This window comes from Nonomuraea purpurea, from assembly GCF_042650645.1.
Lineage (GTDB): Bacteria > Actinomycetota > Actinomycetes > Streptosporangiales > Streptosporangiaceae > Nonomuraea > Nonomuraea purpurea.
Window position 1 is genome coordinate 438144 of sequence record NZ_JBHSBI010000002.1, and the last position, 56170, is coordinate 494313.

The following is a 56170-nucleotide window of genomic DNA, read 5'->3' on the forward strand; positions in this document are numbered from 1 at the left end:
GGCGTCCAGAAGAGGCCAGGGAGCTCCTTGAGGACGCGCTGGAGATCTTCAAACGCGAGGGCAACCGCTACTCCGAGGCCCAGACGCTGCGCGTCTACGGCGAGGTGCTGGCGGCCCAGGCCAGAGGCGACTACCGCACCGGCGACCACCGGCTGGCGGCCAACCTGTTCACCAGGGCGGGCTTCAGCCTCGACCGGGCCGCCGAGATGTTCAGGCAGCGGGGCGAGCTGTGGGAGGAGGCCCGCTGCCTGCGCGCCGCGGGCGAGGTCGGAGATCCCGACAACGGGCTGCGCGAGCTGGACTTCGTCCGGCGGGCCGAGGAGATCCTGGTCGCGCTCGGCGACTCCTGGGGCGTGGCCCGCACCGCCGTCTCCGCGGGGCGGGCGCTGGCGCGTCTGGGGCGGATCGAGGAGTCGGAGCAGGAGCTGCGACGGGCGGTGCAGGCGTTCGAGGCGCTGGAGGACCGCTGGTGGATGGCGCTGAGCTTGCGCTACCTCGGGGAGGCGCACCTGGAGGCGGGCGGACGCGGGGCCGCCGTCGGACCGCTGGAGCAGGCCAGGGACATCTACCGCAGCCTCGGGAATGAGGCCGGCATGCGCAGAACCCTGGAGCTCCTCAGACGCGCGGCGGCCTGACGGCGGGCGGCCCGCTCATGTCATCGGGGCCGATCGGGGCTCTGAGCAGTTCGCCTGCCGTCTGCCTGGCCTGCAGGATGCTCTCCTCGAACAACTTGCGCACGTGCGCCGCCTGGTCGGCCAGCTCCCTGATGTGGCCGTGGGCCAGGTCGTCCCTGACGGTGTCGGCGAGCAGCTCCTGGTACTCGGGCGTCTTGGCGGCCAGCGCCTCCAGTCGCGTGTGCGTGTGGAAGACCTTGTCGGCCTTGAGCACCTGCTTGGCGTACTTCTCCAGATGGCGCACGCGCCTGGTCAGCGACGTCCAGGCGGCGTCGAGCGCGCTCGTGTACGGCTTGAACGCGTCCTCCATGCCGGTCGGCAGGTCACGCGGGATGATCTTGCCTTGCTCGGCGTGCATGGACGACAACCGCCGCAGCCGCTGGGCGATCTGCCAGACCTCCTCGGGCAGCGACACCTGGTTGTCGATGGTGTCGATCAGCCCGGCGTGGTGGACGCGGGAGCGCAGGATGGCCTCGACCGCGTTCTGGGCCCTGCGCAGCAACATCTGGCAGGGATAGTCCAGCTCCTCGGGGAGGATGTACTGCTGCGCGTGGGCCTGGGCCAGGCGCAGTCTTCGCCTGGTCGTTCGATAGGTGCTGTCCAGCGCCATCCATCGGAACAGGACGATCAACCCGATGCCCACGCCGGCGGTCATGAGGAGGGGCGATCCGGCCACGACGGCGAGTACCAGCAGGAAGCCCGGGAGTATGAGGAGTATGGCGGGGTTGTGCGTGGTGTCCATGCGTCTGCCGGAGCGAGCCATACGGAGTATGTGCAGATGCGACCGTAGCTCGGCTGAGATCGCCGGGGGCAGCGATGGGTCGATCACCAGCCGGGGAGGCAGCGCTCGTGGATCCATACGTTCATGCTGCGTTATGAAGGTCGCATTCGCTCATCTTTGAGGGACATATAGGGTCGAGATAATGACAGAGATGACGAGATGGATCGATCTGGAAGGCGCGGTCAACGCGCGTGACCTGGGCGGGCTCCCCACGAGTGACGGCGGTCACACTCTCAGCGGCCGCATCTTCCGCGCCGACAACCTGCAGGGACTCACCCCCGCGGACGTGGCCCTGCTGGTGAACGAGCTGAACCTGCGCCATGTCGTAGATCTCCGATCGAACGCCGAGGTGTCGCTGGAGGGCCCGGGCCCGCTGACGCAGGTGCCCGAGGTGCGCCACCACCACCTGACGCTGTTCGCCGAAGGAGGCAGGCACACCGATGTCGAGGCCGACACCATCGACGGCGACCGGGTGCTGCCGTGGGCCGAACGCGTGCTGGACGAAGAGCTCCGCGTGAGCGGCTTCTACTTCGGCTACCTGCGCGACCGGCCCGACTCGGTGGTCGCCGCGCTGCGCGCCATGGCCATGAACGACGGCGCCTCGCTGGTGCACTGCGCGGCCGGCAAGGATCGCACCGGCGTGCTGTCGGCGCTGGCGCTGGAACTGGCCGGCGCGACCCGGGAGGCGATAGTCGATGACTACGTCGCCACGGGCGAACGCCTTGAGCTGATACTCAAGCGGCTGCGCGGCAGCGCCACCTACCGCGACGACCTCGACGCACGGCCCGCCGACGACCACCGGCCCCGCGCCCGCTACATCGAGCAGTTCCTCGGCGTCCTGGACGTGCGCTTCGGCGGCCCGCTGGAGTGGCTGGGACGCCACGGCTGGACGGACGCCGACACCGCCGCCATGCGCGCCCGCCTGCGTGACTGAGCTCAGCCCAGGTGCACCACGATCCGCTGGGCCGCCGACAACCTGGCCGCCTCGATGACGGTCAGCACGTCGATCGCGCTCTGCGGATCCACGGGCGGCGCCGCGCCATCCCGCAGCGCCGCCACCACGCCCCGATAGAAGTCCAGGTACGACCCCGGCTCCGTCAGCACCGCCCGCTGATCGTCCACGGTGCCGAGCACGCCCCAGCGCTCCTGCTCGTCGTCCCCGAACCCGGGCGCATCGGGTGACATCCCGGCCCGCAGCCGCTCCTCCTGCACGTCCATCCCGTACTTCACGAACCCCGCCTCCGACCCCAGCACCCGGAACCTCGGGCCCGGCAGCGGGGCCACCGCGCCGGCCCACAGGTGCGACCGGGCGCCGCCCGCATGGGTCAGCGCGACGAACGTGTCGTCGTCCGAGCCCACCCCCGCCCGCCGGACGTCGCTCTCGCAGTAGACCTCCCGCACCGGCCCCAGAAGCTGGACGGCCTGGTCGACGAGATGGGTTCCCAGGTCGTAGAGCAGGCCGCCGACCTCCTCCTCGCCGCCGCTCTCCCGCCAGCCGCCCTTCGGCACCGGCCGCCACCGCTCGAACCGCGACTCCAGCCGCCTCACCTCACCCAGACGCCCCTCACCGACCAGCCTCCGCAAGGTGCGGAAGTCGCCATCCCACCTCCTGTTGTGGAAGACGGTCAACATCACCCCGCGCTCCTCGGCCAGCCGCGACAACTCCCGCCCCTCCTCGGCGGTCCTGGCCAGCGGCTTGTCCACAACGACGGGCAACCCCTGGGCAAGCGCGGCAGCGGCCGTGCTCACATGGGTCCTGTTGGGCGAGGCCACAACCACGAGATCACAAAGACGCCAGAGCTCTTCCACGTCGGAAACAGCCCGCACCCCATACTTCGCCTCAACCTCGGCCCGCCGCCCGGAATCACGGGTCACAACAGCGGCCAACACCAGCCCCGGGGTGGCATGGATCAGCGGCGCATGAAAGAACGCCCCAGCAGGCCCGTATCCAACAAGACCAACCCGGATATCACTCATCGGCCCAGGCTATCCCGGCCCACGAAGAAACCACTTAACAGGCCAACAGGGCGCACGTAACGGCGCCCCGCCACTGAAGGGCTCAGAGGCCGTTTTCCTGGAGGGCCCTCAGCCGAAGTGCGGGGGTGGCGGGTGGGGAGGCGAAGCCGTACAAGATGGATGTGGGGTTTTTCGTGAAGAATCACTCGTCATCGCGCTCGGCGAGGAAGCGCTCGAACTGGGCGGCGAGTTCGTCGCCGGTGGGCATCGGGGTGGTTTCCGCCATCAGGTTCTCGCGCTCCGTGCCGCCCGCGAAGGCGTCGTACTGCTGTTCCAGCCCCGTGATGGCGGTGGACAGTTCGGTGGAGGCCTGGATCTGCTCCTCGATCTCCGTCGTCGTGCGGCCGGCCGCCTCGCGCAGCGTGTCCATCGGGAACACCAGCCCCGTGCCTCTCGTCACCGCCTCCAGGGCGGCGATGGCGGCGGTCGGGTACTCGGCCTGCGAGAGGTAGTGCGGCACGTGCACCGCGTACCCGAGCGCGTCGTGGCCCTGCGCGCCGAGCCGCAGTTCCAGCAGCGCGGCCATGCTCCCCGGGACCTGGACGCGTCCGAACGCGCTCGTCTGTGAGTTGATCAGCTCGGGCCTGCTGGCGTGCATGGTGATGCCCAGCGGCCGGGTGTGCGGGACGGCCATCGGGATGCCGTGCGCCGTCACCAGCTTGCCCACGCCGAACCCCTGGGCCAGCGCGGCGACAGCCTTGGTGAACAGCTCCCATTCCCTGTCGGGCTCGGGCCCGCTCAGAATCAGGAACGGTGTCCCCGTCGAGTCCTTCGCGACGTGCACGATCAGTTCGGGGCTTTCACATTCGACCCATCGGTCGGTGTCGAAGGTCATGATGGGCCGTCGTGACCGGTAGTCGAGCAGCCGGTCCACGTCGAACGTCGCCACGACCCGGTGCTCCAGCTCGGCCAGCAGGTGGCCTACCGCGAGGCGTCCGGCACCCCCGGCGTCGACGAAACCGTCGAAGTAGTACAGCAACACCGGATCGGTCAGCTCGGGCGCATCGTCTGCGAGCTGGTAGAGATCCTTCGGGTCGAACACGGTTGGACAGCCTTTCCCTAGGTACTCTTCACCAGAACCTACGGCGCGTCGGAACGATTCCGTGCACGGCACCCTATCGAGGAACAATGGGACGTATGGTCGGGGAGCCGGAGATCGAGGCGTCCGAGTCCAGGATGTTCGACCTGGCCAGGGCGGGCGGCACCGAACCATCGCGAGCGGGGGTCCCGGCCGATCTGGCCAACGCCGAAGGTGACACTTTGCTGATGCCGGCGGCTTATTACGGTCACGCCGACACTCTACGAATGCTTGTCACATTTGGGGCCGATCTCCACCGGGTCAACGAGCGTGGCAAGAAACCGCTCGCGTGCGCGGTGTTCAAGAAGGAGTCCGCCGTGGTCAGAGCGTTGCTCGACGCCGGGTGCCGATCCGAACGCCGGAGCGCCGTCCGTGTGCGACACGGTATGAATGTTTGCGAATGACCAGTTTATCCGGTGGTTCACGCAAAGTGATTCATAGTATGAAATAAGCGTTAAAGACCTCGAAGTTGCCGAGTGTGGCCTTTCGAATGGTCCATCGTCATGCTGGATGGCGTGGTTACTTCTGCGCACTCCTTCAGTAGGCGACCGCTCCACATCCCTCCGCTGCCGTGTCCGTTCCCCGACGAGATCAACGTGCATGCCACGGAGGTCGACGCGGAGAGCCACGCATGGCTGGCCGCCTCAACAATGCTCAACGGCGCCGAGACGATCGAGCACTTCCGGCGCTCAAAGATCGGCCTGCTCGCGGCACGGACCAATCCCACCGTGCCGCGCGACAGCCTCCGGCTGATCAACGACTGGTACAACTGGCTCTTCGCGTTCGACGACGCGTTCTGCGAGGGCGAGCTGATGGGACACCGGGCCTCTGCTCTGGCCCGCGCCCTGCCGCCGCTCCTCGAGATCCTCGACGGCCGCAGAGTGCCGGACGACGACGACCCCTTCGGCCTGGCCCTCAACGAACTCCTCCACCGGATCTCGGAAGCCGCCACTCCCGCGCAGGTGGACAGGTGGCGGACCACGGTGAAGGAGTACCTGTTCGCCCAGATCTGGGAGGCCGCCAACAGGGAGGCGGACCTCATCCCCACCCCTGAGGACTACGTCCTGATGCGGCGCATCACCGGAGCCACCTACACGTGCTTCGCGCTCATCGACGCGGGCGGAGGCTACCGGCTGGAGGCGGAGGAGTGGCACCATCCCGATGTGCGCACCCTTTCCGACCTGGCGTGCGACCTCATCGGCTGGGACAACGACCTGCTCTCCTACGCCAAGGAGCGCAGCAATGACAAAGCCAGGCACAACCTTGTCACGGTGCTGGCCACGCACAAGGCCCTCTCGCTGCAGGACGCCCTGCGCGAGGTGTCACTGATGCACAACCAGGCGATCGCCGCCTTCCTCGAAAGGCGCGCGGCCGTCGAACACTGGGCCACGCTCCCGGTCAGGAAATACATACGGGGCCTCGAACACTGGGTGCGGGGACACATCGCGTTCTCGCTCGCCAGCGCCCGTTACATAGGCGCCTGGCCGCAGGACACCCACTGGCCGCAGGCGGGCTGAGTCAGCTCTCGTCAGGGGCGTCCGAGTCGCTATCCAGCGCGAGCTCGGACGCCTCGTCGAGATCGAGCTGATGCCCGTCCTCGAACGCGTTCTTGTAAGCCAGCTCGCCCATGCGCCGCGCGCAGTCGCGCACGCACGCGTTGTGGTCCTCGGTCAGGAACGGCGCGCCCATCTGCGGCAGGCCGGCAGCGCGCCAGTTCTGGTGCAGCGCGCCGAGCAGCCGGGCCGCCAGCGGCAACCGGTCGAGTGTCACGAAGATCCGCGCCAGCGTCTCCAGCACCAGCAGGGTGCCCAGCGTGTCGTGGAAGTGGCGCTTGATCCGCAGGCCCTCCCTGGCGCTCTGCAGCGCCTCGTCGGGGCGTCCCGTCGCCAGCTTGGTCAGCGACATCGCCCACTGCGCGTACGAGCTGACCCACAGCTCCCCGCGCTCCCTGCACACCTGCAGGCAGTCCTGAAGCAGCGACTCGGCCTCGAAGAGCTCGCCCTGCGCCGACAGCACCAGCGACAACTCGACGATCGCGGGCAGCAGGCCGGGGTTGAGCTCCTTGTTGTCGGTGTTGAACTCGATCGCCACGCCCAGCAGCGCGCTGGCCTTCTGCATGTCGTCCTGGAGCAGCGCCGCCGTGCCCTGCATCTTGGAGGCCAGGATCACCGCCCGGGAGTCGCCGACCTTGATCGCCTCGTTGCTGCAGGTCTCGGCCGTGACCTGGGCTCCCGCGCTGTCACCCTGGGCGCTGCGCACGTACGAGAGCACCCACAGGGCCTTGCAGCGCTCCTTGCTCAGAGCGGGATTGGCCTCCAGCGCCCGCTCCAGGTACAGCCGTCCCTCGCGGACGAACCCGCAGCAGATCCACATGAACCACAACGACGACAGCAGGGTCAGCGCCAGCACTTCCTTGCCCGGCGACCTGAGCGCGTAGTCCAGCGCCACCCGCACGTTGTCGTGCTCCTGCCGCATGCGGACGAACCAGTAGATCTGGCGCGGCCCTGACCAGGCGTCCTCGCTGCGCTGGGCCAGGCTCAGGTAGTACTCCAGGTGCCGCTGGCGCATCTGCTCGGTCTGCCCGAGCTTGTCCAGCCACTCCTCGCCGTACTCCGCGAGGGTGTCGATCAGCTTGTAGCGGACGCCGGCGTGGTCGCTCCTGATCAGCAGGATCGACTTCTCGACCAGCCCGGTGACCAGGTCGGTGATGTCTTCGGACGGCAGTCGCCCGTCCGAGCAGACGAACCTGGCCGCGTCCAGTTCGAAGTCTTTGGCGAACACCGACAGCCGCGCCCACAGCAGCCTCTCCGCGGGATCGCACAGCTCGTGGCTCCAGCCGATGGCCGCGCGCAGCGTCTGGTGGCGCGGCAGCGCGGTGCGGCTGGCGCCGGCCAGCAGGCTGAACCGGTCGGCCAGCAGGCCCAGGATCTGCTCCACCGACAGGGCGCGCAGCCGCACCGCCGCCAGTTCGATCGCCAGTGGGATGCCGTCGAGCCTGCGGCAGAGCTCGGCGACGGGGCCGATGTTGGTCTCGTCGAGCACGAAATCGGGCACGCTGGCCCCCGCCCTGGCCGCGAACAGCTGGACGGACTCGTTGGTGAACAGGCTCTCGGCCGGGTCGTCGCCCGGCACCTGCAGCGGCGGCACCGGCATCACGTGCTCGTACGGCAGTTGCAGCGACTGCCGCGAGGTGGCCAGCACCTTCAGGTTGGGCGCGGCCTCCAGCAGCTCGTGCACCAGCTCGGCGCAGCCCTGCACCAGGTGCTCGCAGGTGTCGATGATGAGCAGCATGTCGCGCTCGCCCACCCACTCCGACAGCGACTCCGACTCCGTGCGCGAGGACTGGTCGGCGATGCCGAGCGCCGAGGAGATGGTGTGTTTGACCATGCCCGCGTCCTGTAAGCGGGCCAGATCGGCGAACCAGACGCCGTCGGGATAGTGGGAGCGCACCTGGTGCGCCAGTCGCAGCACGGTGCGCGACTTGCCCACGCCGCCGATGCCGGTGACGGTCACCAGACGCGACTCGCTCAGGTGCCGTTTCAGGTTGGACAGGAGCCGTGTCCGGCCGACGAAGCTGGTGAGCTCTGTCGGTAGATTGCCTTCTCTCCACCGGCCTGACGGAGTGGCCATGGGCAGCCTCACGGGGGATGGGCGACACCTGCCTTCGCATCGTACCGCCGTGTTCCCGGCCTGTCCGTGGAGCTGAGGAGACGCCGGGTACGGATTTGTCCCTCCGGATAGCATGTCTATCGTGGAAGATTTTCTACCTGAGCAGACCGCCGACGACACCGACCTGGGGTGGGGCGACTGGCGCGACGAACGCGACCAGGACGCCTTCCTCCTCGACAACCGGCCCCCGCACTGGGGCTGAGCGTCGCCCCTGTGACGGTTAAAAAGGTTAAACCAATCGTTGACATGCCTGTTTCCAGCCCTTAACGTCTGTCACATTGGTTCAACCAATTGCCGTTGAGGAGGTGTCGCGATGGGTGTGGACCTCTCCTACCTCGCGCAGAGGCTGGCCGCGGAGGCGATTCCCGAGCCGGGTACGGGCCGGTTGCGGCTGCCGACCGAGCGGGAGCTCGTCGAGTCGCTCGACATCAGCCGCGGCACGTTGCGCGAGCAACTGTCCATGCTGGAGATGCTCGGCTTCGTCGACCGCACCCAGGGGCGCGGCTCCTATCTCCAGGTGCCCGACGCCACCTTCCTGCGGCTGTACTTCGAGCTGTCCCGCGAACTCGGCCACCTCGACACGATCCAGTTCCGCACCGCGCGGGAGATGCTGGAGCTGTCGGTCGCCGAGGCGGCGGCGCGGCGGGCCACCGCCGACGACGTCGACGATCTGCGCCGGCTGGTCGATGAGATGGTGCAGGCCAGCGCGCAGGGTGACGACCAGCGGGCGGCCGAGGCGGACATGGAGTTCCACCGCCGGCTGTTCGCCATCGTCGACAACCCGATCTTCACCAACCTGCACGACGGGCTGAGCCACGCGCTGCGCAGCGAGATCGCCGAACGCCGCCGGCTGGCAATCGAGCGTTCGGGCCTCGCACCCGGTCAGAGCCGGGCATTGGACACCGTGCACTACGGCATCGTGGAGGCGATCGGCGAGCGTGACGCCGAAGGCGCGCGTGCCGCGATGAGCCGGCACTTCTCGGTCTGGTCCTCGCTGGTCGCCCGACCGTAGCGCGGCCCGTCCTCTGGGCGTCTCCGTACGGCCCCCACGTTCGGCCCGCTTCGCCGGTCGAACAGCCCCAAAACCACTAAGGACAGTAATGGGCGATATATCCGTCATATTTGTCGGGACCGGAGCCATCGGCCTGCCGATGGCCGGCCGGCTCACCGCCGCGGGCGTCGCGACCCTCGGCGTCGACCCGCTGCCCGCCGCCGTCGAGCGCGGCGCGCAGGCGGGCCTGCGGGTCGTCCCCAGCCTGTCCGCGGCCATGGAGCAGGCGCCCGGCGTTCCGTACGTCGTCGTCATGGTCGCCACGCCCGACCAACTCGCCACGCTGGTCACCGAGGCGCTGACCGGGCATGTGGCCGGGCAGCGCTGGATCGTCATGAGCACCGTCGGCCCCGACGCGGTCCGCGAGCAGGGCGCCCGGCTGGCCGAGGCCGGCGCGATCGTCCTGGACGTCCCCGTCACCGGCGGCGTGGCCAGGGCCCGCACCGGCGAACTGACCCTGTTCGCCGCGGGACCCGCCGCCGACGTCGAGGCAGCCAGGCCCGTCCTGGAGCGCTTCGGCGCCGTCCGCACGGTCGGTGAACGGCTGGGCGACGGGCAGGCCATCAAGGTCGTCAACCAGCACCTGTGCTCGGTCCACATCGTCGCCGCCGCCGAGGCGCTCGCCCTGGCCGAACGGCTCGGGCTGGACAAGGGCGCGGTGCTGGCGCTGGTGGAGCAGGGCGCCGCGGGCTCGTGGATGCTCTCCGACCGAGGCCCCCGCATGCTGCTGGGCACCGACGTGGAGGTGACCAGCAGCATCGGGATCTTCGTCAAGGACTCGGGGCTGGTCGCCGAGGCCGCCCGCGCCTCCGGGGCCGACACCCCGCTGCTCGACGCCGCCCGCGAGCGCTACCTCAGAGCCGCCGACGCCGGGCTGAGCGGGCGCGACGACTCCCGCGTCATCGACACCTACCTAGAACGTTCCACATTGCCCCAAGGAGAGCGTCCATGACTGCCGCCGCCGCGCGTCGGGACAACCCCGCGAAAGTCTCCTTCGCCTCGATGGTGGGCACCGCCGTCGAGAGCTACGACTTCTTCATCTACGGCACCGCCTCCGCCGCCTACTTCGGCGCCGTCTTCTTCCACACCGGCGACGCCCTCGTCGGCGTGCTGGCCTCGTTCGCGACCCTCGCCGTCGGCTTCCTCTTCAGGCCGCTGGGCGGCTATCTGGCCGGCCACTACGGCGACCGGCTGGGACGCAAGAAGGTCCTGATGTGGTCGCTGACCGTGATGGGCGTCGCGACCGTCCTGGTCGGCGTGCTGCCCACATACGAGGACGCCGGCGTGATCGCCCCCGTGCTGCTGATCCTGCTGCGGATCGTGCAGGGCATCGGGTTCGGCGCCGAGTGGGGCGGCGCGGTGCTCATGGCCGTCGAACACGCGCCGGAACGCCGCCGTGGCTTCTTCGGCGCGGTGCCGCAGATCGGCATCCCGGCCGGGCTGCTGCTCGCCAATGGAGCGTTCCTTTTGTCGGAGGCGATGTTCGAGGGCGACTGGGTCTGGCGGGCGCCGTTCCTGGCCTCGGTGGTCATGGTCGCGGCCGGCATGTTCATCCGGATGCGGATCGCCGAGTCGCCCGAGTTCACGGAGATGAAGTCCGGCAACGAGATCCTCAAGACCCCGGCGCTCGAAGTGATGCGCCGTGACTGGCGGATCATCGTCCGCATCATCGCGCTGCGGCTGGCCGAGACCGGCGGCTACTACGTCACCACCAGCTTCCTGCTGAGCTACGTCGTCCTCGCCTCGCTGACCGACAAGGAGAACGTGCTCATCGGCACCATGGTCGGCTCCGCGCTCGGCCTGGTCAGTCACCTGGCCTTCGGGGCGCTGTCCGACCGCATCGGGCGCAAACCGGTGTTCCTCATCGGCTCGATCTTCACGATCGTGTTCGGGGTGCCGATGTTCCTGCTGGTCAACACCGGGGCGGGCATCGCCGTCGTGGTCGCCGTCGCGCTCGGGCTGCTCTTCAGCCACGACCCGATCTTCGCCGTGGAATCCTCGTGGTTCTCCGAGCAGTTCTCGCGCGAGGTGCGCTCGTCGGGCATCTCGCTGGGCTACAACGGGGCCTCGGTCGTCGCCGGCCTGCTGCCGTTCGTGGCCACCGCCCTGTATGGAGTCATGGGCTGGGTTGGCCCCGCCCTGCTGTTCATGGCGCTCGGCGTGATCTCGACGGTGGCCGCCTCATTCGTGCCCGAGACCGCGCCGGCCCGTCTCGCCTCCCCAACACCGCCTGTCGTCGCCGGACTGAAGGAAGGGATCTGAGTGACCGTCCTGCACGAACGTCGGCCCCCCGCCGACCCCGCCACCCGCGCCGCGGCCGTCCGCGCGGCGGCCCGCCGCATGCGCCTGCACGTGCTCAACATGGGAGAGGTGCAGGGCCAGGGGTACGTCGGCCAGGCGCTCGGCGTGGCCGACATGCTCGCCGTCGCCTACGTCGACCAGCTCCGCCTGCGCCCGGATGACGAGCACTGGCCGGAGCGCGACCGCTTCCTGCTCTCCACCGGCCACTACGCCATCGCGCTCTACGCCGCGCTGGCCGAGGCCGGCACCATCCCCGTCGAAGAGCTCGAAACCTACGGCTCCGACGGCTCCCGGCTGCCGATGTCCGGCATGGCCTCCTACACGCCCGGCATGGAGATCTCCGGCGGCTCGCTGGGCCACGGCCTCACCGTGGCCGTCGGCATGGCGCTGGGCCTGCGGCACCAGGGCTCGGACGCGCGGGTGTTCACGTTCCTGTCCGACGGCGAGCTCGACGAGGGCTCGACCTGGGAGTCCGCCATGGGCGCGGCCCACCACCGGCTCGGGCACCTGACGGCCATGGTCGACATGAACGCGCTGCAGGCCGACGGGAAGACCGACACCGTCATGCGCATCGAGCCGGCCGAAGACAAGTGGGCCGCCGCGGGCTGGTTCACCCAGCGGGTGGACGGCAACGACGTCGAGGCCCTGCTGGCGGCCTTCGACGCCGCGGCCGAGCAGGCCGCTCCGGCCGGACGGCCGTCCGTCGTGCTCTGCGACACCAGGATCGGCCGGGGCGTGCCCCTGCTCGAGACGAGAGAGAAGGCGCACTTCATGCGCATCGACCCCGACGAATGGGAGCTGTGCCGGCGCCAGCTCGCGGAAGGAGACTCGTGACGACCGTGACGACCACGGCGCCCAAGCGGCTCACCACCTCGGCGATGATCGCCTCGTTCGCCGACCCCGGCCAGCGCACGGCCTCCGCGCCGTTCGGGCACGCCCTGGCCGCGCTGGCCGAGCGGGACGACCGCGTGGTCGGGCTGACGGCCGACCTCGGCAAATACACCGACATGCAGGTGTTCGCCGAGGCCCACCCGGACCGGTTCTTCCAGATGGGAATGGCCGAGCAGTTGCTGTTCGGGGCGGCGGCCGGCATGGCGGAGGTCGGGCTCGTGCCCTTCGCCTCCACCTACAGCGTCTTCGCCGCCCGCCGGGCCTACGACTTCCTGTGCCTGGACGCCGCCGAGCCCAACCTCAACGTCAACATCGTCGGCGGCCTGCCCGGCCTGACCACCGGATACGGGCCCAGCCACCAGGCCACCGAGGACATCGCCATCTTCCGCGGGATGCCGAACCTGACCATCGTCGACCCCTGCGACTCCGTCGACATCGAGCAGGCCGTCCCGCAGCTGGCCGCGCACGACGGCCCCACCTACCTGCGGCTGCTGCGCGGCAAGGTGCCCACGGTCCTCGACGAGTACGACTACACCTTCCGGCTCGGCAAGGCGTCGGTGCTGCGCGAGGGGCGCGACGTCGTCTTCGTCTCCAGCGGGCTGATGACGATGCGCGCCCTGCAGGCCGCCGAGAAGCTGGCCGGGCACAACGTGGACGTCGCGGTCGTGCACACCCCGACGATCAAGCCGTTCGACGCCGAGACCGTCGTGGCGCAGATCGACACCGACCGGCTGGCCGTCACGCTGGAGAACCACACCGTGATCGGCGGCCTGTTCGAGACCGTCGCCTCCGCCGTGGTCAGGGCCGGGCTCGGGCGACGCGTGCTGCCCGTGGCGCTGCCCGACGAGTTCCTGGCCGCCGGGGCGCTGCCGACGCTGCACGACCGGTATGGGCTGGCCACCGACCGGGTGGTGGAGAAGGTGCTCGCCGCATTGGGCTAAAAGTGGTGACATGACCTATGCGCTGCGTACCGCGACCCCCGCCGACTACGACGCCATCGCCGCCGTCGTCGACGACTGGTGGGGCCGGCCCGTCCTGGGCGCGCTGCCCAGGCTCTTCCTCGACCACTTCCACCGCACGAGCACGGTCGCCGAAGGGCCCGAGGGCCTGGCGGGCTTCCTGATCGGCTTCGTCTCGCCGTCCGAAGGCGACGAGGCCTACATCCACTTCGTCGGCGTCTCCCCGGACGCCAGGACGAGCGGGCTCGCCCGCACCATGTACGAGCGCTTCTTCGGCCTGGCCCGGGGGCATGACCGGCGCGTGGTGCGGGCGATCACCTCGCCGGTCAACGAGCGGTCCATCGCCTTCCACCGGCGCATGGGGTTCGAGGCCGGCGATCCCGTCCCCGGCTACAACGGGCCGGGGACGAGCCTGGTCACGTTCGTCCGCACCCTCTGAACGGCCGCAAGATCGGCTCAGGCCATGGCCAGGTCCTCGCGCGCGGTCCTGGCCTCGGCCAGGGCGCGGCGCTCCACCTCCACCAGCGCGCGGCAGCGCTCGACCTCCTGCTCCACCCGCTCCTCGTCCCACCCGAGCACGTCCGCCATCAACCGCGCGATCAGCGGCGCCGCCCGCTCGGCCAGCTCGCCCGACTCGATGAGCATCCGGGTCCTGCGCGAGACGATGTCCTCGGCGTGCAGGGCGCCCTCGTGGGTGACGGCGTAGCGGATCTCGGCCCTGAGCCAGGGGCCCGGCTCGATCAGGGGCTCACCGAGCGAGGGATCGTCGCGGACGAGGTCGAGGACCTCCAGCGCGAGGTTGCCGTAGCGCCTGATGAGGTGGTCGACGGTGTCGGCGTCCACGTCGTAGTCCTCGGCGATGCGTCCGACGGACAGGTGCAGCGCGGGCAGCCCGTCCGCGCCGACCAGCGGCAGCCGGTCGGTGACCGACCCGGGCACGTCGTACCCTTCGAGCGCGGCGTCGATCACGTCCCTGGCCATGATCCGGTAGGTCGTGAACTTCCCGCCCGCGATCGTGGCCAGGCCGGGGATCGGCACGTCCACCACGTGCTCGCGAGACAACTTGGTCGTCGAGGCGCTCGCGTCGGCGGCCACCAGCGGACGCAGCCCGACGAACAGCCCGACGACGTCGTCATGGGTCAGCGGCCTGGCCAGCACCGAGTTGGCGTGTCGCAGAAGATAGTCGACGTCTTCGCCCGTGGCCGCGGGCTCGGCGCGGTCGCCGTCGTAGTCGGTGTCGGTGGTGCCGATGATCCACCGGTCGGCCGTCCACGGGATGATGAACAGCACGCTCTTGTCCGTACGGATGATCACGCCGGTGCGTGCGGCGATGGCCTCGCGCGGCACCAGCACGTGCACGCCCTTCGACATCCTGACCGTGAAACTCGGCTCGGCCGCCCCCGGCAGCCGGGTCACCGGGTCCGTCCACACGCCCGCGCACACCACCACCGAATCGGCCGCCACGTCGATCTCGTGGCCGCTCTTCTCGTCGCGGACCCTGGCGCCGACGATCCGCTCGCCGCATTCGTCGCGCCGCATCGCCACGACGCCGGCCCTGGTCACGACCGTGGCGCCGTGCGCGGCGGCCGTCCTGGCGAGTGCGAGGGTGAAGCGGGCGTCGTCCACCTGGGCGTCGCAGTAGATCATGCCGCCGGTCAGCACGTCGGTACGCAGCCCCGGCACCAGGCGGCGGGCCTGCTTGAGCGACAGGTTCCTGTGCCTGGGCAGCGGGCGCCGCACACCCTCCAGCGCGTCATACAGCGTGAGCCCCGCCGCCACGTACGGCTGCTCGACCACCTTGCGGCGCAGCGGATACAGGAAGGTCGTCGGTCTCACCAGGTGCGGGGCCAGGCGGGAAACCAGCAGGCCGCGTTCCTTGAGCGCCTCGCGTACGAGCTTGAAGTCGAACTGCTCCAGGTAGCGCAGCCCGCCGTGGATGAGCTTGCTGGACCGGCTCGACGTGCCCGACGCCAGGTCGCGGCTCTCCACAAGGGCGACGCGCAGCCCGCGCGAGGCCGCGTCCAGCGCCGCGCCCGCGCCGGTGACGCCCCCGCCGACGACCAGCACGTCGAAGGTCTGCTCGCGGAGCCGGTCCAGGCACTCCTGCCGCTTCGTGGCGTCGAGCGCCCCCGTCATCCCCATGGCGTACTACTCACTTTCAGTGACAAATGATGTACCTTCCGTATGCGTTCCCCCGATCGGGGAATGCCTCACCTGAGCTGCTTGGAGGTGGCGGTGGAGCTCAGGAGGATGGGGCTGGCCGGTGAGATGATCGCCGAGTTCGCCGGGACGATGGTGCTCATCGTGTTCGGCGTGGGGGTGGTCGCGCAGGTCGTCGCGGGCGGGCTCGGCGACCACGACAGCATCGCCTGGGCATGGGGCATCGGGGTCGCGCTCGGCGTGTACGTCGCCGGCCGCACCACAGGGGCGCACCTCAATCCGGCGGTCACCCTGGGCTTCGCCGCCTTCAGGGGCTTCCCATGGCGCAAGGTCGGGCCGTACACGCTGGCGCAGACCGCCGGAGCCTTCGTCGGCGCGCTCCTGATGCGCTGGAACTACACCGAGATCCTCGCCATGGCCGACCCCGGGCACACGACCAAGACCCAGATCGTCTTCTCGACGCTGCCCGGCAACGGCACCCTGCCGGTGGGCCTGTGGGGCGGGCTGCGCGACCAGATCATCGGCACCGCCGTCCTGCTGTTCGTCATCTTCGCCCTGTCCGACACCACCAACATGGCGCCCAGCGCGAACCTGGGCCCCGTCGTCATCGGCCTGCTCGTCGTCGGCATCGGCATGGCGCTCGGCGCCGACGCCGGCTACGCGATCAACCCCGCGCGCGACTTCGGGCCGCGCCTGGCGAGCTTCCTCACCGGGTACGAGGGCGCGTGGCGAGACCAGTACGGCGACCTGTACTTCTGGGTGCCCATCGTCGGCCCCGCGCTCGGCGGGCTCCTCGGCGCCGCGCTCTACCAGGTGCTCATCGCCACGCACCTGCCGCGCGACGAGAACCGCGACACCGTGAAGCCGTCCGACTGAGGAGTACGCCATGCCCGACTTCGTGGGTGCCATCGACCAGGGCACCACGAGCACGCGCTTCATGATCTTCGACCACGACGGCGCGGAGGTCGCCAAGTTCCAGCTCGAACACCAGCAGATCCTCCCCAGAGCCGGCTGGGTCGAGCACAACCCGATCGAGATCTGGACCAGGACCGCCGCCGTCATCCAGACCACGCTCCAGCGTTCCGGCCTGCACGACAGCGACCTGGCCGCCCTCGGCGTCACCAACCAGCGGGAAACCACCGTGGTGTGGAACCCGCGGACGGGCCGCCCCTACTCCAACGCGATCGTGTGGCAGGACACCCGCACCGACCGCATCGCCGCCGCGCTCGACCAGGACGGACGCGGCCAGATCATCCGCGACCGCACTGGCCTGCGGCCCGAGGCGTACTTCTCCGGCGGCAAGATCCAGTGGATCCTCGAGAACGTGGACGGCGTCCGCGCGGCGGCGGAGCGGGGCGAGGCGATCTTCGGCAACACCGACACCTGGACCCTGTGGAACCTCACCGGCGGCGTCAACGGCGGCGTGCACGTCACCGACGTGACCAACGCCGGCCGTACCATGCTCATGGACCTCGACACCCTCGACTGGGACGACGAACTGCTGTCCTTCTTCGGCATCCCGCGCCGGATGTTGCCGCAGATCCGGCCGTCGGCCGAGCCCGGGGCGTACGGCGTGACCCTCCGCCACGGGCCGCTCGGCGGCGAGGTGCCGATCACCGCCATCCTCGGCGACCAGCAGGCCGCCACCGTCGGCCAGGTCTGCTTCTCGCCCGGCGAGGCCAAGAACACCTACGGCACCGGCAACTTCCTGCTGCTCAACACCGGCACCGACCGGGTGCGCTCCGACAGCGGCCTGCTCACCACCGTCGCCTACAAGTTCGGCGACCAGCCTGCGGTGTTCGCCCTCGAAGGTTCGATCGCCGTCACCGGGTCGGCCGTGCAGTGGTTGCGCGACCAGCTCCACATCATCACCTCGGCGGCCCAGAGCGAGACGCTGGCGCGTCAGGTGCCGGACAACGGAGGCATGTACTTCGTTCCCGCCTTTTCCGGACTTTTCGCCCCGTACTGGCGAGCCGACGCCCGAGGCGCCATCGTCGGCCTGTCCCGCTGCAACACCGACGCCCACCTCGCCAGAGCCACCCTGGAAGCGATCTGCTACCAGAGCCGCGACGTCGTCGAGGCCATGCAACGGGACTCGGGGGTGATTCTGGACGTGCTGAAGGTCGACGGCGGGGTCACGGCCAACAACCTCTGCATGCAACTCCAGTCCGACATCCTCGGCGTCCCGGTCAGCCGCCCGGTGGTCGCGGAAACCACGGCCCTGGGCGCCGCGTACGCAGCCGGGCTGGCGGTGGGGTTCTGGAGAGACGTGGAGGAACTGCGGACCCACTGGGCCGAAGACCGGCGATGGGAGCCCGGGTGGAGCGGGGAGCGGAGGGAGAAGGGGTACGCGGCCTGGAGGAAGGCGGTGACCAAGGCATTCGACTGGGCCGAACCCGCCTGAACCGCCCGACTTGAACCGCCCGAGCCGCCTGACCTGAACCGCCTGAGCCGCCTGACCTGAACCCCTGAACCGCCTACCTGAACCGCTTGAACCCACCGTCGTCCGCCGCTGCGCCGAAGAGAGAGGAGCCGGGCGCGCCCGGCTGGGTCCGCCCAGGCGGTTAACTCACCACATCCTTGCGGCGGAAGCGGCGGAAGGCCACGGCGATGAGGATGGCCGCGTACGTGATCGACACCGACGCCCCCTTGGCCATGCCGCTCCAGTCCAACTCGGGTGCCAGGGCGTCCAGCCAGGCGTTGTTCCAGAACGTCGGCAGGAATTCGCGCAGCGCCCCCAGCGCCTCGACCGCCTGCAGAATAGTGCAGATGATCCACAGGCCGACCGCCCCGCCCACCGCGCCGAGCGGGGAGTCGGTCATGGTGGAGATGAGGAAGGCCAGGGCGGCGACCACGAGCTGGCTGACCAGGGCGTACCCGATCACGATGCCGAACCTCGGCAACACGTCCAGGGCCGGGATCGTCTCGCCGGTGCCGGGCACCTGGATGTCGTCCCAGCCGAACGCCAGCGTGCCCGCCAGCAGCGCCATCAGCGGCAGGCAGATGACGGCCGCCGCCGAGTAGCCGAGCGCCACGATCAGCTTCTGCCGCAGGAGCCGGTCACGGGGGACGGGCGCCGCCAGCAGGTAGCGCAGCGACGACCAGTTGGCCTCGCTGGCCACGGTGTCGCCGCAGAACAGGGCCACCGCCACCACCAGCAGGAAGCTGGCCGACACCGACAGGGCGAAGGCGGCGAAGTTCAGGCCGCTCTCGGTGGCCAGATCGGAGATGCGCAGTGACGGCTGGCTCTGGGTGCTGGTCTGCGGCCCGAACTGGAACGCGATCACCAGGATCCACGGCAGCGCCAGCAGCAGCCCGAACATGGCCAGCGTGCGCCGCCGCTTGAACTGCCTGACGATCTCCACGCGCAGCGGCAGCGTACGGCGCGGCGCGTAGCCCGTCGCGGCGGTCATGATTTGTCTCCGATGAGGTCGAGGAACACATCTTCCAGCCGGGGCCCGTGCCCGTTGCCGACGGCTGCCGACCTGAGCAGGTGCGACACCGGGCCGGCGGACACCAGCCGCCCCCGCCGCATGACCACGACGTGGCTGCAGGTCTGCTCCACCTCGGCCAGCATGTGGCTCGAGACGATCACGGTACGGCCGTCGCGCGCATAGCGCTTGAGCACCTCGCGCATCTCGCGGATCTGGGGTGGGTCGAGACCGTTCGTGGGCTCGTCCAGCACGAGCAGGTCCGGCAGCCCGAGCATCGCCTGGGCGATGGCGAGCCGCTGGCGCATGCCCTGGGAGTAGGTGCGTACCGCCCGGTCCAGCGCCTTGCCGAGGTTGGCGATCTCCAGCGCCTCCTCGAAGTGAGCGTCCTTGGCCGGCCGTCCGGTGGCCGCCCAGTACAGCTCGATGTTGTCCCTCCCGGACAGATGCGGCAGGAAGCCGGGCCCTTCGACGAATGACCCCAACCGCGACAACACGGGCGCTCCCGGCGTCACGCGCTCACCGAAGATCCGGATCTCGCCGCCGTCCGGCTGGATGAGACCCATCATCATCCGCATCGTGGTCGTCTTACCGGCACCGTTCGGCCCGAGCAGGCCCAGCACCTGCCCCTGCTCGACCCGGAACGACAACCCGTCAACGGCCAGCTCCCCGTTCCGATACGCCTTCGTCAGCCCACTGATCTCCAACGGCACCAGCTCGTCGCTCTGGCTGTCTCGCGTGGAGGTGACGTCTTGGTTCGGGTCTGGGGTCGTTGGTTCCTTGTCGTGTCCGTTGGCGATCGGCACCAGCTCGTCGCCCTGGCTGTCCCGTGCAGACGTGACGTCCTGGTTCGGGTCCGCGGCCGTCAGCTCCTCGGCGTGCCCGTCGGCCAGCGGGTGGCCGTTTGGCGCGGCGACGGGTGCATCCTTCGCGTCTTCATTGGGGTGGGAAGCGGATGCGTCGTGACCGTTCGGCGACAGCGTGGACGCATCGCGCGATTGGCCGTCGTCCGGCGACAACACGGGTGCCTCGTGCGATTGCCCGACCGGAGTGAGCGTCGAGGCGTTGGGCTGCCGGCCGTCTTCCGTCGTGCTGGGCACAGCCGCCTGGTTACGGGTTCGCTGGTTGCGGGGTCCGGGGCCTGCCAGTGCGCGTGCCGGAGTGCGGCCCGTGGCAAGGAGACCAGCGGCGATCAGGACGGCGGCCAGCGGCATCGCCCACACCCACCAGGAGACCCCCGTCGGTGCGGCTGCCAACGTGCGGACCGTCGGGACGGTGAGCGTGGGGGAGGATAGCGACACCTGGTACGCGGCCGGCTCGACAGGCGTCGCGAAGCCCATGTCGGTCGTGGTCACGACCAGGCGGAGCCGGTGGCCGACGGCGAAACGGTGGTCCACGGCCGGCAGCGTGATCGTGGCCTCCGCACTGCCCGCGCCCTCAGGGATCGTCACCCGGACCGGCGAGACCAGCCCGGCGGGCAGCGCGGCCGGTTGCAGGTTGTCGGCCACGTCGTACAGCTTCGCGAACAGCGTCGCCTCGCCCTTGCCCGACACCTTGACCTTGACCGTGGAGCTACCGGTGAGCTGCAGCGGAGCGGTGAGCGGCCGGGACTCGAACGCGGCCGACTGGCCCGGCATGTCGATCGACACACCGGTGTTGTTCTGGCCGCTCAGCAGGCCGCCGATGCCGGGAACGGTCGAGATCGAGGCCGGGGCGCCGCCGGGCGGGTTCACGATGTTCTGCTCGGGGCCGCTCAGCTCGACGCTCGTGGTGTCGGTGCCGCCGAGGCCGGGGTAGGAGGCGGCTTCCGGGTGGAGGCGGATGCGCTGGCGCGTTCCCGGGTCACGGCCGCCGTCACGCGTCACGGTGAACGCGCTGACCGGCGGTGCCGCCTGGTCTGATCCCTCACCCTTCAGATATCGGGCGAACCAGGCAGAGGACTGCTCGAACAGCCAGTCGGCCTCGCCGTTTCCGCCGTCATGACCACCGTCGAACCAGGCCAGGCTCACCGGTGTGCCCGAGGCGGCGATCGCCCTGGCGTTGGCGTCCGCGTGGCTGAGCGGGAACAGCGAGTCGCGCTGACCCTGGATGAGCAGCGTGGGGGCCTTGATCCGGTCGGCCACGGTGATCGGGCTCGACTTGCGCAACAGGGCGATGGTCTCCGGGGTAGCCCTGCCGGTCTTGGCGGCCTCCTGGTACATGTCACAGATCTCGGGCAGGAACCTGCCGCACCGGGCCTGCTCGGCGGTCAGCGGAGCGGCTGCCTCCTGCCGGCTGCCCCGCAACGCGAAGCTGTCAACCGAGACACCCTGACCGAAGAAGATGCCCGCCCACATGCGCTTGAAGACCCCACTGCCGATAGTGCTGGCGGCGGTTGCGGCATCTCCGGCGCTTTGATCATCGGCGGCGGCAGGGGACTGGGTGTCCTGGCCGGTGCCGTTGCCGGCGTCCTGGTCGGTGGTGGTGGGGGATTGGGCGCTCTGGGTGGCCGCGTTCTGGAAGAGCGCGTCGGCGAGGTCGGACCAGGTGATCTGCGGGACGATCGCATCGATGCGCTGGTCGTGGGCCGCCGTCATCAGCGCGATGGAGCCGCCGTACGAGCCGCCGGCGATGCCCACGCGCGGATCGCCTGCCGCGTCGAGCTGGACCTCCGGGCGCTTGGCGAGCCAGTCGATCAGCTGCTTGACGTCCTTGACCTCGTAGTCGGGAGAGTTGAGCGCGATCTGGCCGGTCGAGCGGCCGAACCCGCGGGCTGACCAGGTCAGTACGGCGTAACCGTCCTGGGCGAGGCGGATCGCCTGCTCACGCATGCTCTGCTTGCTGCCGCCGAAACCGTGGGCGAGCAGCACGACGGGCGCCTTCCCGCCATCTGGTGGTGGGAAGAACGTCGTGTCGAGCTCCACCCGTTGGTTGTTGGCGGGTCCGTCGACGACGCTTATTTTCTGGTCCTGGCCCCGCACCTCAGGAGCCGACGGCCACACCAGCCATGTCGTCACCCCGATAAGGGCGAGGGCCGCTACCAGCGCGGCCACACGCTTCATGAACGCGAGCCTACTTTCCGCACCTGAGAGATCGCTGAGACGGCACTCACGCCGGGATCGCCCACATGGTGCCAATTGTCGGGGCATGAGGTGGTGGTGGATGGGGTTGCGGACACGACGACCGGTGCCAGCGCTGCGGGTCTCTTGGCGGCCGGTCATCGGGTGGTTCGTGGCTGGGCGACAGCCATCGGGCAGTGGGTGGGGGTGTCGTTGCTGCCGTGGGAAAGCAGTGCGGTCGTGTACCCGCTGACATGGGGAGCAGTGCGGTCGTGTTGGTGCCGTTGGCGAGGCGAGGCGAGGCGGGGCGGGACGGGGAGAGGCGGGGCGGGGCGGAGCGGGACGGAGCGGAGCGTGGTCATGGCGGGGCGGGGCAGGGCGGAGCGTGGTCATGGCGATGCTGTTGGCGGGGCGGAGTGTGGTTGTGGTGGTGTCGCTGGTGTGGTGTGGTGTGATCTTGGTGGGTTGGGTGTCGGTTCAGGCCAGGATCGCGTAGACCGTCGTCGCGTGGGCGGCGGTCTCCGTGCTGCCTTCCGCCGTTAAGGTGACCTCGGTGAAGGCCAGCGTGCGGCCCAGCTTGGTGATCCGTACGTCGAGCAGGACGTCCTTGCCCGTCACCGGTCGCTGGAACGTCGTGGACTGCTGCACTGTCGTCATCGGCACGAACCCGCCGCGGGCCGAGGAGATGGCGATGACCGTGGCCGTGTCGGCGGCGGCCATCATCGCCTGGCCGCACAGCCCGCCGCCCTGTCTGGCCAGGTCGTCGGACCAGGGAAGCCGGACGATGGCGTGGCGCTCGCCCACCTCCTCCACCCGCAACCCGAGCGCCTTGATCCAGGGGGCGAAGTATTCCTGGAGAATCGCCTCTGCGTCTGCTGGAGTCACGGGCTCATCATGCACGGTGGCCGGCGGGCGCGAGGCGGTCGGCGAGGTTCCTGTGGACAAGTCGCCACGGCCGGGAGCGGCTGTGGATAACGGGATGATGGCCAAGTTCGCAAGGAACCGCGCGCCTGGACGTCGAGCGCGCCGGTGCCCCGCGCCCACCTTCCAGGGCCTCCGGTACGCCGGCGTGAAGGAGAAGCGGGGACCTGAACCGGCCATCGGTGGCGACCCCGCCTTTAATGGGGCGGCGCCGGGCCGATGCTCTCCTTTACGCTCGAACCTATGGACTACCTGCAGGTCAACAGGGCCAACTGGAACGCGCGGGTCCCCATCCACGTGGGCAGCGACTTCTACGACGTCCGCGGCTTCAAGGTCGACGGCAGGATCGCGCTGACGCCGTTCGAGCGGGAAGAGGTCGGCGACGTGACCGGCCGCAGCCTCGTCCACCTGCAGTGCCACTTCGGCCTCGACACGCTCTCCTGGGCCAGGCTCGGCGCCGAGGTGACCGGCCTCGACTTCTCCGACGCCGCCATCACGCAGGCCAGGGCCCTGTCCGACGAGTGCGGCATCCCGGCGAGATTCGTCACGGCGGACGTGTACGACGCGGTCGAGGCGCTCGGCGAGAGGTACGACATCGTCTACACCGGCCTGGGCGCCCTGGTCTGGCTGCCCGACCTGACCCGCTGGGCGCGAACGGTCGCGGCCCTGCTCAAACCGGGCGGGTTCCTCTATCTCGCGGAGTTCCACCCGTTCGGCGACATCCTGGACGACGAGTCGGGCACCACCGTCACCTACGACTACTTCGACCGCAGCCCTCACGTCTGGGAGGAACCCCACACCTACACCGGTAGCGAAATCCTGGAGCACCAGACGTCCGTGCAGTTCCAGCACGGGATCGGCGAGGTCGTCAGCGCGGTGGCCGCGGCGGGCCTGCGCATGGAGTTCCTGCACGAGCACGACCACACCCTCTTCGCGCGCTACGCCACGCTGGTGGCTGACGGGAAGGAGTACCGCCTCCCGGAGGGCGCCCCCAGGATCCCGCTCATGTACTCCCTGCGGGCCACGGCCGCCAAGTGACGTTCGCGCAGCTCAGCGTCGTTACGGCCGGAGGGACAGGGCGTCGCGGAGCGGCATCGCGGGAAACCGTAAGATTCAGCTTCGTGAAGTCTCCAGCATCGATCAAGAAGGCCGCCGAATGGGCCTTGCCATACTGGACCAGAGGCCAGGCGGGGCGTGAGACGCCGCAAGACCTGTTCAGGGTGCTCTACTTCGGCTGGCTGGCGGCGTTCACGCTCAAGCTGCTCGGCTCGGCGTGGGACGTCTCGTGGCACTTCAAGTGGCTGCGTGACGACCTCGCCCCGCCCCACCTGCTCAACTCCGCCGGTACGGTCATCGCCGTCGCCCTGACCGTCATCCACGGCTACACCGGCTACGGCGTGGACAAGGCCGCGCTCCGGCTGATCCAGTGGGGCACCGGGATCTTCCTCGTCGCGGTGCCGCTCGACCTGATCAACCACCGCGTCAACGGGCTCGACATCACCTCGTGGAGCCCGTCGCACATCATGCTCTACGCAGGAACGTTCTTCATGATCGCGGGCGTGATCCGCGGCTGGTTCATGGGCGCGCCGCCGGGCAGGGAGCGGGTCGTGGTGCTGGGCGCGTTCTTCGCCTTCTTTCTGGAGAACGTGCACTTTCCCGAACAGCACCAGGAGTACGGCATCCTGTCCATCGGCGCCTGGGACAACCAGGCCACGTACGCCGAGCCGATCCTGCTGCGGTTCGCGGCCGACCAGATGGGGCGGCCTGTGGACCGGACGATGATGACCGGGTTCGCGCTGCCTGTGCCCGATTTTCTCTATCCGGTGTACGCGGTCGTCGCCGTGCTGTCCGTGCTGGTGGTGGCGCGGCTGCTGATCGGCCGGTTCGGCACGGCCACGCTCGTGGCCGCCTCTTACGTCGGGTTCAGGACGCTGATCTGGCCGTTGCTCACCTTCACCGGGTTCCCGCCGTCGGCCGTGCCGTTCTTCATGGTGGTGGCAGGGCTCGTCGTGGACCTGGCGTTCCTGCTGCGACTGCCCGCGCTCCGGGCGGTGCTGGGGGCCGTCGGGGTGACGGCCGCCGCCTACGGGGCGCTCATCGCGCAGAGCACGCTCATGGGGCCGGTGTACGGGGCGCTCAAGGGACAGGAAGGGCTGTTCGGAGCGCCTCCGCCGGCCACGTCGTCGGCCGTCTGGGCCGGGGTGGGGCTGCTGGCCGTCTGGGCGGTGGCGGAATGGGTTGTCGGCAGACGCAAGGCCCGGCCGGTCGACCCGATCGAACCCCCGGTCATCGCCGCCGCAACCCCCTGAGGCCCCACCCCGATGGCCGTGATTCGGGTCTGCGGTGGGGTTGGTGTCCGCAGGCGGACGATGCGCCGCAGACCAGGGCGGGGCAGCCCTGAGAGCTGAGGCGGAAAGCCAGGGCGGCCCGACCTGGGAGCTGGGTCGGGGACGGTTTGGAGGGATCAGGCGGCGGTTGGGGGATCAGGCGATCGAGGCCCGGGTGAGGGCTACCGCGACCCCGTACGCCAGCCCCATCACCCCCACCTCGACCGCCGCCCACCCCACCAGGGCAGTGGCACCGCCCTGGCGTACGGCGGGCAGCAGGCGGAAGCGGATGTGGGCGGCCACCGGCACCAGCAACGCCACCAGCACCGTCTTGACCACGATCAGCAGCCCGTAGTGGCTGGTGAGGATCGCGTCGGGAAGTGTCACCCCGGGCGTGAGCGCCATCGTCCCGAGCCCGTTGATCAGGCCGGACAGCGCCACCAGGAGCAGGCATACCGTGGCGATCCTGGAGAACCTGGGCAGCACCACGGCCAGCAGATCCCTGTGCGGCGCCACGAACACGGCCGTCGCCACCAGACCGCCCGTCCATGCCGCCGCACCCATCACGTGGATCTCCATCGAGACCATGATGGGGTCGTGCCAGATCGAGTTCACGGCGTGGCCGGTGACCGGGATCGGCAGCAACCCGAACAGCGCCACGATCACCCGCAGTTCGGCGGGCACCTTCTCGCCGAACCGCACCGCCATCAGCCCGATGCCCGCCGCCGCCAGCGCGCACGCGGCGCTGAACAGCAGGCCCTGGCCCGTGCCGACGTTCTCGACATATTCGGCGATCATCCCGAACGTCGGCACACTGCCGGGGTTCAGCTCGGCCGTCTGGAACACGATGGTGAGCAGCGCGCAGATCGCCCACGCCCAGGCCGCGATCACCGCCAGCGGCCGGACCCTGAGCAGGACGGGCTCGGTACGCTCCGGGTGGTCGAACCCCAGTAGCTTGGGCACCAGGCTGAGCCCGACGACGGCCACGGCGGCCAGGTCGAGCAGCACCCGCACGATCGGCAGGCCGACGGACACCAGCAGCCCCGGCATGGGGATCCCGGGCACGGACTGCTGAGCGGTGAACGAGCTCGCGGCCACGACGGAGACGATCGCGCACACGCCGAACGCCCCGACCACGAGCCGCCCGCCGACCCGCTGCCGGGAGAGGGATGGGGCGGGAGAAGCGGTGACGGTCACGCGCGCGTCTCCCCGGACACCGGCCCGTCACCCTGCCCCGACGTGCCGGCGGGCGGCTCAGAGGGCGGAGGCGCGGACGATGCGGGGGGAGGAGAGGTAAGGGCAGGGGCGGAAGGCCCGGTAGTGACGGCAGGCGGCCCACCGGGAGCGGCGATTCCGGTGGGGCCAGGGGCTCCGGCCTGAGCGGGGGCTTCGGTGGGGGTCGGCGTTGAGCGGCGGAGGGCGACTGCTGTGCCGGCGGCCAGCACCAGCAGGGCGCCCACGATCCAGACCACGGCCATCCCGGCTCCGCCGTTGGCCGCCGCCTCCGCCGCGTCCGCGCTGGATCCCTGCCCCCACGCGGCGGCGTTCTCACCGGCCCCGGAGGTGCTCTCCCCGGTACCAGGGGTGCTTTCCCCGGTCTCGGCGGTGTCTTTTCCGGTGTCGGGGCGAGCGTCTCCAGTGGCAGTGGTGCCGTTTTGCGAGGCGGCGTCGGCGGACAGGGTGAAGGTGATCTTGCCGGTGATCGGGTGCCCGTCGGCCGACAGGATTCGGTACCCCACCGTGTACGTCCCACCGCCCCGCAACGGCTTGACCTTCACGGAGACCCGTTCCGCGGCCACCACCGCGGAGCCGTCGGCCCAGGACGACCCGTCCGCCCCGGTCACCCCGACCTGGGCGTACCCCTGGCGTACCGCCTGGTCGAACACGAGCATCACCCGCTCGGGCGACGCCCCCAGCGTGGCCCCGTCCTTCGGGTCGCTGTCGACCAGGACGTTGTGCGCCTGAGCCGGCGCCGGAGCGATCCCGGCCGCGGCGCAGGCGAGCAGCAGGACCGTGAGTAGCCGCCTCAAAGCTTTAGAACCTTCCATGGAACACATCACGAACTTGTATATGGTCCCATCCATGGGAGACCTGTTCGGCGGCACGGCCCCTTACTATGCGAAATACCGCGCCGACTACGGCGAGGCGGCGATCGAGCACCTGGCGCGTGCGTTCGGCCAGGACAGCGGCGTGCTGGACCTCGGGTGCGGCCCCGGCACGGTGGCGATCCCGCTGGCGCGGCGGGTGCGCGAGGTGCTGGCCGTCGATCCGGACGAGGGGATGCTGGCCGAGGGCAGGCGGCTGGCGTCCGGGGTGCGGAACGTCCGCTGGCTCTCCGGTGACTCGATGAAGCTGCGTGAGCTGCCGGCGTTCGACCACATCGTCATGGGCCGGTCGTTTCACTGGATGGACCGCCGCGCGGTTCTGGCCGAGCTGGACGACCTGCTGCCGCCGCACGGCGTCGTGGCGATCATCGGCCCGACCCGTGACGGCGAGGATCTGCCGTGGGAGCCGGCCATGCGGCGGGTACGCGACGAGTTCGACGTCAACACCTTCACCGCCACGAACTCCTACCAGGCCACCGGCGAGCACCACCACGACGTCCTGGCCGTCTCGCCGTTCAGCTCCATGGACCTGGCCGTGTACGAGCACCGCCTGACCTACGACCTGGGCGCCGTCGTCGGCCTGCAGTTGTCCTACTCCTACACCGCGCCCGCCCGCCTGGGCGACAGGGTGGCGGCGTTCACCGAGGCGGCCAGGAAGGAGCTGGTCGCGCTCAACCCAGAAGGCCGGTGGGAGCACACGGCGGAGACCGAGGTCCTGATCGCCAGACGCCCCCGCGCCGTTGACAAATCCGGGCAGGGCCGGCGGCTCAGCCCCAGATCCCCATGACCTTCCAGATCCGCCGCGTCAGCGGATTGATCAGCCCGATCTCCCCGCACAACTCCCGAGTCCGCCCCACCGAGTCCCTGATCTCCCCCTTCGCGGCGGGATTACGCAGATAGACCTCGGCCACCACATGGGCGGGGATCCGGAAGCGCCGGATCATCGGCCCGGGAGGCGCCAGCATGATCCGCGCCATCACCCCCAGGATGATCGGCGAGATGGCGCCCAGCAGCAGCCGCCGGTGCCGGGGCAGCCGTGGCACCCGGTTGCGCAGGTAGTGGCGCGCGAACGAGATGTGCCGCGCTTCTTCGGCGACGTGGATCCGGATGATCGTCTCTTCGAGCGGGTGGTGCGTCCGCCCGTCCTTGAGCAGCTTGCGCTGCACGTGGTCGATCGGGTCCTCCCCGCCCAGCACGAACACGAAGAACAGTTCGGTCGAGATCAGCGGGATCCACGGCGCGACCTGCGCGAGCACCGACAGCGGTCCGGGCATGCCGCGTACCGGTAACCGGGTACGGTTCACGAACTCCTGGAACATCATCCCGTGATGTCCCTCTTCGATGGCCTCGTGGTAGACGTAGCGGAACTCGGGTGATCCGTTCGGCAGCCGGTAGGCGTAGTTGAGCAGCCCGCGTTTGAGCAGGTTCTCGAACTGCAGGCCGATCTTCATCGCGGTGGCCACCCGCCACAGCCCGATCATCGCCCGCACCTCGGGCGGACGGCTGCGGTACCACGGGTGGCCGCCGAGCTTGTCGAATTCGGGCAGCTCCCAGCGCGGATCGGCCTGGTCGACCAGGAACTCCGGATCGTCCCATGGGATGTCCCGGTACGGCTCCCAGTGTTTGTCCACCGACGCCTTCGACAGCCGTTCGATGACCGCTTCGTAGGCGCCGGAGTTGGCCACCTGCTCGTCGTGTTCCCTGGCGGCGGTGGTGCTCGGTGCGGATGTCATGACATGTGCCCCTCTCCTCACAGATGAGCCATGGATGGGCCGAGCACCTTTATTGTACGAGCCATCCAATAGTGGGGAAAGGGTGAGTGTCACAGATTGTCCGCGCTCAGCCCCAGTTCGCCCGCCGCCGCCGTACGGATGAGCGTGTTGACGCGCCGCCGCGAGAGCGCCCTGGGGTGCACGTGCGCCTGGATCGCCAGCCCGTCGATGAGCGCCAGGATCCGCCACGTCGTCGCGTCGGGATCGGCGCACTTGAACTCTCCCGACTCCACCCCGGCCTCGATGATCCCGCGCATGACCTGCCGCCCCTGGAGGTCGATCTTCCGGGAGATGCCCTCCAGCTCGGGGCTGCGCATCGCCTCCGCCCAGGCGTCGATCCACAGGCGCCAGCCCTCGGTGGGGATGGCCGGCGAGGACAGTCTGAGCAGGGTGCGCAGCCGGTCGAGCGGTGTGCCCTTGGAGTGCTCGACGTCGCCGAGCGCCTTGAGATGGAGCCGGGCCGCGTAGCTGAAGGCCTGTGCGAACAGGCGTTCCTTGGTCTCGAAGTGGTAGAAGAGCAGCGCCTGGCTCACGCCGGCGGCTCTGGCGATGTCGAGGGTTCTGGTGTGCCCGAATCCCTGCTCCGCGATCACCTCGCAGGCCGTCTTCAGCAAATCGTCACGCCGTAATCGGCTGAAACCTGTTGTCACAGCGAGTAACTCTAACTTCTGATCTAAGGTATTTATAGGACAAACCGGGCGCGGCTGTCGCGCTAGGAGGAGGGGGCCGGGCGGCCGGGGTGACGGACGGTCACATTGATCATGGTAGCCATGGGGCCTCCGCGTTTTTTGATCGGGTCGAAACCCTTTCCGTACCCGTCTTTAGTGATCACGTACCGGCATCCGGGCAACGAAGCGGGCTCCGCGTTCTGAATCCTCGATCGTGAGCGTGCCGCTGTGGCTCCAGGCGATCTCGCGGGCGATGGGCAGGCCGAGCCCGGTGCCGCCGGCGTCGCGGCTGCGGGAGGCGTCCAGGCGGGTGAAACGCTGGAAGACCGTCTCGCGGTGCTCGGGCGCGATGCCCGCGCCGTCGTCGCACACCTCCAGCACGGCCTCCCCACCCGCGCGCCGCACGCTCACCGTGATCCGCGACTCGGCGTGCCGCTCGGCGTTGTCCAGCAGGTTCGTCAGCAGGCGGGCCAGGCGGAGCCGGTCGCCGGTCACGGTCACGCCGTGATCGAGCGAGGTGACGACCTTCTTGGAGCGCGGCCTGGCGGTCTCGGCGCGGGCCAGTTCGGCCAGGTCCACGGCTTCGAGGCGGGCGGGGGCGCCCGCGTCGAGCTTGGCCAGCGTGAGCAGGTCGGTGACGATGTTCTGCAGGCGGTCGAGGCTGCTCGTCAGCTTCTCGCAGGTCTCGGGCCAGTCGGTCTCGGCGGGGGCGAGCATGGCCCCGTCGAGCTCCGCCCGCATGGCCGTGATCGGGCTGCGCAGGTCGTGCGAGGCGTCGGAGGCGAATCTGCGCTGCTGCTCCATCGCCCCCTCCAGGCGGGCGAGGGTGCGGTTCGCGGTCTCGGCCAGGCCCTTGATCTCGTCGGCGCCGTCGGGGACGGGCACTCGCATCGTCCCGTTCCCCGCGGTGATTTCTGAAAGCTTTTCGGTGATGGTCCTGACGGGCGCGAGCGTCCTGGCCACCACGCGCGAGACGCCGAACCAGGCCAGGCAGACCAGCCCCGCGCAGGCGCCGGTCAGGAACGCCAGCGCGCCGGGGTCCACGTACCAGGCCGGCAGAGGGCCGAAGGTGTAGATGATCCAGTCGCCCTCCGGCTCGTTCACGCGGAAGGCGGCCATGATCTGGCACGCCCCGGTGAGCCCCGGCAGGCCGCAGAGCACGGCGTTGTGGTGGACGGCGCCGGGGCCGGGCGCGGCGGTCGTCAGCCGGGGCGCGCCGGCCAGGTTCGGCGTCGAGGACACCACGCGGCCGCCTCCGTCGACGACCTGGACGCTGTGCGGCGCCACGTCGACCGTCGGGGGCAGCTCATGATCCTTGATCAGGTGCACGACGCGCAGGGCGCCGCCGATCACCTCGTTCCTGCGGATCTCGACGACCACGTGGTGCGCCGCCCGCAGCAGTAGAGCGCTGGTGGCCACGCACAGGACCGCCATGGTGACGCCCGCGAACAGCGCCAGCCGCGCACGCAAAGACCGGCCCAGCATACGATCACGGTAATCGGAAGAACACGCTGGGTAGTGCCTCGTTGATATCGCAGGAGGTTCTCCAGCAAACCGCCTCGAAGACCTCCCAACGGGAACCCTCTTTGCCCGCCGCGGTGGCCTGGCTAGAGTAAGTGAGCGCTGATGCCAAGGAGCCGACGTGAACCTCGACGAGTATCGCCGTGCGGCCAGGGCCTGGCTGCGGGAGAACGTTCCATCCGAAGATCGCCCCGAGGGCGACCCGCTCGCCCGGGCCAAGGAGTTCATGGCCAAGCTCCACGACGCCGGATACTCCGGCATCACATGGCCGAAGGAATGGGGCGGCCAGGGGCTGACGCAGGCGGAGGAGCGCGCGTTCGCCGCCGAGGCCCGCGACTACGCCCTCCCCACGTACGTCTTCTCGATCGGCCTCGGCATGACCGGCCCGACGATCCTCGATCGCGGCACCGACCGGCAGCGCGAGCGGTTCCTGCGGCCGCTGCTGCGCGGCGAGGAGATCTGGTGCCAGCTCTTCTCCGAGCCGGGCGCGGGCAGCGACGTGGCCGCCCTGCAGACCAGGGCCGTACGCGACGTGGACCACTGGATCGTCAACGGCCAGAAGGTGTGGACCTCGGTGGCCCACCACGCCGACTGGGGCCTGTTGCTGGCCCGCACCGACGTGGAGGTGCCCAAGCACAAGGGGCTGACCATGTTCGTGGTGGACATGCGTCACCCGGGGGTGACGGTCAGGCCGCTGAAGGACATGTCCGGCAGGTCCAACTTCAATGAGATCTTCTTCGACAACGTGCCGATCCCCGACGAGCACCGCGTGGGCGAGGTGAACGACGGCTGGAGCGTGGCCGTCACGACCCTCCTGCACGAGCGGCTGTCGATCTCGGCGGGCGTCGGCATGGGGGGCAGGAAGGACGACCCCGCCTCGCTCGACGCGCTGCGCCAGGTCGTCGACACCGATGACCCCCTGGTCCGCGACGAACTCGTCGAACTGCACATCCGCCGCCGCGCCCTGGCGCTGTTCAACCAGCGTCTGGCCCAGGAGACCAGGGCCGGGATCTTCCCCGGCGCCCGCGGCAGCGCCGCCAAGCTGCTGCTGGCCGAGCTGACGCTGTTCCAGGCCGACCTGGCCACGCGGCTCGTGGGCCCCGAGGCCGTGCTGGGCGACCATCCGCTCGCCCAGACGATCTCGGTGGCCCCCGGCCTGTCGCTGGGCGGCGGCACCAACGAGATCATGCGCAACATCGTGGGCGACCGCGTGCTCGGCCTGCCGCCCGAGCCGAGGGTGGACAAGACCGTGCCGTTCAAGGACCTGAAGGTGGGGACACAGGAGTGAAGCTCGTACTCAGCCAGGAGCAGCGGCACCTGCGCGAGAGCGTGCGCGCCTTCCTGCGGGCGGCCTCGCCGCTGCCCAAGGCCCGCCAGGGTTACGACCCCCAGGTGTACGCCAGGCTGAACGGCGAGCTCGGCCTGTCCGGCCTGATCATCCCCGAGGAGTACGGCGGCGCCGGCGCGGGCCTGGCCGAGCTGGCGGTCGCGCTGGAGGAGACAGGCGCCGCCCTGCTGCCGGGGCCGTTCCTGACCACCGCGTTCGCCGTCTTCGCGCTCACCGCGACGCCCGGCGAGGAGCTGCTGTCGGCCATCGCGGAGGGCCGCACCACGGCCACGCTCGCCCGGCACGGCCTCGAAGCCCCCGACGACGCCACGGTGAGCGGCACGCTGCCGCAGGTCCTCAGCGGCATGGACGCCGACGTCCTGCTGGCCCGCGCGGGCGACGTCCTGGTCGCCGTCGAGCTGAGCGCGCCCGGCGTCACCAGGACCGCGCTGGAGACCCTCGACCTCACGCGCGGCCAGGCGAAGGTGACGCTGCGGGGCGCGCCCTGCCAGGTGCTGGGCCCGTGGCCCGAGATCGACGACCTGGTGGCGGTGGCGCTGGCGGCCGAGCAGCTCGGCGTGATGCGGGCAGCGCTCGACGCCATCGTCGCCTACGCCAAGGTCCGCGTTGCCTTCGGCCGGTACATCGGCTCCTACCAGGGGGTCAAGCACAAGCTCGCCGACATGCACTGCAAGCTCGAACAGGCCGAGTCGATCGTCAGGTACGCCGCGTGGGCCGCCGACGAGTCGCCCGGCGAGCTGCCCGAGGCCGCCGCGCTCGCCCAGGCGTACGTCGGCCGAGCCTGTTTCGAGGTGGCCCGCGATCATCTGCTGCTGTTCGGCGGCATAGGTTTTACCTGGGAGCATGACGCTCATTTGTTTTACAAGCGGGCCAAAGCGGATGAGGTGCTGCTGGGCCCGCCCCGTATCCATCGTGCCCGTCTCGCACAACTGCTGGAGCTGTAATGGACGTCAGCGAGTTGCCCGGCTTCTACGCCATCGCCGCCGCCGACCCGGGGCGCATCGCGGTGATCGACACCGACGGCACGCGCACCTCGTACGGCGACCTGCTCGCCCGCGTCAACCAGGTCTCCCACGGGCTGCGGGCCCGCGGGCTCGGCACCGGCGAGGTGGTGGCGGGCGTGCTGCCCAACGGGATCGACGCGGTCGTCATGCTCATGGCCACCGGCCAGATCGGGCTCTACTACGTGCCGATCAACTGGCATCTGACCCCGTCGGAAGTGGCGTACATCCTCGCAGACTGCGACGCCAAGCTCGTCGTCACCAGCCCCGAGTACGCCGTGCCCGGCGCGGAGATCGGGATCGAGGGGCTGGCGGAAGGGCAGCCCGCGCACGCGCCGGACGAGCGCACGTGCGGCGCGGTCATGTGGTACACCTCCGGCACCACCGGCTTCCCCAAGGGCGTGCAGCGGCCGCTGCCCGGCGCCGAGCCCGAGGCGTTCCTGCCGCTGAACACGTGGTTCCTCGGCGAGGTCGTGGACCTGCGCCCGGGCGCGGAGGTCCACCTGGTGACCTCGCCGATGTACCACTCCTCGCCGTGCTCGCACACGCAGTTCGCGCTGCACCTCGGGCACACGGTGGTGATCGCGCCCAGGTTCGACCCGGTCAAGATCCTGGAGCTCATCGAACGGTACCGGGTGTCCAACGCCATGATGGTGCCGACCATGTTCCACCGGATGCTGCAGCTCCCCGAGGACGTCAAGGGCAAGTACGACGTGTCCAGCCTGCGCCAGGTCATCCACACCGCCGCCGCCTGCCCCGTCGCGGTCAAAAAGCAGATCATGGACTGGTGGGGCCCCGTCCTGTACGAGTACTACGGCTCGACCGAGAGCGCGGTCGCCTTCTCCGTCAAGCCGCACGACTGGCTGGCCAGGCCGGGCACCGTGGGCCGGCCCGCGCCCACGTTCGAGGTCAGGATCCTCGACGAGGACGGCAAGCGGCTCCCGGCCGGCGAGCCCGGCCTGATCTACGTCAAGTCCAGCATGGGCACCTTCGAGTACCGCAAGGACCCGGACAGGACCGCCGCCAGCATGCGGGGGGAGTGGTACGCGCCGGGCGACATCGGCTACCTGGACGAGGACGGCTACCTGTTCCTGTGCGACAGGCGCACCGACCTGATCGTCTCCGGCGGGGTGAACATCTACCCCGCCGAGATCGAGGCCGCCCTGCTCGAACACCCCGCCGTGGCCGACGTGGCCGTCATCGGGACGCCCGACGAGGAGTGGGGCCACAACGTGCTCGCCCTCGTCCAGCTCGTCGAGGGCGTCGAGCCGGGCCCCGAGCTCACCGCCGAGCTGCTGGAGCACTGCGGGCCCCGCATCGCCAGGTTCAAGCACCCGAAGGCGATCGAGTACCGCTCCAGGCTGCCGCGCACCCCGACGGGCAAGCTGTCACGCTCGAAGGTGCGCGCCGACTACCTCGGCGAGAACACCAGCTCCTCGCTGTAGCGCCCGCCGTCACCCAGGTAGAAGCGGGTGGAGAGGGTGCGCGCGGCGGGGTCGAAGATCGTGCTCCACAGCGTGCGGAACGGCATGGCCGGGTCCTCGGACGCGCCCACGCCGCGCAGGCTGTCACGTATGTCCTGCTCCGACATGGTGGCGCCCTTGCTGTTCTCGTGCAGCGTGCGCAGCCGCTCGAACGTCCTGAAGCTGTGCTCGGTGTCCGCGGGCAGGTTCATCGGGTCGGGGTGGCGGTGCAGCAGGTGGTTGGTGACGCAGAGCGGGCCGTCGCCGAACTCGATGATGTGCTCGGTGCCGTCCCTGCCGCGCTCCCACACGAACGCCTGCCCGTGCGCGTCCGCCACCAGGTAGTGCAGCGGCGCGCCGAAGTCGTAGTGCTTGGCGCCCAGCAGCGCCTGCTTGGCCTGGTCGGTGTTCTCGCACGTCTCCACCAGGAACCTGGGCAGGTGCACGCTGGACAGCCCCACCTGCGGCGTGACGGGGCCGTCCGGCGGCGTGGCGGTCTCGAAGTCGGCCATGAGCAGCATGACGGCCAGGCCCGCCGAGTTGATGCCGTCCATGCAGCCGTCGAGCTCGTTCATGGTGATCACGGTCGTGGCGAGCCCCTCGTCGGGCACCGTGGTGATCACGTAGGGGCGGGAACCGATGGGCAGCTCGCCGGGCCTGGGCGTGCCTCCCATGATCTCGCTGGTCGTCGCGGGGAAGAAGAAGTCGTAGTTGCGGCCCACCCTGCCGTTGCCGTCGGCCGACGCGGACGGGGGGATCCACATGGCAGAGCAGCCGGAGCCCTGCGGGATGTAGCTCATCGCGTCCAGGGCCACCTCGTCCTGGTCGGGGTCGAGGCCGAGGACCGCCGCCGCGCCGTCCATGCGGGCGTGGTGCTGCGGCCAGTGGCGCTCGAACCAGGTCCTGCGGGCCCGGTTCATGACCGGGTTCATCTGGGTGGGGGACCAGCCGAGCCTGCGGGCCTCCTCGGTGAGGACCTGGCCGATCTCGTACTGGCTGCCGGAGAGCGTGAGGTGGTGGACGAGCTGGGCGTCGTCCTTGCTGCCTGCGATCTGGGTCATGTTCTTCATGTCGCCCAGCCTGTCCACCCCCGCTGACCGCTGCCTTACCGCCCGCTGATGCGCGTTGACGGCCGCGGTAAGCGCGCGTCAGCCGCCGAACAGCTTCTGCGCCTGCTGGGTGACGACCAGCACGGTCAGCGTCCCGAAGAACAGCACCGACCACACCAGCGCCCCCAGCCGGTACGAGCGCACCTTGATGGCCTCGGGCAGCGACCGCCGGTTCAGGATGATCAGCAGGATCGAGTACACGAACATCATCACGGCCGCGAAGCACGCCGAGAACACCAGCAGGATCAGCGGCTGGTCGAACCCGAGCAGCAGGATCACGATCCCGAGCACGGCCATGGCCCAGACCACGATGAAGTAGACCCGGTTCACCGAGACGGGCCGCTCGCGCAGGTAGACGGTCTTGATCGTGTCGGAGGCCAGCCGCGAGGTGTAGTCGACGATGCCCATGGCCGAGGCGAACAGGGCCAGCGCCCCGATCACCCAGAACAGCACGCCGAACCACGGGCCGACGACGTCCTGCAGCACCTGGCCCTCGACCTGCAGGAAGCTGATGTTGTCCTTCAGCCCGGGGCGGCCGTAGACGGTGGAGTAGGCCAGCATCGACATGAGCGCGATCGTCAGGAACGACACCAGCGCGAACGTGGCGCCCTGCTCGATGTTCGCGAAGCGCCACCACTGCCGCCACCGGGCGAGGTTCTCCTTGGTGGGGGCGAACTGGTACCCGGTCGAGGCGGCCGCCTCCTCCTCACCGGTCACCGGGCTGACCAGGCGGGGCACGTACTGGCCCATGCCGAAGCCCTTGTCGCGGATCCAGTTGCTCTGGCACAGGTTCTGGCCGCCGCCCGCGCCGGCGTAGGCGATGGCGCCCATCAACACGGCGTAGCCCAGCTCGGAGGGGAACTGGGCGTTGACGGTCAGGCCCTTGCCCAGCTCGACCCAGGTCTCCGCGTTGATCGCGAACAGGACCGCGACCACCGCCAGCGTGATGACCAGGGCGATCTTCACGAAGATCACCCGTTCCAGCATCGTGTAGATCACCGGCGCCAGCGTCAGGCCGAGCGCGATCACGACGAGCATGCCGATCGCGATCCAGCGCACGCTCCCCGCGCCCGACCCTGTCAGGTACGTGACCATGGTCGCCGACGTGGTCACCCACCCGGGCCAGAGGTTGGAGGCCAGCGTCATCAGCACGAAGACGATGCCCCAGTGTTTCCACATCCTGCTGAACCCGGTCAGCGCGGTCTCGCCGGTGGCCAGCGTGTAGCGCTCGATCTCCATGTTCAGAAACCATTGGGTGATGATCCCGACGGCCGCTCCCCAGATGAAGACCAGCCCGACCTGGGAGGCGATGTAGGGCCAGATGATGAACTCGCCGGAGGCCAGGCCCACTCCGGCGCCGACCAGGCCGGGGCCGATGACGCGCCAGGTCGATCGGGGCGGCTCGGGAAGGTCGCGGACGGTGACGGACGGCAGGACTCGCGCAGGAACGGTGGGGGTGAATTCCGCCATGCGGATCTCCTTGTTCGGCTTGCCTGTGAGCCACATTACAGAGATCCGAAACTCTGGTGGAATAGCTAGTTAAGAATCACCATGTATTCTCCGCGTCCGGTAAAACCGACGACGCGCCCGCCCGCTTTCATGGCCCCGCCCAGTACGTCCCGCACCGCCCGCCGCCAGGCCCTGGCCACCTCGGGATCGTGCCGCCGCAGCCACTCCACGTCGGACGGCGTCGCCACGAGCATCCGGTCTTCCGCGGCCGTCTCCTCATCCGGCCACCCGTCGGCGTCCTCGCTCAGCGCGGGGAAGAACTCCGTCTCCTCGATCGGCCGCCGCTCCTCGGCGATCCGCCACACCGCCAGCAGCCGGTCGGAGGAGTCGCCCACGTTGATGGCGTCCGACATCACCCCGTAGAAGTCCTCCAGGTACTCCTCCGGCATCGCGCCCAGCTTGACCAGGTTGAAATGGGCGTTCCTGCGGACGAGCGGGTCGAACGTCCACGTGATCCGCTCCAGCCCGCGTTCCAGGCACCAGGCCCGCTGGTGGGACTTCAGCGCATACCCGACGCCCCGGCCCGTGACGGCCGCCCCGGTCACGTGGGAGTGCAGCGCGCCCCCGGCCGCCAGGAACCCCACCGAGGCGCCCACCAGCGTGTCGCCCTCGAACGCCCCCGCCACGTAGTTGCCCGTGTGCGCGAACCCGACCAGCAACTCCACGGTGATCGGCGGGTTGCCCGGATCAGGCCGCCAGATCGTGTCGAAAAGCCGGTGAACCTGCTGGAACTCCTCGATCTTCCGCAACTCGCGGATCACCACGTCACTGCTCATCCTCTATTTACCCACACCCCTGCGGTGGAGATAGCGCGGTGTAGCCAGGTAACCAGTAGTCTCCGACCAGTCACTCACGGTAGTCATGGGTGAGTGCGTCGTCCCGTTCAGGGACGCCCGTCGACCCAGGGAGGTTCCCCTATGGCGTTCATGCTGACCGTCGCCCGCAGGATGGCCGTGTTCGGGCTGGCCGCGATCATCGCCTCGCCGATCGCGGCCCAGCCCGCCGCCGCGGCGGCGGGGGCGGAGCTCTTCATCACCGTCAAGCCCCGCTACGGCGGCGCGTACTCGCTGCGTCTCACCTGCGATCCAGACGGAGGCATCCACCCCCGGCCGCACCAGGCGTGCGACGTGCTGCGCGACGTCGACGGCTACTTCGTCGACCTCGACGTCGACCCGGGGCCATGCCCGCTGATCTGGGACCCGGTCACGGTCGAGGCGCGCGGCCACTGGTACGGCCGGCCGGACTTCTACGCGCACGAGTTCCCCAACGAGTGCGTGATGAAGCGCAAGCTCGGCCCGGTCGTCTGATCGGTCAGGCCTGTCCGCGCGCTCGCGGGCAGGCCCCCTTCACGCCAGCAGTTCCCGCAGGAGCCGGTGCACGTTCCCGCCGATGATCTTGATGACGTCCTGCTCCTGCACGCCCCGCGCCAGCAGCCCCTCGGTCACCATGGGCAGCCCCGACGGCCCCTCCAGCCCCGGCACCGCGGACTTCGGGTCCACCCCGCGCGTGTTGACGCCCTCGCAGCACGGCGGCGTCAGATCGTCCATGACCTCGCGGATGAAGTCGGGCCCGAGACCGACGTGATCGATCCCGGTGACCGCCGCCACGTGCTCGATGTGGTCGAGCAGACGCTCGAGCGTCATGTCGGACTCACGGTCGGCCAGGAAGGGGGCGAAGAAGTTGACGCAGACCACGCCGCCGGTGGCCGCCACCCCGCGCAGCTGCTCGTCGGTGAGGTTGCGGTGGTGGTCGCGCAGCGCGCGGGCCGAGGAATGCGTGGCGATGACCGGCCTGGTCGCCAGCTCCAGCACGTGGGCGACGCCGGAGGCGCCCAGGTGGGAGACGTCGAAGACCATGCCGAGCCGTTCCATCTCCGCCAGCGCCTCGACGCCGTGGGAGGTCAGCCCGCTGCCCGTGGCGTCCTCGCCGCTGCCGTCGGCCAGCGCCGTACGGCCGAAGTGCGCGATCGACGCCACCCGCACGCCCAGCCGGTACATGGTCGAGATCAGCTCGACGTCCGCGTCGATGCCCGGCATGCTCTCCAACGCCAGCACCAGCGCGATCTCGCCCGCCTCGAGCGCGTGATCGATCTCGGCCGCGTCGAGGCACAGGCGCACCCGGCCGGCGTTGCCCTCGGCGAGCACGTGCGCGCACTCGATCATGCGCAATGTCTGACGCAGCGCCCCCTCCGGCCGGTGCTGGTCGTCGATGAAGACCGGCAGGACCTGCAGGTTCACCCCGCCCGCCACGAGCTGCGGCAGCCAGCGCTCGCGGAAGAACGCCGACCACTGCCCGGGCGGCCTGGCGGAGACGGCCATCAGGAGGTCGTTGTGGGTGTCGGCGACGACCGCACGCTGGTGGAGGGTAGACGTCACGATCCAGACATTACTCCGCCAGGCGGTAGGCCGGGATCGGTGGCCGGGCCGTCAGGCGGCGGTAGAGCGTCGTCGGGCCCGGCCAGTTGTTCGTGACCCGGCCCTGGTCGGTCTTGTACCAGCTCTGGCAGCCGGCGCCCCACACCATCCGCTCCATCGCCGCGTCGAGCTGCCCGCGCCAGGCCGCCATCGCCTCGGGCCGCACCTCGATCGGGCCGTTCGCGGACAGGTACGGCAGACACGACATGACGTGGTTCACCTGGCACTCGATCATGAAGATGATCGAGTTGTGGCCGAGGTTCGTGTTGGGGCCGTACAGCAGGAACATGTTGGGGAAATTCTGGACGGAGATGCCCAGATACGCCTCAGCCCCGTCCTTCCACTGCTCCTCCAGCGACCGGCCGCCGAGCCCGGTGATCTCCATCGGGGCCAGGAACTCCGTGCTCCTGAACCCCGTGGCGTAGACGATCGTGTCCACCTCGCATGTGCCGTCGGCGGTCTGGACGCCCTTCGGCGTGATCCGGACGATCCCGTCGGTGACCACCTCCACGTTGTGCCTGGTCAGCGCCGGGTAGAAGGCGCTGTCGATGACGACCCGCTTGCAGCCCGGCGGATAGCCGGGGGCGAGCTTGGCCCGCAGCGCCGGGTCGGCGACCTGGTCGTGCAGGTGCCGCAGCGCCCGCTGCCTGAGCAGGCCGGCGCTCCAGCCCTGGGCGAGCGCTGGATAGAGGGCGCCCTCGGCGTAGCGGTAGGTCCACTCGCGGTAGGCGCGCTGGAGGCCGGGGACGTAACGGAGGGCGAGCCTGGTCAGCGGGCTGAACGCGGCGTCCGGCTTGGGGATCACCCAGTTCGGGGTGCGCTGGAAGACGTACAGGCGTTCGGCCCGCTCCGCGACCCGGGGGATGAGCTGGGCCGCCGACGAGCCGTTCCCGATCACCGCGACGCGTCTGCCGGTGAGATCGTGGTCGTGGTTCCAGCGGGCGGAGTGGAAGGAGACGCCCGCGAAGTCCGACATTCCGGCTATGTCGGGGAGGCGGGGGCGGTTGAGCTGGCCGACGCCCATGACGAGCACGTCGAAGGTCTCGGTGCCGTTCGCGGTCGTCAGCCGCCATTTCAAGCCGTCGAAGGCAGCCCGCCGCACTTCCGCCCCGAACCTGATTTTTCGCCTGACGCGGTATTTATCGGCGCAGTGCTCTAGATATCCCAGAATTTCGGGCTGTTCTGGGTAGCGGCGGGTCCAGCTCGCGTACTTCTCGAATGAGTACGAGTACAAATGGGAGGGGATGTCGCATCCCGCCCCGGGATAGCTGTTGTCGCGCCACGTGCCCCCGAGGCCGTCCGCCTTCTCGAACACCGTGTAGGAGCCGACCCCGGCCCGTTCGAGCTGGATCGCCATGCACAGTCCGCCGAACCCCGCCCCGATGATCGCGACGTCAGGTGCCATGCCACCCTCCACAGGTCAGGACTCACTTACACTACGCCGAACCGTGTTCCGACGACACCCCCGCCGCGTCCCCGCACCGGTAGTCTGCGCAGGTGGCTGCTGTGACGTTGACGAACGTGATCGAGGTGCTCGAGGCGGCCTACCCGCCCGCCCGAGCCGAGTCGTGGGACGCGGTGGGGCTGGTCAGCGGAGACCCCGCCCAGCCGGTGCGGCGGGTGCTGTTCGCGGTCGACCCGGTCGCGGTCGTGGCCGAGGAGGCCATGGAATGGGGCGCCGACCTGATCGTCACCCACCATCCCCTCTACCTGCGCGGCACCACCAGCGTGGCCGCCACCACCCCCAAGGGCCGCCTCGTTCACACCCTGATAAAGAACGACATCGCCCTCTACACCGCCCACACGAACGCCGACGTCGCCAACCCCGGCGTGTCCGACGCCCTGGCCAGAGCCGTCGGGCTGGCCGGCGACCTGGTGCCGCTGCAGCCCTTCCCCGACGACCCGTGGCGCGGCCTGGGCCGCATCGGCGAGTTGCCGGAGCCCACCTGCCTGGGCGACTTCGCCGCGCTGGCCGCCAAGGGCCTGCCGCGGACCGCCATGGGCCTGCGCGTGGCCGGCGACCTCGCGCGCCCCGTCACGCGGGTCGCGGTCAGCGGCGGCGCGGGCGACTCGCTCCTCGGCACCGCCAAGGCCGCGGGAGTCGACGTGTTCCTGACGGCTGACCTGCGCCACCATCCGGCCAGCGAATTCGTCGAGTCGGGCGGGCCCGCGCTGATCGACGCCGCCCACTGGGCGACCGAGTGGCCCTGGCTCGACAGCGCGGCGTCCATCCTGCGCGAGAGTGGCGTTACCGTTGAAACGCGCGTCTCCGCCACGGTCACCGATGCTTGGACAAGAGGATATTGATCATGAAAGCAGCCCCTGAGGCCCAGAAGCGACTGCTCGACCTGGCAGAGCTCGACGCCGTGATTGATCGGCTGGCGCACCGCCGGCGCACTTTGCCCGAGCTGGCCGAGATCGACGAGCGGTCCAAGCAGTACGCCAGGCTCGTCACCCAGGTGATCGAGGCCGAGACCGAGGCGGGCGACCTGGCGCGCGAGCAGAGCAAGGCCGAGAGCGACGTCGACGCCGTGCGCACCCGCGCCGACCGCGACCAGAAGCGCCTCGACTCCGGCGCCGTGACCTCCCCGCGCGACCTGTCCGGCCTGCAGTCCGAGATCGCCTCGCTGCAAAAGCGCCAGGGCGACCTGGAGGAGGTCGTACTGGAGATCATGGAACGCCGCGAGGCCGCCGACACCAAGGTCACCGACCTGGTCGCGCAGCGCGACGAGGTCGCCGCCGGCCTGGCCGACTCCGAGGGCCGCCGCGACGCCGCGCTCACCGACATCGACAAGGAGGCGGCCGAGGTCCAGGGCCGCCGAGGCGCCGTCGCCGGTGAGATCCCCGCCGACCTGCTCGCCCTCTACGGCAAGCTCAAGGACCAGTACGGCGTGGGCGCCGCCATGCTGCACGGCGGCCGGTGCCAGGGCTGCAAGGTGGCCCTGTCCATCGCCGAGATGAACCGCATCAAGGGAGCCCCCCACGACGAGGTGCTCCGATGCGAGGAGTGCCGCCGCATCCTCGTCCGCACCACAGAGTCGGGCCTGTGACGTCCTACATCGTCGAAGCCGACGGCGGCTCGCGCGGCAACCCCGGCCCGGCCGGCTACGGCGCGGTCGTCAAGGACGCCTCCGACGGCCAGGTGCTGGCGGAGGCGGCCGAGGCCATCGGCGTCGCGACCAACAACGTCGCCGAATACCGGGGGCTGATCGCCGGGCTGAAGGCCGTGCTCGACCTGGCCGGCGAGGGAGCGCCGGTGGCCGTGCGAATGGACTCCAAGCTGGTCGTCGAGCAGATGGCGGGCCGCTGGAAGATCAAGAACGAAGGGCTGCGCCCGCTCGCCCTGGAAGCGCAGGGGCTGGCCAGACGGCTGCGGGTGACGGAATGGACCTGGATTCCGCGCGACCGCAACAAGCACGCCGACCGGCTGGCCAACGAGGCCATGGACGCCGCGGCCAAGGGCCTGACCTGGAAGGCGGGCGGCACCCATGAGCAGGGCCCGGCTTCCGGCGCGACGGGCGCCCTCTCGGAGCCCGGCTCGGCTCGTTCGGCGCCGAAGGTCGTCCAGCAGACGGACCTCCTCGACGCGGGCGACAACCTCGCGTCCTCCTCCGGCCTGTCGGCCCCGACCGCCTCCGTCGCCGCCACCCAGCAGGCGATGAGCAAGGGCACAGGCTGGAGACCGCCCACCCGGGTCGCCACCTCACTCCTCCTCCTCAGACACGGCGAAACCCCCCTGTCCGTGGAACGCCGGTTCTCGGGCCTCGGCGACGCCGAACTCACACCCAACGGCCTGGCCCAGGCGTCGGCGGCGGCCGAGCGGCTCTCGCGCGAGCCGTACCACCTCGACGTGATCGTCACCTCGCCACTCAACCGCGCCAGGCAGACCGCGGAAACCATCGCCAAACGGACCGGCCTCGACATCGAGATCGACGAAGGCCTCAGAGAAGCCGATTTCGGCGCCTGGGAGGGCCACACGTTCACGGAGGTCCAGCGCCGCTGGCCCGCCGAACTCGCCGCCTGGCTCGCCGACCCCGAAGCCGCCCCACCCGGCGGCGAAAGCTTCGCCACGACCGCACGCCGCGTCCAGGAGACGGGGGAGCGGCTGGTGGAGCGCTACGAGGGCAAGACCGTTCTGGCGGTCTCGCACGTCACGCCCATCAAGATGCTGCTCAGGCTCGCCCTGATGGCCCCGCTGGAGTCCCTCTACCGGATGCACCTGGACCTGGCGTGCCTGTCGCTGATCGAGTACTACGCGGACGGCCCCGCCGTGGTGAAGGCGTTCAACGACACCGCCCACCTACAACGGCACTGACCCCCGGCTGGTGGGGCGTGCCGGACGTTCGTCAGAACCTCCGGCCGTCGGAACCTCCGGCACGCCCACTGAAGCGCCATCGCCCCCCTCAGACGATGACCTGCCCATCCCATCGAGGCGATCTTGCCGCTGGATTGGGAACCGCTTGAAATTTGATAATCTTGCAGCCAGACGAGTCGGCCGGGCGACCGCGTCGGGCCTTCGGGCCCGCCGAGGAAGGTCCGGGCTCCACAGGGCAGGGTGGTCGGTAACGCCGACCCGGGGTGACCCGCGGGACAGTGCCACAGAAAGCAAACCGCCTCTCGGTCCGCCGGGAGGTAAGGGTGAAAGGGTGGTGTAAGAGACCACCAGCGCCCACGGCGACGTGGGCGGCTAGGTAAACCCCACCCGGAGCAAGGTCAAGAAGGGACGCTCCCAGGAGCGTCCCGCGCGCGACGTTCGAGGGCTGCCCGCCCGAGCCGCGCGGGTAGACCGCTCGAGGCCGCCGGCAACGGCGGCCCTAGATGGATGGTCGCCCCTTCAAACGAAGGACAGAACCCGGCCTACAGGCCGACTCGTCACTACAAATCCCATCTACCAGGCGAAACGGCCAGTGCACGATCGCTGGTTCCGCTGCAGCTCCGCGAGCGGAATTGATCTCGCCACGGCCTGGGCCCTCATCGCTCGGAAACCAGTGGCCGCAGGTGCCCCGGGATCAGAGCCTGTCGCAGCGGCTCACGCCATGAGTTCAGATCCGGGTTGAACACGCCGAAATCCGTGCCGAAGTCCCAGTAGGCCCAGCTCATTCCCAGGCGCTCGGCCTCCGACCGCACGAACGCGGTCCATTCCACGCGAGAGGCCGCGTGGGCCTTCGAGAAGGTGCCGAACTCGCCGAGGAACAACGGGAGGCCGTGCTCGCTCGCCCATGCGGCGGCCGTGGTGAGGTCGCGGCGTACGGTGGCCCGATCGGCGTCGTCGCCCCAGCGCGTGCCCAGCCAGGCGTCGGCTCCCTTGACCCAGCCGGCGCCCTGGTGGGTGAAGGCGAACGGCGCGTAGTAGTGAACCGTGGCCATCAAATGGTCGTCCTGCGGGAGGTCCAGCTGCGCGAGCGCGTCGATGTCGTTCATCCGCGCCGGGCCGATGAGCACGGTGCGGTCCGGGTTCGACTCGCGTACGACAGCCAACGCCTTCGCGGCCAGCCCGTTCCACCGCTCCGGCGTCATCGGGTCGCGGGGCTCGTTGAGCAGTTCGAAGCAGAGTGGCTCCGAATGGTCCGCGTAGCGCGGCGCGATCTGCCGCCAGAGCGCGAGGAATCGTCCCTCGTGCTGGTCGGGGGCGGCGCAGACCTCGTCATAGTGGTGGACGTTGATGACGACGTTCAGGCCGCGCCGGAGGGCGCCGTTCACCGCTCGGTCCACTCGGTCGAAGAAGGCCGGATCGATCCGGTACGGCGGGGTCTCGGCGGCGTGCGCCGACCAGCGGACGGGAAGGCGAACGGTGTCGAACCCGGCCAGCGCCACCTCGTCGAAGTACCGCTCCTCAAGCCGGAAGCCGGGCTCGCCCTCACCACGAGCGTCCAGCGCGTTGCCGAAATTGACGCCCCGCCCCAGCCGCATGCTCCTGCGTCCCTTCTCTCGCCCGGCAAACGTACATCACGCGAAGGTCTCAGAGCGTGGCTACCGCGTGCGGCCGTCCTGGTCGAGTTCGGCCAGTCCGGCCAGAATCCGGTCCAGGCCGAACTGGAAGTCTTCGGTGGTGTAGCCGATTGAGCCGGTGTTCGCCTGATCGCCGAAGAGCCGGCAGAACATGGGATACCGATCCGGCGTCATGACCCCTCCGAGAAACCGGAAGTAGTCGCCTCCCGCACCGTCGGCGATAATCGGGTCCAGGGTGAGACGGGCCTGCTCGCGGACGTAGCCGGAGATCAGGGTGACGGCGCGGAGCTGGTCGGGGGAGCTCAGGGTGGTCCGGGACAGCGCCCTGAGCATGTGCTCTCCCCACAGCAGTTCGTTCGGCATGTTCGGCGGGCCGGACGTGGGCACCTGCAGGGCCCATGGATGCCGCCGGTAGAGGTCGTAGATCTGCCAGGCGATGCCGGCGAGAGAATCACGCCAGCGTTCGGAGCCGGGCGGCAGGTCAGGAGGTGGCTCGGTGGCGGCATCGCGCATCACCATCACCAGGTCGTCCTTGGAGCGGACGTGCCGGTACAGCGAGGTCGTCGCGGCGCCGAGGGCGGAGGCGACGCGAGCCAGCGATACCGCGGCGAGCCCTTCGTTGTCGGCGATGTCGATCGCGGCTGTGACGATTCGCTCCAGGGTGAGGCCCGGCCGCGGACCTGGCCGGCGTTCGTCGGCTGCCTGGGCGCGTCTGCGGGCCGCGTCACCAGAGGCGCGCCAGGCCAGTTCGATGCCCGCCGGCGTGCGTGTCCTGTGCTGCTCGCCCATCGTGGCCGTCTCCCTGTGCTGCTCTGCCGTCCCGGCAAGTCTATAGTGGCGTATGTTGTTCGCCACTATGGCGAACAACATACGCCACTAGGTGGACGGAGAAGGGCATGCGAAAGCGGACATCGGTAGCGTCGGTGGGGATGTGGGCCGGCGGTGGCTACGCCGCCCTGTCGCTGGTCTACCTGGTGGTTCTCACGGTGATGATGGCGCGAGGGTTGCCGTTTCCGCCCCAGGAGCCCTTCACGACCACCTTCCACGCGATCATGATGCTCGCGGTCCTGGCCATGGTGCCGCTGTGGTGCGCCGTCCATCTCGCCACCCCGGCGGACAAACAGGTGTTCACGCTCATCTCCCTGGCGTTCGTCGTCATGCTGGCCGTGGTCGTCTGCGCCAACCGGTTCGTGGGGCTGACGATGGTCAGGCAGAGTCCCGGCCTGGGCAGGACGGCGGGACTGGAGTGGTTCCAGCCCTACGGCTGGCCGTCGCTGACGTTCGCCTTCGAGATGCTCGGCTGGGGGGTATTCTTCTCCCTGGCCTGCCTCTTCCTGGCCCCGGCGTTCCGCGTTCGCGGACTCGAACGCGGCATCTCCGTGATCTTCGCGACCGTGGGCGTGCTCAGCCTGGGCGGAGCGCTCGGGCTCTTCGCCAACTCCACTGCGGTGATGGGCGCGATCGCACCGCTGGCGTGGGGGTTGGGGCCCGCCGTCGTCGTCGTCCTGGTCATGCTCTGGCTGCACCGGCGCGCCGGTAGCGGTCAAGCCCTTACGAAGGGGATCTGAGGCCTCGTCGACCGGGTTCGAACCGGCGTCCACCCGGTCCCGAGCCGGGCGCTCTACCGGTGAGCTACGGCGTGGTCGTGTCCAGTCTGCTCAACACAGGTCAGCTTGCGCCACTCCTTTACGCGGGGTGATCCTTCACCGGCACGACCCCGGATCGGAGCCCGTGCAGGGCGTCGGCGGCCAGTTCCTCCTTCACGTGCTTGCCGCTGAAGACACCCGCCCGGCGCAGCAGTGCCGCCCACACCGGATCGGCGACGGTGACGCCGTGCACCAGTTCCGGCGTGGGCCGGAACGCGGCCGTGGCGCGTCGCGGCGCGCTCCCGGCGGTTGCGGTTTCTCATGGCCGCCATCGTGACGAGGTCCGTCGCCGGGATCGACTGGTTTATCCGTGGATCACGCGGTATGTCAGGTGGGTGACGAGGGCGGTGCCCGACACGTCGCCGAGCGGTTCAAGGGTGGTGTCCCCGACGCCGTCGAACAGCCGCTCGCCCCTGCCGAGGATCACCGGGGCGACGTGCACGCGCAGCTCGTCGATGAGCCCCGCGGCCAGGTACTGGTTTATTGTCTGCGCGCCGCCCGCGATGGAGACGTCGCGGCCGCCGGCCGCCTCGCGCGCCTGAGCGAGGGCCGCCTCGATCCCCTCGGTGACGAACGTGAACGTCGTGCCGCCTTTCATGGGCAACGGCTCCCGAGGGTGATGGGTGAGAACGAAGACCGGCGCGTGGTAGGGCGGCTCCTCACCCCACCACCCCCGCCAGTCCATGTCCCAGGCGTCGCGACCGGGGCCGAACATGTTGCGGCCCATGATGAAGGCGCCCGCCGCGGTGATGCCCTCGATGACCTCGGCGTGCGCCTCGGGCTCTTCGAACATCCACTGGTGCAGACGATCGCCCACGCCATCGCCGAAGGGGTTGTCCAGAGTCTGGTTCAGCCCCGCCACGAAGCCGTCGAGGGACGCCGCCACGTCACAGGTGACCTTGCTCATCTCACTGTCCTCCCAGGTTCCGGCGCTCGTCTCGCGCCGCTCACGAGGGAGTCGGAGCCGCCCGCTCGTTCTCTACATACCTGGCGTGGACAGCGTCTCAATAATCTGACGTCACAGTTTGGCGGGGTATCTCGTCGATCTGATGAGGGCAGCTGCGACACAAGGGGAGCCGGCGAGACCATGACCATCCATTCCGATCCGAGCCTGAGCACGCTCGTGAGCGAGCGGCGCCAGTTGATCAATCTCGCCTACCGCCTTCTCGGCTCCCTGGCCGACGCCGAGGACGTCGTGCAGGAGACCTACGCCCGCTGGTACGCCATGTCCCGCCCGCAGCAGGAGGCCATCGAATCGCCCGGCGCCTGGTTGATGACGGTCGCCAGCCGAGTCTGCCTCGACCTGCTCGGCTCGGCCAGGGTCCGTCGCGAGAGCTACGTGGGCGAATGGATCCCCGAGCCGCTGCCCGACCGCAGCGAGTGGGCCGGCGGGCGGACGGCCGACCCGGCCGACCGGGTCACCCTCGACGAGTCGGTCAACATGGCCTTCCTCGTCGTGCTCGAATCGATGACCCCGGCCGAGCGCGTCGTGTTCGTCCTGCACGACGTCTTCCGCTACCCCTTCGCCGAGGTGGCCGAGATCGTCGGTCGCACCCCGGGAGCCTGCCGCCAGTTGGCCTCCTCGGCCCGCCGCCGTATCCGCGCAGCTCAGGCCCCCTCCGCTCCGGCCGCCCAGCGGGCCGGCATCGTCAGGAACTTCAAGCAGGCGTGGGAGGCCAAGGACATCGACGCCCTCATCGGCCTGCTCGACCCCGACGCCACGGGGATCGTCGACGGCGGTGGCCTGGTCAGCGCCAGGCTCCGCCCGCTCGAAGGCGGCGAGCGGGTCGCGCGCTACGCCGTCGACCTCCTTGGCAGGGTGCCCGGTCTGACGCTTTTGGAGCGCCGGGTCAACGGCCAGCCCGGTCTGGTGGCCCAGCGGGACGGCGTCACCGTGGTGGTGATCGCCTTCGAGATCGAAGGCGACCGGATCAAGCACCTTTGGGGGGTGCGCAACCCCGACAAGCTCCGGCCGTGGGCCACGGTGAACCTCGCGTAGCGGGCGCCCCCGTCTGCGGAGGATTACGCGGAACGGGCGGCCCACGCCGCCAGGATGGCGGCTTCCTTCTCCGCCGCCATGCCGTGTTTGCCGAACTCGCGCTCGCCCTCGGGGATCTCGCGGAGCCAGGCCCACGTGTCGCCTACGGTGTCGGCGAGCGGACGGACACGCAGCCCGGCCGCCTCCGCCCTGGCCGTGGGCACATTCCAGAAGTTATCGGTACCGGTCGACGGCGGGACGCTCCACAGCGGCAGTTCGACGAACGCGCCCGCCCCCTGCTCCACCAGGAAGTCGTCGTCCACCCAGACGAGCTCCGCGCCGGAGCCCGTCACCCGTGCGCACAGCTCCAGCCACTCGCCGAAGCCGGCCCCGCCGGCGGGCCCCGACACCAGGAACCGCCCGGACGTGCCGCGTTCCGCCGCGTCGAGCGTGAAGATCGCCACGTCGCGCGCGTCCACGAGCTGCAGCCGCGCCTCCGGATCGCCCGGCGCGAGCACCCGCCCGCCCTTCGAGATCCGGGTCAGCCACCACGGGAGCCTGCCGACGCGCTCTCCTGGGCCCAGGATCACGCCCGGCCGGACGGTCAGCACGGCACCGTCGAACCCCTGCTCGACCGCCCGCTCGCAGCCCGCCTTCCGCACGCCGTAGTCGCCGTCGTCAGGACCCGCGTCGGATGCGCAGGGCCACCCGTCGGGGTCTTCGCCTGCGGGATTGCCGGGGAAGCCGTCGACGGCCGAGACACTCGACACGAACGCGTACACCCCGGCATGCCCGGACAGCGCCCGCGCCGACTCGCCCACGACCCTCGGCACGTAGCCGCTGGTGTCGACCACGAGGTCCCACGAGCGGCCCTCGGCCAGTCGCTCCAGGTCGGCGCGAACCTCCCTGTCGCCGCGCACGGCCTCGGCCCCGGGCACGTCGGGCCCGCTCCGCCCCCTGTTGAACGTCGTGACCTCGTGCCCTCGCGCCAGCGCCTCCTCGACGACCGCCCGCCCCAGGAACACCGACCCGCCGATCACCAGAACCTTCATGGGTTCATTCTTCGCCCGCCGCGACCCTGCGATCGGCCATCTTCACTGACAGCGGAGAGCGCAGCGGCGGCACCATGTGCACCCGGGCCGAGCCGATGTCGAAGAACAGCCCGACCAGCTCCAGCTTGCCCGCCCTGATCTGCTCGTCGACCTTCCGGTAGGTGCGCAGGTTCTCCAACTGCTGCTGCACGTTGACCCGGCACAGCACGTCCAGCGCCCCGCTGTGCAGCCGGTCGCCCTCGGTGTCGATGAACCTGGCCAGGCTGTGGTCGCCGTGCCGCAGCCACCTGCGCAGCCCCGGCAGGCTGCCCGCCTGCACGCCGCCGCTCAGCACCCCCGCCATCGCACCGCACCCCGAGTGCCCGCACACCGTGATCGTGTGCACGCCCAGCACCTGCGTGGCGTACTCGATCGCCGCCACCACCGAGTCGTCGTGGGGCTCGGACCCCCTGCGGGGCACCAGGTTGCCGATGTTGCGCACCGTGAACAGGTCGCCGGGCCCGCTCGCCGTGATCAGGCTCGGCACGATCCTGGAGTCGGCGCAGGTGATGAACAGGTGCGACGGCTGCTGCTTGCGTGCCAGCTCGGTGAAGATCGGCCGCACCAGCGGCGCCGTATGCCGGTGGAACTCCCGCGCCCCCGCCGTGAGCAGGCACTCCGCCTCGTCGTTGACCGGCGCGGACGGCCGGACGGTGCGGCGGCGGTGCGCCCACGGCAACCACCAGCGGTCCGGCGCCTTGGGCGGCGACTTGACGGGGAACATGCGCACCCCGCTGGCCGCCAGCGTGTACCACTCGTCGTGCAGCTCGTCGATGTCCACCGTGCCGCCCATGCGCTCGTGGTCGAGCCGCCAGGAGTGGATGGCCTCGAAGGCGCCGTTGTCCATGAAGTCGATGTTCAGGTCGAGGTCCACGGCCGCGCCCGCCGGGATCGTCCGCAGCTCGTGCGTCAGCCTCGGCACGCCCAGGAACGTCAGCGACCCCGAGATCGTCACGTGCAGCCGTCCGTCGCGGTCCTCGTGCTTCAGCACGGTGACCCAGGTCAGGCGGCGCAACGCCAGCAGCGCCGCCAGCGCCAGCCCCGCCAGCACCCCTTCGGCCAGCCCCAGCAGGATCACCGCGATCAGCGTCACCACGTACACGGGCACCTCGCCGTGCCCGTGCACCTTCTTGATGTGGCCCAGGTTCACCATCTGCACGCCGATGAACACCAGCAGCGCCGCCAGCGCCTCCAGCGGGATGAGCTGGATCGCCCAGCCGAACCCGAGCGCGAACATCAGCACCCACGCCCCGTGCAGCATGGTCGACCATCGGGTACGGGCGCCCGCCTGCACGTTGGCGGTGCTGCGCACGATCACCCCGGCCACCGGCAGGCCGCCGAGCGCGCCGGAGACCATGTTGGCCACGCCCTGGCCGGTCAGCTCCTGGTCGAGGTCGGCGCGGCGTCCGCCGTGCAGGCCGTCGACCGCCACGCAGCACAGCAGCGACTCGCACCCGGCCAGCAGCGCCACCAGCAGCACCGCCCCCACCACCAGGTGCCAGTCGCCCTGCGGCAGTACCGGGAAGGCCCACTCGGTGATGCTGCCGGACAGGTCCACGCGCGAGACGTCCCAGTTGAACCACCAGGCTGTCATCCCCGCCGCGAACAGTGCCGCCAGCGGCGCCGGCACCGCCTTGATCTGCTTCGGCAGGCGCGTCCACAGGGCCAGCACGGTGATCGTGAGCAGGCCGACGGCGACCTTGTGCCCGTGCAGGTCGGCGATCTGGCCAGGGAGCTCGATCAGGTTCGCCACCGCGGAACGTTGCGAGCTGCCGCCCAGCACCACGTGGAGCTGGGCGAGGGCGATGATCACGCCGACGCCCGCCAGCATGCCGTGGATGACGGCGGGCGACACCGCGAGCGCGGCCCTGGCCGCCTTGAACATCCCCAGCAGCAGTTGGACGGCTCCCGCCAGCAGGGTGATCATGCAGGTGGCGCGCCATCCGTACGTCTGCACGAGATCCACGACCACCAGCGACAAACCCGCGGCGGGCCCGCTCACCTGGACGGCCGAGCCGCCCAGCGCTCCGCCCACCAGGCCGCCCACCGCGGCGGCTATCAGGCCCGCGGCCAGCGGTGCCCCGGAGGCCATCGCGATGCCCAGCGAAAGGGGCACCGCGACGAGGAAAACCACGAGCGAGGCTGGCACGTCGTGGCGGAGGGTGCTCAGCCAGCTACTCTTCGTGTCGCGGATCATGGAGCAAACCCTATTGCTCCGTCGCCCCCGCTTTAGGGGCGCGTCACATGGGTTTTACCCATTAATGGCACTCTGGCCGGAGATCACCGGTAGTAGTCGTGCGGGTAGTCCTGCTGCTCGGGAGCCCGCCGACGGCGGCCGCCGCCGGTGCCCTGGGGGTTCTCGCCGTGGCCGGGCCAGTTGCCCGCCACGCCGCCGCCCGACGGCGGCTCCGGCCAGCCGGCCACCGTGGTGATGTCGCCCGTCTCGTACGCGAACGGGGTCTGCGGCGGCGGAGCCGAGGCCGACAGCACGTCGTCGTAGGACGACGACGAGACCGCCCTGCCCGGCACGGTCGGGGTGCCGGTGGCGGGGGAGGGGCCGGTGAGCGGGTCGGTGTCGTCGGCCACGGCCCAGCCCGAGCGCACCTCGTAGGAGGCGGGGTAGGACGGGTTCGCGGCGGGCTGGTCGAACGCCGGCCAGGAGGTGCCCGAGCCGTAGGAGGCGGCGGGGGCGTCGTCGAGGATGTCCGGCGGCGTGGGCCAGGCGGGCGACGCGGCCGCCGCCGCGGGCGGGTTGGTCCAGGTGGTCTCGAGCGGGTCGCCTGTGCCGCCGTACGCGGGGAACGGGTCGCTCGTGGGGGCGCCGTGGATCGGCGCGGGCGCGGCGGGGAAAGAGCCGCTGGAGACGGGGCTGGCGGCGGGGAACGAACCGCTGCTGTTCGCCGCGGGGAAGCCGCCGGTGCCGGTCGCGTGCGTGCCCGTGCCCGTGGAGGACTGGAAGGAGGAGGCGGGGCCGTTGCCCGACGCGGCGAAGGGGGAGGCGCTGCCGTTGGACGACGGCACGGGGTCGGGGCGCGGCGCGGGTGCCGGCTGGGCGCCCGCGCCCAGGATGCTCATCACGTCGCCCGTGGGGGCCGCGAACGTCATGGTGCGCTGGTCGGCCATCTCGGACTGCGGCGCAGCGGCGCGCTTGGCGGGTTCGACCAGGTCGGCGAGGTTGGCGGCCTGGGCGGGAACCTGCCGCTGCGGCAGGGGGGCCTGCACGGTGGTGGCGTTGGGGTCGGCGGAGGCGGCGGCCGGCTTGGGCTTGGCGCGGCGCTCGCCGCGGCGCTCAGAGGGCCGCTCGGCGGGGCGCTCACCGCGGCGCTCGGAAGGCCTTTCCGAGGGGCGTTCAGCGGGCCTTTCGGCGGCGGGACGTTCGCGCTCGACGGGGCGGGAGGCGCCCTTCCTGGCCGCGACGGTGCCACCCGCACCGAAACCGCCCTCTTCCGCATCGCTACGGAGATTGGCCCAGAACTCCTCGTCGTCATCGTCGCTGGACGGGTTGCCCCACTCGTCGACGCCACGCCTGCCACGCTGGCCGGTACGCACCGGTTTCGGCTTGGCCTCGCCGATAGGGCTGAAGTCGGGGCTGAAATTATTCATCCGCGGCTCGTGCGCGGCGAACTGGTCGGTGGAGCGCGTCTGAGTCTTCTCCTCCTTCTCGGCCATCTCCTTCAGCCGTTCCGGAGGGAGAGAGCTCTCCCGACGGTTCATGGAACGCATGCCCAGTGCCACGACGACGAGCACGAGGAGCACGACGGCGACCAAACTCACGATAACCGCAGTCATTGCACCACCCTCAAAGCCATGGCCTCCCTTCGGCGCTGGTGAGATCGCGCGGCCATCGACGCGACCTGCCCCCCTTGATCACCAGTACCTAACGATTGGATCTGATTGTGTCTGACCACTATGAGAGTTGTCACACCCTACGTGAAGAATAGGTACACCGGTACTGTCTGGCGTGTCCGTCTCATCACTGGATGTCGACCGTCAGACGGCCGCGGGCTATGGTCTGGTCCGCGATCTGTTTCAGGGTCTCAGAGAGAGTAGCGCCCTTCTGGACGACGACCTTGCCTCTCAACGTATAGACGGTGAAGCGGTAGTTGCCCGGACTACAAGGGGGCTCGTAGCCCGCCTTCCCGCTGGTCACCTGCGCCTGACCGGCCCCCGTCGGAGGGTCGGCGGCGGCGTTGGGACCCAGCTCGGTCGTGGTCGCGGGGATGTTGTAGATCACCCAGTTCACGGCCGATTCGGATGCTGTATGTGAATCGACCACGATCGCGATCGACTTCGCCTCGGACAGCGGCGCACTCGACCAGCGCAGAGGCGGACTGCCCTGGTCTCCCTTGCAGGAGTAGTCGTTCGGCAGCGGCTTGCCGTCGCGCAACTCCGGGCTCGAGACGTTGATCTCCGCGATGTCCATGGCTTCGGACCTTCCGAAGAGGCTGCCGCAACCCGACAGTGCGAATGCGACAGCCATCACCGTCGTCACACTGACGGTGATGCGTCGCACGCGTGATGCCGTGTTACACAGCCCCATGCCGGACGATGCTACGCGGCCTTCGGCGGTGCGCAGACCGTTTCTCGATGGTCGGTGGCCGGTAAAGGATCCGAAACCGGCCAGAATCCTGGCATCTGGCGAGTGACGTTGGACACACGCGCGGCACTCCCCGATCTCCGCGAACCCGAATCGGGACGTATCGAGGGGCCCTTTCCGGCCTGCTGGTTCGATGCGGTGGGACGGGGAGCGAGATCTCGTGCGACCCCCGACAAAACGGACATCATTTTCGGTCCCCCCGGGCCACGAAAACCAGGCGTGCCGGATTGAGGGTTGGGGGCCTGCCGCGTCGGCGCTTCTTCGCGACCCCGGCGACCTGGGCCGGCGGGGCTGGGAACACGCGTAGGTCGCGCGGGTCTTGAAGGGCGCGGACGGCGGCTGCCACGTTGCGTGAGGCGTACGCGCTGTGGTGCGGTCCTGCGCTGGCCGAGCCTGGCTGGCACGAACGCGGCGCCGCCGACGTGGCCAAGCTCGACAGCCTGCGGCCGGCCGCCACCGAGCATGGCACCAGGGCCGAAGCGTCCGGCGGCAGACACGCCGGAACGTCCGGCGGATCTTTACCGCCTCGCCCGCAGATCACCTTTCGTCCGCTAGCCCTAAGCTGGGCTTGTGACGTCAACAGGCCCGCTGCGCGATCCGGCGAACCGCGTCTCGCCCAAGGCGGTTCGCCTGTGGCTGCTGGAGTCGCTGGTCGCGTTCGTTTTCTTCTTGGGCGGCTCGCTGCTGGTAGCCCGATGGGTC

51 protein-coding genes, 1 tRNA gene and 1 other RNA gene (2 of these 53 only partly in view) are annotated in these 56170 nt (G+C 69.9%); 26 read left to right on the forward strand and 27 right to left on the reverse strand.

Annotated features, from left to right (window positions below):
* Positions 1 to 635: the final stretch of an ATP-binding protein gene (locus ACFOY2_RS05950; RefSeq protein ID WP_379526891.1), read on the forward strand. Its footprint begins 1792 nt before the window's first position; only the last 635 of its 2427 coding nucleotides appear in the window; its start codon lies off the left edge, out of view; its stop codon occupies positions 633 to 635.
* Here ACFOY2_RS05950 and ACFOY2_RS05955 read toward each other — a convergent pair.
* Positions 616 to 1533 (reverse strand): hypothetical protein, encoded by a 918-nt coding sequence (locus ACFOY2_RS05955; protein WP_379526892.1) that lies wholly within the window; start codon positions 1531 to 1533, stop codon positions 616 to 618. The two genes, ACFOY2_RS05950 and ACFOY2_RS05955, sit on opposite strands and share 20 nt — an antisense overlap.
* Before the next feature lie 73 nt (positions 1534 to 1606).
* Here ACFOY2_RS05955 and ACFOY2_RS05960 point away from each other — a divergent pair, with 73 nt between their 5' ends.
* Positions 1607 to 2389: a tyrosine-protein phosphatase gene (locus ACFOY2_RS05960; RefSeq protein WP_379526893.1), complete on the forward strand. Its 783-nt coding sequence runs from the start codon at positions 1607 to 1609 to the stop codon at positions 2387 to 2389.
* Positions 2390 to 2391: 2 nt separating this feature from the next.
* Here the strand turns inward: ACFOY2_RS05960 and ACFOY2_RS05965 are convergent, their stop codons facing one another.
* Together ACFOY2_RS05965 and ACFOY2_RS05970 are read right to left on the reverse strand one after the other, a co-directional pair.
* On the reverse strand, positions 2392 to 3432 hold the full coding sequence (locus ACFOY2_RS05965; protein WP_379526894.1) for a Gfo/Idh/MocA family protein: 1041 nt from the start codon (positions 3430 to 3432) through the stop codon (positions 2392 to 2394).
* A gap of 181 nt (positions 3433 to 3613) precedes the next feature.
* Positions 3614 to 4513: a proteasome assembly chaperone family protein gene (locus ACFOY2_RS05970; RefSeq protein WP_379526895.1), complete on the reverse strand. Its 900-nt coding sequence runs from the start codon at positions 4511 to 4513 to the stop codon at positions 3614 to 3616.
* A gap of 95 nt (positions 4514 to 4608) precedes the next feature.
* On the opposite strand from ACFOY2_RS05970, the gene ACFOY2_RS05975 reads away from it, so the two are divergent.
* Both ACFOY2_RS05975 and ACFOY2_RS05980 read left to right on the forward strand, forming a co-directional pair.
* Positions 4609 to 4953 carry an ankyrin repeat domain-containing protein gene (locus ACFOY2_RS05975; RefSeq protein WP_379526896.1) on the forward strand — a complete coding sequence of 115 codons (345 nt, stop codon included), beginning with the start codon at positions 4609 to 4611 and terminating at the stop codon, positions 4951 to 4953.
* A 192-nt stretch (positions 4954 to 5145) separates the two neighbouring features.
* Positions 5146 to 6066, forward strand: coding sequence for a terpene synthase family protein (locus tag ACFOY2_RS05980; protein WP_379526897.1), 921 nt, complete (start codon positions 5146 to 5148; stop codon positions 6064 to 6066).
* A gap of 1 nt (position 6067) precedes the next feature.
* On the opposite strand, the gene ACFOY2_RS05985 is transcribed toward ACFOY2_RS05980, so the two are convergent.
* The gene (locus ACFOY2_RS05985) at positions 6068 to 8179 is read right to left on the reverse strand and encodes an ATP-binding protein (RefSeq protein ID WP_379526898.1); all 2112 of its coding nucleotides are present in this window, start codon (positions 8177 to 8179) and stop codon (positions 6068 to 6070) included.
* A 352-nt stretch (positions 8180 to 8531) separates the two neighbouring features.
* On the opposite strand from ACFOY2_RS05985, the gene ACFOY2_RS05990 reads away from it, so the two are divergent.
* The 6 genes from ACFOY2_RS05990 to ACFOY2_RS06015 all read left to right on the forward strand — a co-directional run bounded on the left by ACFOY2_RS05990 (position 8532) and on the right by ACFOY2_RS06015 (position 13859).
* Entirely contained in the window at positions 8532 to 9230 is a 699-nt protein-coding gene (locus tag ACFOY2_RS05990) for a FadR/GntR family transcriptional regulator (protein WP_379526899.1), read from the forward strand.
* A gap of 88 nt (positions 9231 to 9318) precedes the next feature.
* Positions 9319 to 10221: an NAD(P)-dependent oxidoreductase gene (locus tag ACFOY2_RS05995; protein WP_379526900.1), complete on the forward strand. Its 903-nt coding sequence runs from the start codon at positions 9319 to 9321 to the stop codon at positions 10219 to 10221.
* The gene (locus ACFOY2_RS06000) at positions 10218 to 11531 is read left to right on the forward strand and encodes an MFS transporter (RefSeq protein ID WP_379526901.1); all 1314 of its coding nucleotides are present in this window, start codon (positions 10218 to 10220) and stop codon (positions 11529 to 11531) included. Before ACFOY2_RS05995 ends, ACFOY2_RS06000 begins: the two co-directional genes overlap by 4 nt.
* The gene (locus tag ACFOY2_RS06005) at positions 11532 to 12404 is read left to right on the forward strand and encodes a transketolase (RefSeq protein ID WP_379526902.1); all 873 of its coding nucleotides are present in this window, start codon (positions 11532 to 11534) and stop codon (positions 12402 to 12404) included.
* Positions 12401 to 13402, forward strand: a complete 1002-nt coding sequence (locus tag ACFOY2_RS06010; RefSeq protein WP_379526903.1) for a transketolase family protein — start codon at positions 12401 to 12403, stop codon at positions 13400 to 13402. The genes ACFOY2_RS06005 and ACFOY2_RS06010 overlap by 4 nt, the downstream gene beginning before the upstream one ends.
* Before the next feature lie 10 nt (positions 13403 to 13412).
* Complete coding sequence (locus ACFOY2_RS06015; protein WP_379526904.1) at positions 13413 to 13859, forward strand: GNAT family N-acetyltransferase; 447 nt, start codon at positions 13413 to 13415, stop codon at positions 13857 to 13859.
* Between the two features lie 17 nt (positions 13860 to 13876).
* Here the strand turns inward: ACFOY2_RS06015 and glpD are convergent, their stop codons facing one another.
* Positions 13877 to 15556, reverse strand: coding sequence for a glycerol-3-phosphate dehydrogenase (glpD, locus tag ACFOY2_RS06020; RefSeq protein ID WP_379526905.1), 1680 nt, complete (start codon positions 15554 to 15556; stop codon positions 13877 to 13879).
* A 99-nt stretch (positions 15557 to 15655) separates the two neighbouring features.
* On the opposite strand from glpD, the gene ACFOY2_RS06025 reads away from it, so the two are divergent.
* Together ACFOY2_RS06025 and glpK are read left to right on the forward strand one after the other, a co-directional pair.
* Positions 15656 to 16456, forward strand: a complete 801-nt coding sequence (locus ACFOY2_RS06025; protein ID WP_379526906.1) for an MIP/aquaporin family protein — start codon at positions 15656 to 15658, stop codon at positions 16454 to 16456.
* Positions 16457 to 16466: 10 nt separating this feature from the next.
* Entirely contained in the window at positions 16467 to 17984 is a 1518-nt protein-coding gene (glpK, locus tag ACFOY2_RS06030) for a glycerol kinase GlpK (RefSeq protein WP_379526907.1), read from the forward strand.
* Between the two features lie 160 nt (positions 17985 to 18144).
* On the opposite strand, the gene ACFOY2_RS06035 is transcribed toward glpK, so the two are convergent.
* From ACFOY2_RS06035 to ACFOY2_RS06045, 3 genes are all read right to left on the reverse strand, one after another.
* Complete coding sequence (locus ACFOY2_RS06035) at positions 18145 to 18993, reverse strand: ABC transporter permease (protein ID WP_379526908.1); 849 nt, start codon at positions 18991 to 18993, stop codon at positions 18145 to 18147.
* On the reverse strand, positions 18990 to 22052 hold the full coding sequence (locus tag ACFOY2_RS06040) for an alpha/beta fold hydrolase (protein WP_379526909.1): 3063 nt from the start codon (positions 22050 to 22052) through the stop codon (positions 18990 to 18992). Before ACFOY2_RS06040 ends, ACFOY2_RS06035 begins: the two co-directional genes overlap by 4 nt.
* A gap of 474 nt (positions 22053 to 22526) precedes the next feature.
* Positions 22527 to 22934: a PaaI family thioesterase gene (locus ACFOY2_RS06045; protein ID WP_379526910.1), complete on the reverse strand. Its 408-nt coding sequence runs from the start codon at positions 22932 to 22934 to the stop codon at positions 22527 to 22529.
* Positions 22935 to 23213: 279 nt separating this feature from the next.
* Here ACFOY2_RS06045 and ACFOY2_RS06050 point away from each other — a divergent pair, with 279 nt between their 5' ends.
* Positions 23214 to 24008, forward strand: coding sequence for a class I SAM-dependent methyltransferase (locus ACFOY2_RS06050; protein ID WP_379526911.1), 795 nt, complete (start codon positions 23214 to 23216; stop codon positions 24006 to 24008).
* A gap of 83 nt (positions 24009 to 24091) precedes the next feature.
* Entirely contained in the window at positions 24092 to 25279 is a 1188-nt protein-coding gene (locus ACFOY2_RS06055; protein WP_379526912.1) for a hypothetical protein, read from the forward strand.
* A gap of 174 nt (positions 25280 to 25453) precedes the next feature.
* Here ACFOY2_RS06055 and ACFOY2_RS06060 read toward each other — a convergent pair whose 3' ends face one another.
* Both ACFOY2_RS06060 and ACFOY2_RS06065 read right to left on the reverse strand, forming a co-directional pair.
* On the reverse strand, positions 25454 to 26494 hold the full coding sequence (locus ACFOY2_RS06060; RefSeq protein ID WP_379526913.1) for a copper resistance D family protein: 1041 nt from the start codon (positions 26492 to 26494) through the stop codon (positions 25454 to 25456).
* Positions 26491 to 27327 (reverse strand): copper resistance CopC family protein, encoded by an 837-nt coding sequence (locus ACFOY2_RS06065; RefSeq protein WP_379526914.1) that lies wholly within the window; start codon positions 27325 to 27327, stop codon positions 26491 to 26493. Before ACFOY2_RS06065 ends, ACFOY2_RS06060 begins: the two co-directional genes overlap by 4 nt.
* Before the next feature lie 52 nt (positions 27328 to 27379).
* Here ACFOY2_RS06065 and ACFOY2_RS06070 point away from each other — a divergent pair, with 52 nt between their 5' ends.
* Entirely contained in the window at positions 27380 to 28189 is an 810-nt protein-coding gene (locus tag ACFOY2_RS06070) for a class I SAM-dependent methyltransferase (RefSeq protein ID WP_379526915.1), read from the forward strand.
* Here the strand turns inward: ACFOY2_RS06070 and ACFOY2_RS06075 are convergent.
* From ACFOY2_RS06075 to ACFOY2_RS06085, 3 genes are all read right to left on the reverse strand, one after another.
* Positions 28170 to 29135, reverse strand: coding sequence for an AurF N-oxygenase family protein (locus ACFOY2_RS06075; RefSeq protein WP_379526916.1), 966 nt, complete (start codon positions 29133 to 29135; stop codon positions 28170 to 28172). The two genes, ACFOY2_RS06070 and ACFOY2_RS06075, sit on opposite strands and share 20 nt — an antisense overlap.
* Before the next feature lie 89 nt (positions 29136 to 29224).
* Positions 29225 to 29824, reverse strand: a complete 600-nt coding sequence (locus tag ACFOY2_RS06080; RefSeq protein ID WP_379526917.1) for a TetR/AcrR family transcriptional regulator — start codon at positions 29822 to 29824, stop codon at positions 29225 to 29227.
* Positions 29825 to 29995: 171 nt separating this feature from the next.
* A complete protein-coding gene (locus ACFOY2_RS06085) occupies positions 29996 to 31327 on the reverse strand; it encodes a HAMP domain-containing sensor histidine kinase (RefSeq protein ID WP_379526918.1) in 1332 nt (443 codons plus the stop codon).
* Positions 31328 to 31484: 157 nt separating this feature from the next.
* On the opposite strand from ACFOY2_RS06085, the gene ACFOY2_RS06090 reads away from it, so the two are divergent.
* The 3 genes from ACFOY2_RS06090 to ACFOY2_RS06100 are packed head-to-tail and all read left to right on the forward strand — an operon-like array spanning position 31485 to position 35157.
* Positions 31485 to 32651, forward strand: a complete 1167-nt coding sequence (locus ACFOY2_RS06090) for an acyl-CoA dehydrogenase family protein (RefSeq protein WP_379526919.1) — start codon at positions 31485 to 31487, stop codon at positions 32649 to 32651.
* A complete protein-coding gene (locus ACFOY2_RS06095) occupies positions 32648 to 33655 on the forward strand; it encodes an acyl-CoA dehydrogenase family protein (RefSeq protein WP_379526920.1) in 1008 nt (335 codons plus the stop codon). Before ACFOY2_RS06090 ends, ACFOY2_RS06095 begins: the two co-directional genes overlap by 4 nt.
* On the forward strand, positions 33655 to 35157 hold the full coding sequence (locus ACFOY2_RS06100) for an AMP-binding protein (RefSeq protein ID WP_379526921.1): 1503 nt from the start codon (positions 33655 to 33657) through the stop codon (positions 35155 to 35157). Before ACFOY2_RS06095 ends, ACFOY2_RS06100 begins: the two co-directional genes overlap by 1 nt.
* Here ACFOY2_RS06100 and ACFOY2_RS06105 read toward each other — a convergent pair.
* From ACFOY2_RS06105 to ACFOY2_RS06115, 3 genes are all read right to left on the reverse strand, one after another.
* Positions 35124 to 36245, reverse strand: a complete 1122-nt coding sequence (locus ACFOY2_RS06105; RefSeq protein WP_379526922.1) for a C45 family autoproteolytic acyltransferase/hydolase — start codon at positions 36243 to 36245, stop codon at positions 35124 to 35126. The two genes, ACFOY2_RS06100 and ACFOY2_RS06105, sit on opposite strands and share 34 nt — an antisense overlap.
* A 78-nt stretch (positions 36246 to 36323) precedes the next feature.
* The gene (locus tag ACFOY2_RS06110) at positions 36324 to 37754 is read right to left on the reverse strand and encodes an Nramp family divalent metal transporter (protein ID WP_379526923.1); all 1431 of its coding nucleotides are present in this window, start codon (positions 37752 to 37754) and stop codon (positions 36324 to 36326) included.
* A 65-nt stretch (positions 37755 to 37819) separates the two neighbouring features.
* Entirely contained in the window at positions 37820 to 38569 is a 750-nt protein-coding gene (locus ACFOY2_RS06115; RefSeq protein ID WP_379526924.1) for a GNAT family N-acetyltransferase, read from the reverse strand.
* Between the two features lie 141 nt (positions 38570 to 38710).
* On the opposite strand from ACFOY2_RS06115, the gene ACFOY2_RS06120 reads away from it, so the two are divergent.
* Positions 38711 to 39100, forward strand: a complete 390-nt coding sequence (locus ACFOY2_RS06120) for an SSI family serine proteinase inhibitor (protein WP_379526925.1) — start codon at positions 38711 to 38713, stop codon at positions 39098 to 39100.
* Between the two features lie 39 nt (positions 39101 to 39139).
* Here the strand turns inward: ACFOY2_RS06120 and ACFOY2_RS06125 are convergent, their stop codons facing one another.
* Together ACFOY2_RS06125 and ACFOY2_RS06130 are read right to left on the reverse strand one after the other, a co-directional pair.
* A complete protein-coding gene (locus tag ACFOY2_RS06125) occupies positions 39140 to 40168 on the reverse strand; it encodes a dipeptidase (RefSeq protein WP_379526926.1) in 1029 nt (342 codons plus the stop codon).
* A 10-nt stretch (positions 40169 to 40178) separates the two neighbouring features.
* Complete coding sequence (locus ACFOY2_RS06130) at positions 40179 to 41612, reverse strand: flavin-containing monooxygenase (RefSeq protein ID WP_379526927.1); 1434 nt, start codon at positions 41610 to 41612, stop codon at positions 40179 to 40181.
* Between the two features lie 101 nt (positions 41613 to 41713).
* Here ACFOY2_RS06130 and ACFOY2_RS06135 point away from each other — a divergent pair, with 101 nt between their 5' ends.
* The 4 genes from ACFOY2_RS06135 (at position 41714) to rnpB (ending at position 45083) form a co-directional block, all read left to right on the forward strand.
* Positions 41714 to 42514, forward strand: a complete 801-nt coding sequence (locus tag ACFOY2_RS06135) for a Nif3-like dinuclear metal center hexameric protein (protein ID WP_379526928.1) — start codon at positions 41714 to 41716, stop codon at positions 42512 to 42514.
* A gap of 2 nt (positions 42515 to 42516) precedes the next feature.
* The gene (locus tag ACFOY2_RS06140; RefSeq protein WP_379526929.1) at positions 42517 to 43257 is read left to right on the forward strand and encodes a zinc ribbon domain-containing protein; all 741 of its coding nucleotides are present in this window, start codon (positions 42517 to 42519) and stop codon (positions 43255 to 43257) included.
* Positions 43254 to 44522 (forward strand): bifunctional RNase H/acid phosphatase, encoded by a 1269-nt coding sequence (locus ACFOY2_RS06145; RefSeq protein ID WP_379526930.1) that lies wholly within the window; start codon positions 43254 to 43256, stop codon positions 44520 to 44522. The genes ACFOY2_RS06140 and ACFOY2_RS06145 overlap by 4 nt, the downstream gene beginning before the upstream one ends.
* A gap of 172 nt (positions 44523 to 44694) precedes the next feature.
* An RNA gene (gene rnpB / locus ACFOY2_RS06150) (RNase P RNA component class A) lies at positions 44695 to 45083 on the forward strand.
* Positions 45084 to 45178: 95 nt separating this feature from the next.
* Here rnpB and ACFOY2_RS06155 read toward each other — a convergent pair.
* Together ACFOY2_RS06155 and ACFOY2_RS06160 are read right to left on the reverse strand one after the other, a co-directional pair.
* A complete protein-coding gene (locus tag ACFOY2_RS06155) occupies positions 45179 to 46117 on the reverse strand; it encodes a glycoside hydrolase family 5 protein (protein ID WP_379526931.1) in 939 nt (312 codons plus the stop codon).
* Between the two features lie 60 nt (positions 46118 to 46177).
* Positions 46178 to 46945 carry a TetR/AcrR family transcriptional regulator gene (locus tag ACFOY2_RS06160; RefSeq protein WP_379526932.1) on the reverse strand — a complete coding sequence of 256 codons (768 nt, stop codon included), beginning with the start codon at positions 46943 to 46945 and terminating at the stop codon, positions 46178 to 46180.
* A 107-nt stretch (positions 46946 to 47052) separates the two neighbouring features.
* On the opposite strand from ACFOY2_RS06160, the gene ACFOY2_RS06165 reads away from it, so the two are divergent.
* Positions 47053 to 47724, forward strand: coding sequence for a hypothetical protein (locus tag ACFOY2_RS06165; RefSeq protein WP_379526933.1), 672 nt, complete (start codon positions 47053 to 47055; stop codon positions 47722 to 47724).
* On the opposite strand, the gene ACFOY2_RS06170 is transcribed toward ACFOY2_RS06165, so the two are convergent.
* The 3 genes from ACFOY2_RS06170 to ACFOY2_RS06180 form a co-directional block, all read right to left on the reverse strand.
* Positions 47725 to 47795: transfer RNA gene (locus ACFOY2_RS06170), tRNA-Pro, on the reverse strand.
* 47 nt (positions 47796 to 47842) lie between these two features.
* Positions 47843 to 47995 carry a hypothetical protein gene (locus ACFOY2_RS06175; RefSeq protein ID WP_379526934.1) on the reverse strand — a complete coding sequence of 51 codons (153 nt, stop codon included), beginning with the start codon at positions 47993 to 47995 and terminating at the stop codon, positions 47843 to 47845.
* Positions 47996 to 48106: 111 nt separating this feature from the next.
* Positions 48107 to 48709 (reverse strand): dihydrofolate reductase family protein, encoded by a 603-nt coding sequence (locus tag ACFOY2_RS06180; RefSeq protein WP_379526935.1) that lies wholly within the window; start codon positions 48707 to 48709, stop codon positions 48107 to 48109.
* Between the two features lie 180 nt (positions 48710 to 48889).
* Here ACFOY2_RS06180 and sigJ point away from each other — a divergent pair, with 180 nt between their 5' ends.
* Positions 48890 to 49801 carry an RNA polymerase sigma factor SigJ gene (gene sigJ / locus ACFOY2_RS06185; RefSeq protein ID WP_379526936.1) on the forward strand — a complete coding sequence of 304 codons (912 nt, stop codon included), beginning with the start codon at positions 48890 to 48892 and terminating at the stop codon, positions 49799 to 49801.
* Between the two features lie 23 nt (positions 49802 to 49824).
* On the opposite strand, the gene ACFOY2_RS06190 is transcribed toward sigJ, so the two are convergent.
* The 4 genes from ACFOY2_RS06190 to ACFOY2_RS06205 form a co-directional block, all read right to left on the reverse strand.
* Positions 49825 to 50832 (reverse strand): NAD-dependent epimerase/dehydratase family protein, encoded by a 1008-nt coding sequence (locus tag ACFOY2_RS06190; RefSeq protein ID WP_379526937.1) that lies wholly within the window; start codon positions 50830 to 50832, stop codon positions 49825 to 49827.
* A 4-nt stretch (positions 50833 to 50836) separates the two neighbouring features.
* Positions 50837 to 53068: a SulP family inorganic anion transporter gene (locus ACFOY2_RS06195; RefSeq protein ID WP_379526938.1), complete on the reverse strand. Its 2232-nt coding sequence runs from the start codon at positions 53066 to 53068 to the stop codon at positions 50837 to 50839.
* An 83-nt stretch (positions 53069 to 53151) separates the two neighbouring features.
* Positions 53152 to 54660: a hypothetical protein gene (locus ACFOY2_RS06200; protein WP_379526939.1), complete on the reverse strand. Its 1509-nt coding sequence runs from the start codon at positions 54658 to 54660 to the stop codon at positions 53152 to 53154.
* 184 nt (positions 54661 to 54844) lie between these two features.
* Entirely contained in the window at positions 54845 to 55384 is a 540-nt protein-coding gene (locus tag ACFOY2_RS06205; RefSeq protein WP_379526940.1) for a YbhB/YbcL family Raf kinase inhibitor-like protein, read from the reverse strand.
* A 654-nt stretch (positions 55385 to 56038) separates the two neighbouring features.
* Here ACFOY2_RS06205 and ACFOY2_RS06210 point away from each other — a divergent pair.
* Positions 56039 to 56170 carry the start of a PH domain-containing protein gene (locus tag ACFOY2_RS06210; RefSeq protein ID WP_379526941.1) on the forward strand. Its footprint extends 390 nt past the window's final position, so the window shows 132 of its 522 coding nt (coding positions 1-132); it begins with the start codon at positions 56039 to 56041; the stop codon falls past the right edge of the window.

What these genes read in the sequence shown, in the direction of transcription:
- ACFOY2_RS05955 (WP_379526892.1), bottom strand. Translation starts at nt 1,533, where the DNA reads ATGGATCCACGAGCGCTGCCTCCCCGGCTGGTGATCGACCCATCGCTG.
- ACFOY2_RS05960 (WP_379526893.1), top strand. Translation starts at nt 1,607, where the DNA reads ATGACGAGATGGATCGATCTGGAAGGCGCGGTCAACGCGCGTGACCTG.
- ACFOY2_RS05965 (WP_379526894.1), bottom strand. Translation starts at nt 3,432, where the DNA reads ATGAGTGATATCCGGGTTGGTCTTGTTGGATACGGGCCTGCTGGGGCG.
- ACFOY2_RS05975 (WP_379526896.1), top strand. Translation starts at nt 4,609, where the DNA reads ATGGTCGGGGAGCCGGAGATCGAGGCGTCCGAGTCCAGGATGTTCGAC.
- ACFOY2_RS05985 (WP_379526898.1), bottom strand. Translation starts at nt 8,179, where the DNA reads ATGGCCACTCCGTCAGGCCGGTGGAGAGAAGGCAATCTACCGACAGAG.
- ACFOY2_RS05990 (WP_379526899.1), top strand. Translation starts at nt 8,532, where the DNA reads ATGGGTGTGGACCTCTCCTACCTCGCGCAGAGGCTGGCCGCGGAGGCG.
- ACFOY2_RS05995 (WP_379526900.1), top strand. Translation starts at nt 9,319, where the DNA reads ATGGGCGATATATCCGTCATATTTGTCGGGACCGGAGCCATCGGCCTG.
- ACFOY2_RS06000 (WP_379526901.1), top strand. Translation starts at nt 10,218, where the DNA reads ATGACTGCCGCCGCCGCGCGTCGGGACAACCCCGCGAAAGTCTCCTTC.
- ACFOY2_RS06015 (WP_379526904.1), top strand. Translation starts at nt 13,413, where the DNA reads ATGACCTATGCGCTGCGTACCGCGACCCCCGCCGACTACGACGCCATC.
- glpD (WP_379526905.1), bottom strand. Translation starts at nt 15,556, where the DNA reads ATGACGGGGGCGCTCGACGCCACGAAGCGGCAGGAGTGCCTGGACCGG.
- glpK (WP_379526907.1), top strand. Translation starts at nt 16,467, where the DNA reads ATGCCCGACTTCGTGGGTGCCATCGACCAGGGCACCACGAGCACGCGC.
- ACFOY2_RS06035 (WP_379526908.1), bottom strand. Translation starts at nt 18,993, where the DNA reads ATGACCGCCGCGACGGGCTACGCGCCGCGCCGTACGCTGCCGCTGCGC.
- ACFOY2_RS06040 (WP_379526909.1), bottom strand. Translation starts at nt 22,052, where the DNA reads ATGAAGCGTGTGGCCGCGCTGGTAGCGGCCCTCGCCCTTATCGGGGTG.
- ACFOY2_RS06050 (WP_379526911.1), top strand. Translation starts at nt 23,214, where the DNA reads ATGGACTACCTGCAGGTCAACAGGGCCAACTGGAACGCGCGGGTCCCC.
- ACFOY2_RS06070 (WP_379526915.1), top strand. Translation starts at nt 27,380, where the DNA reads ATGGGAGACCTGTTCGGCGGCACGGCCCCTTACTATGCGAAATACCGC.
- ACFOY2_RS06075 (WP_379526916.1), bottom strand. Translation starts at nt 29,135, where the DNA reads ATGACATCCGCACCGAGCACCACCGCCGCCAGGGAACACGACGAGCAG.
- ACFOY2_RS06085 (WP_379526918.1), bottom strand. Translation starts at nt 31,327, where the DNA reads ATGCTGGGCCGGTCTTTGCGTGCGCGGCTGGCGCTGTTCGCGGGCGTC.
- ACFOY2_RS06100 (WP_379526921.1), top strand. Translation starts at nt 33,655, where the DNA reads ATGGACGTCAGCGAGTTGCCCGGCTTCTACGCCATCGCCGCCGCCGAC.
- ACFOY2_RS06105 (WP_379526922.1), bottom strand. Translation starts at nt 36,245, where the DNA reads ATGAAGAACATGACCCAGATCGCAGGCAGCAAGGACGACGCCCAGCTC.
- ACFOY2_RS06110 (WP_379526923.1), bottom strand. Translation starts at nt 37,754, where the DNA reads ATGGCGGAATTCACCCCCACCGTTCCTGCGCGAGTCCTGCCGTCCGTC.
- ACFOY2_RS06115 (WP_379526924.1), bottom strand. Translation starts at nt 38,569, where the DNA reads ATGAGCAGTGACGTGGTGATCCGCGAGTTGCGGAAGATCGAGGAGTTC.
- ACFOY2_RS06120 (WP_379526925.1), top strand. Translation starts at nt 38,711, where the DNA reads ATGGCGTTCATGCTGACCGTCGCCCGCAGGATGGCCGTGTTCGGGCTG.
- ACFOY2_RS06130 (WP_379526927.1), bottom strand. Translation starts at nt 41,612, where the DNA reads ATGGCACCTGACGTCGCGATCATCGGGGCGGGGTTCGGCGGACTGTGC.
- ACFOY2_RS06140 (WP_379526929.1), top strand. Translation starts at nt 42,517, where the DNA reads ATGAAAGCAGCCCCTGAGGCCCAGAAGCGACTGCTCGACCTGGCAGAG.
- ACFOY2_RS06155 (WP_379526931.1), bottom strand. Translation starts at nt 46,117, where the DNA reads ATGCGGCTGGGGCGGGGCGTCAATTTCGGCAACGCGCTGGACGCTCGT.
- ACFOY2_RS06160 (WP_379526932.1), bottom strand. Translation starts at nt 46,945, where the DNA reads ATGGGCGAGCAGCACAGGACACGCACGCCGGCGGGCATCGAACTGGCC.
- ACFOY2_RS06165 (WP_379526933.1), top strand. Translation starts at nt 47,053, where the DNA reads ATGCGAAAGCGGACATCGGTAGCGTCGGTGGGGATGTGGGCCGGCGGT.
- ACFOY2_RS06180 (WP_379526935.1), bottom strand. Translation starts at nt 48,709, where the DNA reads ATGAGCAAGGTCACCTGTGACGTGGCGGCGTCCCTCGACGGCTTCGTG.
- sigJ (WP_379526936.1), top strand. Translation starts at nt 48,890, where the DNA reads ATGACCATCCATTCCGATCCGAGCCTGAGCACGCTCGTGAGCGAGCGG.
- ACFOY2_RS06190 (WP_379526937.1), bottom strand. Translation starts at nt 50,832, where the DNA reads ATGAAGGTTCTGGTGATCGGCGGGTCGGTGTTCCTGGGGCGGGCGGTC.
- ACFOY2_RS06195 (WP_379526938.1), bottom strand. Translation starts at nt 53,068, where the DNA reads ATGATCCGCGACACGAAGAGTAGCTGGCTGAGCACCCTCCGCCACGAC.
- ACFOY2_RS06200 (WP_379526939.1), bottom strand. Translation starts at nt 54,660, where the DNA reads ATGACTGCGGTTATCGTGAGTTTGGTCGCCGTCGTGCTCCTCGTGCTC.